The organism is Aeromonas sp. QDB54, assembly GCF_027707385.1.
Taxonomy (GTDB): domain Bacteria; phylum Pseudomonadota; class Gammaproteobacteria; order Enterobacterales; family Aeromonadaceae; genus Aeromonas; species Aeromonas hydrophila.
In genome coordinates this window covers 230,687-282,191 of sequence record NZ_JAPCIT010000005.1, presented here as the reverse complement: position 1 = coordinate 282,191, position 51,505 = coordinate 230,687, and the positions used below count along the sequence as shown (strand labels likewise).

Sequence of the window (51,505 nt, the reverse complement as noted above, 5' to 3'; positions counted from 1 at the left end):
ATGGATACCGTGTCTCCTTTCCCGGGGAATGGCTATGGCACAGCGAAGGTGTAGCACTATTGGGATCAGTTATTTAGGCCAAGGGGTTTTAAAGCGGCGATAGGGTGGTAAACATAAAATGAATCCCCTGCACAGTTTCAATGGCTCTGGCCCGTTTAATGATTCGGTATAGTGTTTTCCAATTAAGGGGACTGACTGTGTAACAAAGTAACGCCCCTGCATTTTGGGAATCCACTGCATCCCCAAAACTGATTGCCCTTGTTCTCCCCCCGAGTTGCGGTGCGCAATATCATGGTGCTGCCACATCTGGGGCAGATCGGGGGTGGATTATCCGGTGGCGATACGCTCTGTGAGGGTGGGTTTGCAACGAATTGCCTGACAGGTGCGCGGGTGGAAACATGGTTGGCGGATGGGACGGCATGACGAGCCTTGAGCTGGGCGACATGCTGCCGGTGGGTTTGCCAACTGGCGGTCAAGCGGCCTTGCTGAATGGTGTCGACAATCCGATCGACGTCGGCGGTGCTCAAGACGGGAGTGATCTTGCTCTTGATATAGCTGACTAGGCCGCGACGCATGACGTTCTCCGGCATGGGGGTCTTGAAGGTGCAGTCGCCAATAAAATAGACGATGGAATGCAACTGGTGATCCGCCAGCCCCAGCAGGGATTTGAGGGTCATCAGGTGCAGATAGTTTTGATGCAACGGGTTTTGAAAGCCGTGCCGGCGTCGAAACAGCTGCTGGGTCCAGCGCTTGTGGCTGGGATCGCCGAAGATCCACCCCTTCATGTTTTTGGTTTCTATCACGAATACCCCGAAGCGGGAGACGAGCACCTGATCGATCTGGGTGCTGCCCTGCTCGAGCGGCAAGGTGACATTGCTCAGCAGATGATATTCCTGCCGGTCGAGAAAGAGCCGGATGCTGAGATTGAGCAGCCACTCCCCGATCATGCCCTTGAACCAGGGGCTCTTGGCGATGGTGGCCAGCAACAGCAGTGGCAGCAGAAACCAGAGCTGGTTCAGCAGAACGGCCATCAGGGCGGTAACGTCCATGTCATCTCTCCTCGCTCCCGATACCTCTCCCTGGCGACGGGGCACTCTGATTGGCGTGAGTCTGGCTTGGCACCAGAGGATTGGCGCCATCCGGAAAATGGGGTGCCGAAGTGAACTACTGTAGCGAGTTGACCAGAGGGAATGTGTGACGGCTTGCACCAACTGAGCGGCGCATCACTCTTTTTGTGCCAACGCCAGAGAGGGAAGCAGCCGCAGGGAGTGGCCTAGAAGCTCATCGCCAGCCCAACGCCGTAGCCGCTGGTGTTGTGGCTGAACATATAGCGGGCCACCAGCCGGGTGCGGGTGACGAAGATATCGTACTTGCTGCTGTCGAGCTCCACCCCGAGGCCGAGGGAGTTGAGGGAGTTGAAGCCAAGCAGGCCGCGCTGCTCGCCCAGGTATTCGGTGCGGGCCCCCTCCATCACGTAGCGCACGGGTTTGCCCAGCAGCGTCAGATTGCCGATGGGGGCGCGCCGGCGCAGATAGAGGCCGAGGTTTTCGGCGTTGGCCTGGCCGGTCACGCTGGCGGCGGTGCCGCCAAAGCTCTGCAGGTGCTGATAGGAGTAACGCAGCTCGGCGTCGATGTCCTGGCCGGGGGAAAACAGCTCGTAGTCCAGCATCATGGCGCCACCGAGGCCGTAGACGTCGAGCCGGCCGCCATCGAGAAAATCGAGGTTCTTGCCGGTGTACTGGCCCAGCAGCCAGTTGCCGATGCGCAGATCGCTCGCCACCGTGCCGAGGGTGACGTTGCCGATGGGGCGCAGCACCCAGTTGCCGCCTTGGCTGTCCCGGTGCAGCCCTATGTCCCAGCCGATCCCGCCGGTGGCGGTCAGGCTGTTCCACTTGGTGGGAACGGTGCGGCTCTCGCTGCCGTTGCTGACCACGAACTGGGGATCGTAGCGGCTGAATCCCAGGGTTCCTTCCAGATAAATCGGCACGCTCTCGCTCATGGTGGCGCCGCCGCCGATCTGGGTCATGTTGAGGGCCGAGGATTGATTGGTGCCGCTGCCGATGTTGATGTTGCTGGCGGTGATGTCGGGCACCACGGTGAAGGTCATCAGCGACACCACGGCGTTGGCGCGCTGCTGCACCCGCGAGTCGTCGTCGGCCATGGCCTGGCAGCTGCACAGCAGGCCAAGCAGCAGGGCGGGGCGAAGCGGAAGGGTGAGAGGTGTGAACATGCCGGGATCCCGTGAAGCCTCTTCCAATGAGGCACGGTTACACTGTAGCGATTTTTTGTTCGCTTGGCAGCCCCAACCGTGAGCCGGATGACGCCATTTGTGCCCATTCACGCCATGGCGCCGCAGGCTGGTCGCTCTGGCGAGCTTTTTCGCGCAAGGAACAGGCGTAGAGGCAAAATCCATTAAACTCAATGGGTCACCTGTTCGGGAGTGTGGGTAAAGATGAAGATCAGCCGCAAGATTACGCTGACCATAGTGCTGACGCTGCTGCTGTTGCTGGGGGTCGGCTATGTCGGCCTTCATTATGTGGTCGGCAACAAGTTCGGCGAGCTGGAGCGCATGAGCGTGGAGCGCAACCGCGAGCGGGTCCGGGCCGTGGTGCTGGCCGAGCTTGGCCAGCTCACCATGCTGGGGCAGGACTGGTCCGAGTGGGACGAGACCTACGCCTACATGGTGAGCCGCGATCCCGCCTATCTGGCGGCGAATCTCAACGTGCGCACCTTCGAGACCCTGGGGGTCGATCTGGTGGCCCTCTATGATGCCGACAAGCAGCCGCAGGCGGCGTTTGCCTATCATGGCGGCCAGCTGGTGACGCAGACGCCGGCCCAGCTTGCCTCCCTCACCGATTATCTGGTGCGCTACGGCAGTCTCAAGCCCAATGCCGGCATCTGGTTTGACGGCGAGCGTTACTACCTGCTGGCCGCCACCCAGATCCTGACCAGCGAGGGGGAGGGGCCGAGTCGCGGCACCCTGCTGCTGCTCAAGGCCTTCACCACCCGGCTGGTCCATCAGCTGCAAAAGCGCACCAATCTCTCGCTCTCCTTTTTGAGCCCGCAGCAGCTGGCCACCAGCCTGGGGGTCACCACCCTGGCCCGGCTCAGGGCCAACGACAGCCTGATCCTGCCGCAGGAGGAGCGACTGCTCACCTTGGCCCAGATCGATACCGTGCAGGAGGACTCCCCGCTCATCTTTCGCTTCACCCTGCCACGGGATCTGATGCTGGAGGGCAAGGCCATCGAGCGCCACATCTTCTGGCTGCTGAGTCTGGGGACCTTGCTGTTCGGGGCTCTGGTGCTGCTGATCCTCAACGGCTATATCGCCGCCCGTCTGCAGCGGCTGAGCGCCAATCTGCGGCTCATCGGCGACGACGGCGCGGTGCGCCGGCTGCTGGTGGAGGGCAACGACGAGATCTCCCAGGTGGCCATTGACTGCAATCGGATGCTCGATCATCTGGACAGCCTGCGTCAGCGCCAGCTCGACAGCGAAGCCCGCCAGAAACTGCAGCACGGCGCCCTCATTCATCTGGCCAAGAGCGATCTGCTGAGCGGCGAGGATCCGGGCCAGGCGGCGCGCCACATCAACGAGGCGATCTGCTCCGGCACCGGCGCGGCGCGGGCCAGCGTCTGGTTCAGTGCCGAAGACAAGCAGAGCATGTACTGCCAGGATCTGTTCTTTTTGCCCAAGCTCCATCACCAGCAGGGCTTTCACCTGCCCTATGCCTTGATCCAGGGGCGCTATGAGGTCTCCAAGCCCGAGCATGAGCCCTGCCTCATCCTGCGCGAGCCCTACGACCTGACGCGCTTTGGCGCCATGCTGGCCCAGCTCGGGCTGGAGGGGCTCTCCGGCACCATCCTGATGGCTCCCCTCAAGCAGGGGGATGAGCTGCTCGGTTTCATCATCGCCGAGCGGGCCAGGCTGAGCGAGGTATGGCATCCCGACGAACTGGCCTTCGTGCTGTCGGTGTGCGATCTCTCGGCCCAGACCCTGCTCACCCTCACCAAGCTGCAGCGCCTCAAGCGCAGTTGACGCCGTTTTGCTGTCTGGGCCCCTCCAGCCGGAGGGGCCCGATTTTTTGATGGCCTTGGCCGATTATCTCCCCTATCCATGACCTGTATTAATTTCTTGTTCACTTGGCCGGGTGTATAACGGGCCACCCTCAGGGAGAAAAGGGGTTGGCGACAGGGAGGGTCTGCCGCACCGGAGGCCGTCAGGCCACCCAGGATGGATGCTCACGAAGTTGATGGGAGTCACCAGATGCAGGACATGCTGCTTGCCATATGGCAACAGGACTTTGACCAATTGATCCAGATGCAGGCGGTGGGCCTGCTCGTCACCTGCCTGGTGGTGATCCTTTTTCTCGAATCGAGTTTCGTGTTTCTGCCTCTGCCCGGCGACAGCCTGGTGCTGCTGGCCGGCGGGCTGGTGGGGATGGGGGTGCTCGGCCCCGAAGTGACGCTGCTCTACATGCCGCTGGCGGCGGGGCTTGGCAGCCTGATCGCCTATGTGCAGGGGCAGGCGCTGCACGGCACCGCCTTCATGGGCCACGTGGAGCGGATGATCCCGGACGGCAGCCTGCCGCGGGCTTCCCGCCTGCTGCACAACTACGGCTTCTGGGCCATGTTCTCCTCCCGTTTCGTGCCCTTCGTGCGGGTGCTGACGCCCATGCTGATGGGGGTCTCGCGGCTGCACCTGCCGCGGGTGATGATCGCCAGTTTTGCCAGCGCCTTCCTCTGGGCCCTGGTGCTGAGCCTGGTGGGCAAGGCCGTGATGGCTGCCCCGCTGTTCGCCCAGTATCACGAGCTGCTGACCAAGTGCCTGCTGGTGACCTCCCTCGGCCTGTTCGTCATCGCCATGGCCGCCATCGCCATCCGGCTGCTCAAGCGCCCGACCAACCGCATTCGCTGACCGGCCGGGGCAGGGGCCCCGCCGTCTGTTGCTCTCACTCTTCATGGCGCCGCCGCCCCTGGCCGGCGCCCCTTCACGCTGCAAGCAGGTACCTTATGTCATCCCACGACACCTTGACCCTTCGCCCCCTCGAGCGCGAGGATCTCAAGTTCGTCCATCAACTCAACAACAACGCCAGCATCATGCGCTACTGGTTCGAGGAGCCTTACGAGGCGTACATGGAACTGGCCCAGCTCTATGACAAGCACATCCACGACCAGCACGAGCGCCGTTTCATCCTCGAGGTGGCGGGGGACAACGTGGGGCTGGTGGAGCTGGTGGACATCCGCAGCATCCATCGCCGCGCCGAATTCCAGATCATCATCGCCCCCGCCCATCAGGGGAAGGGCTATGCCAAGACCGCCACCTTGAAGGCGATGAAGTACGGCTTCAATGTGCTCAACCTGCACAAGCTCTATCTCATCGTCGATCGGGACAATGCCAGGGCGATCCACATCTATCAGGAGCTGGGCTTCGAGCCGGAAGGGGAGCTCAAAGAGGAGTTCTTCATCGATGGCCAATACCGCACCGCCATTCGCATGTGCCTGTTCCAAAGAGACTTCCTGGCCCAGAATGGCCGAGGTGGCTGAACTCCCGTACGGGCATGAAGGGCTGCTGGCGGGGCGTGTTCGCCTTGCCAGCCAGGCGGCCCTGGCCCCATGAAAAGGGCGCGTATTTGAGGCAGAATTTGCGCCATCTATCTGTTACACTTCGCGCCCGCCATTTTCCGGCCACTCTCTGACTTGATGTCAGGCACAGCCGTCGGTGGTCTGCACCGACTTTTCGCTCATGCCGAGCTAACCAAGCCAGCCACAGTCCAGCTGGAACACAGGAACCCATTATGAGATTTGAATCGTTCGATTTTGCCCCCGAGATTTTGCGCGCCATCTCAGAGTGCGGTTATCAGGAGATGACCCCTGTGCAGCAGCAGGCGATCCCGGCCATCCGCCGCGGTCGTGACGTGCTGGCCAGCGCCCAGACCGGTACCGGCAAGACCGCCGCCTTTGCCCTGCCTATCCTGCAGCGGCTGGTGGACAATCCGGCGCCGGTGCAGCCGTCCAACGCCCGGGTGCTGATCCTGACCCCGACCCGCGAGCTGGCGGCCCAGGTGGCGAGCAACATCAATGACTTCGCCAAGCATCTGGATATCACCACCCTCACCATCTACGGCGGTGGCAAGCAGGATGTGCAGGCCAGAAAACTGAAAGCGGGCGCTCACATCATAGTGGCGACCCCGGGCCGGCTGCTGGAGCACCTCACCGCCTGCAACCTGAGCCTCTCCGGTGTCGAGTGCCTGGTGCTGGATGAAGCGGACCGCATCCTCGACATGGGCTTCAGTGCCGATGTGCAGCAGATCCTGCAAGCAGTCAACAAGACCCGTCAGAACCTGCTGTTCTCCGCCACCTTCTCCGAGGCGGTGAAGAAGCTGGCCAACCTGATGCTGGACAAGCCCCAGATAGTGAGCGTCAACAAGCAGAACTCCACCGCCGATACCGTCAGCCACACCGTCTATCCGGTGGAGCAGAAGCGCAAGCGCGAGCTGCTCTCCGAGCTCATCGGCAAGCAGAACTGGCCGCAGGTGCTGGTATTTGCCAGTACCCGCGAGAGCTGCGACGAGCTGGTAGCCGAGCTGAACCTCGACGGCATCAAGTCGGCCGTGGTGCACGGCGACAAGGCGCAGGGCAGCCGCCGCCGCGCCCTGCGCGAGTTCACCGAAGGCAAGCTGCGGGTGCTGGTGGCCACCGAAGTGGCCGCCCGTGGCCTGGATATCCCGGATCTCGAGTACGTAGTGAACTATGATCTGCCGTTCCTGGCTGAAGACTACGTGCACCGCATCGGCCGTACTGGCCGCGCCGGCAAGAGCGGCATGGCCATCTCCTTCGTCAGCCGTGAAGAAGAGCGCACCCTGCTGGAGATCGAGGCGCTGATCGGCCAGAAGATCCGCCGCATCATGGTGCCGGGCTACGAGGTGAGCAGCCGCGACGAGCTGATCAAGCAGCTGCAGGAGCGTCGTCGCTTCGGCAAACGCCCGCAGCGGGAAGACAACGCCGCCGCCCAGGCCATGGCCGAGGCCAAGCTGCAGGGCCAGCGCCTCAAGCGTATGGCCGCCGCCAAGAAGCCGCGCCAGCCGAAATAAGGCGCGCAGGCCGCTCTATTGAACCGCAAAGGCGCCACTGGCGCCTTTGCCATCTCTGTCATCGGTGTTGACTCCTGGTAGTCAACTCAAGGATTGCTTATGACCGCTCCTACCTACAATCAGGCCCTGTTCGAGATGGCCAGCCAGAGTCTGGCCGAACTGGCCCGCACCGCCGAGCAGAAGGCTGGCAAGCGTACCCCGGCGCAAGAGAGCCATTTTCTCTGCACCTGGATGGCCGACTCCCTCAAGGAGAAGCGCTTCTCCCGGCTGGTGATGGAGGATTTGAAGGATTGGGTGCAGCTTGGTCGCACCCTGGGGGCCGGCGCCGATCTCAAGGGGCTGCTTGAGCGGATCATGAGCCAGTATGAGCGGGCCATGGCCGAACCGACCGGGCTCGGCAGCCGGCTGGCCGCCCTGTTGGCCGAGCTCGCGGCCGAGGGTTGGTTAGTAATTACCGACAGCGAGGTGAGCGCCAAGCTGCGCCTGCAATCGGGCGGTCAGCCGAGCCTCATCATCAGCGCCAGCGAGTATCAGGGCCACATCGAGGCGGGCGAGCTGGTGAAGCCGCTCACCCTCTATGTGCGCGGCGACGAGGCCCGGCTGGCACGGGTGGCCTTTGCCCATCGCCTGCTACTGAGCCAGGGCAACAAGAAAACTACCCTGGTCAAGCACCACAAGGCTTACCGGCTGATGCCGGGCAACGCACAACCGGCGCTGGCGCTGCTGATGGGCCCCTGAGCTGGGTTTGTTCCATCTGTCTGAGACCCCGGCCCGGTGCCGGGGTTTTTTATGGGCGCGGGGCGGAGTGGCAGGCATGAGAAAGGGGAGGGCACCGCGACTCTTGTCGCAGCAAGAGGGGACATTGGGCATTCCCCCTATCCTGGGGGGCGTCCCCCATATGGTGGGATGGTCGCGGAAAAAAACTGCTCTAGGGTGAGTGGGCCCCAAAGAGGGCCTTGAAGGAAGCAAACCGCCTGACAAGGCGACACTCAATGAATGAGGAAACATGATGAAAGCGACTCCCATTGCCCTGTTGCTGGCCGGCGTGCTGGCCTCCCCGCTCTGCGCCGCAGGGCTCGATGCCCAGCTCACCCTGGTGGATGGCAACAGTGACGACGTGCGCGTCAACCTGACCCTGACCAACAGCGGGGACAAGCCGGTTCGCCTGCTCAAATGGCAACTGCCGGGCAGCGAGGATGCCCCCCTGTTCCTGGTGGAGCGGGACGGCCAGCCGGTCAGCTACGAGGGGGCCCTGATCAAGCGGGCTGCCCCGACCGACAAGGACTTCCAGCTGCTCAAGGCCGGCCAGAGCCTGACGGTGCAGGCCGAGGTCTCCGGTCTCTACGACATGAGTGCCCAGGGCCAGTACAGCATCCGCTACCTGCTGCCGACGTTGCCGCAAGAGGCGAAAGTCGCCAAGGCCAAGCAGGCCCAGGCGAGCGAATCCAATGCCGTGACCCTGTGGGTGGACGGAGTGAGTGACGAGCGGGTGCTGGCCAAGGCGGCCCCCCTGGCCGAGCCGCAGGCGGTGACCGCCTCGGTCAGCTTCAGCGGCCGCTGTACCAACACTCAGAAGAGCGACATCCTGGCGGCGCTCGATGCGGCCAGCGGCATCACCAACAACTCCAGCAGCTACCTGGCGGTGGACAAGCCGGAAGGCCAGCGTTACCGCAGCTGGTTTGGTGCCTATGATGCGTCGCGCTGGGAGCAGGCCGAGACCCACTTCAGCAAGATCAAGGATGCCATCGACAACAAGCCGCTCACCTTCGACTGCGGTTGCAAGCAGAGCTACTTTGCCTATGTCTATCCGGATCAGCCCTACAAGGTATACCTGTGCAAGAGCTTCTGGACTGCACCGGTCAGCGGGACCGATTCCCGTGCCGGCACCATCGTCCACGAGCTGAGCCACTTCAACGTGGTGGCGGGCACCGACGATCTGGGTTACGGTCAGGCCAATGCCCGCAACCTGGCGAAGACGGATCCGGTCAAGGCGCTCAACAACGCCGACAACCACGAGTACTTCGCCGAGAATACGCCGAGCGAAAACTGATTTGCCGACCGGGGGCCGCAAGGCCCCTTCTTGTCCATGTCGTTTGTCACAGGAAGGAGCGACCATGATGACACTCTTGCTCACCACCCTGGCGCTGGCCCCCCTGCAGTGCGATCTGTCGGTCAAGGCACAAAGCCGGGTCAACGAGCCGCTGCCGCTGGTGATGACCCTGACCAACCGGGGGGAGGGGCCGCTCGAGGTGCTGAGCTGGTTCACACCGTTCGAAGGCTGGTTTGCCGATGCCATCGATCTCACCCTCGATGATCGGCCGATACCCTACAAGGGCCCGCTGGCCAAACGGGGCAACCCGGGCGCCGAGGATTTCTTCTTGCTGGGGGCCGGTCAGCAGAGCCAGGCCGATGCGGATCTGACCCTGGTCTACGATCTCTCCCACCCTGGCCGCTACCAACTGAGCTACCGCGCCCAGCCGCTAACCCTGACCCGGGGCGTGGCTCCCCGCTGCCCCGTCATTCACTTCACCCGGCTGCCCGCCTCCTAGGGCAGCCCCTGTGTACTACCTAGATGACATCCGGCCCGGTGAGTGGCGCCAGCAGCCCCGCCGCGCGGGCGGCCACCGCCAGATAACGGTCTGCCAGCAAAGGCCTGGCGAGCCCCTCTCGCCAGCAGCAATGCACCAGCTTGATCACATGATCGTCGAGGCTCGCCACTGCCCGGGCCAGCACGTTTTGCCACGCCAGCTTGCCGGTATCGGGCCAGACCGGCGTCTGCAGTGACGGCGTACCGACCGTGACATAGGCGGCCGCCACCGCTTGCCACATCAGGGTCTGCCAGCGCGCTTGCCATGGCGCTGGCAGATAGCTGGCGACGATGGCGGCGGCGCGGCTACCGGTCACCATGTGCAGCACGGTAAAATTGCCGGTCTGCCAGTAGAGGGCGAGGGCGCGTCGGCCAGCTGCACCAGCAGATCCGATGATGATACCCCGCTCGGCAACCCGCTCGCCCAGGTCGGCGTATCCGTCACCTGCCGCAGTCGCTCGGTGATCCACTCGCCCTGCCAGCGTGCGCCTTCCCATTGCTGGGCCAGCGCGCTCAGCAGAGCGTCGATATCCTGCACCGGCGCCCGCTGCCCGGCCGGCACCCACAGGGGGCTGCACTGCCAGGCGGCCAATGCGGCGGCCTGCTCTCCCAGATGGCCATTTTCCAGCGCGCAGGCAAAGCGGATCAGCGGATGGAAGGCGCCGCCGGCCGGCGAGAGACCCTGCTCCAGCAGGCTGGCAAAGGTGGGTAGCCAACCCTCGTCGGCCAGCCGTGTTGCCAACTGCTGACGCAGCCGGACAAACTGCAGCTCCTCCTCATCCCCCTGCTGTTGTTCACCCCCCGGCAGGGCATAGTTGGCCTGCCAGTGTGCGAAGAACTGCTGCAGCTGGCGGGGATTGGCGCCCATCTCGTGCAGGGCGTGCAATGCCATCGGGCAGTGGTTGGTGGTGCCGCATCCGTTGAGGGAAAAGGCTCGATTGGCATCGAGCAGATGATGAAGATGATGAAGATAATGCATAATCATTTGACTCCTTTCATAAGGGGAGACAGGATTGTGCAAGTTAAAGCTAACTTGAGGTCAAGCGTGGCGATGGAACGCAAATGGCTGGCCATCGGCCAGATAGCCAAACGCTCGGGCGTCAAGGCCAGCGCCCTGCGCTTCTACGAGCAGAAGGGGTTGATTGGCAGTGTCCGCAGCGAGGGGGGCCAGCGGCTCTATCCGCAGGATGTGCTGCGCCGCATCGCCTTCATCCGGGTGGCGCAGGGCATGGGGTTGAGTCTGGGCGAGATAGGGGAAGCCCTGGCCGGCCTGCCCGAGAGGCGCACCCCGGATCGCCGCGACTGGGACGGCATTGCCGGCCAGTGGCAGAGCCTGCTCGATCGGCGCATCACGGCTCTGCAGCAGCTCAAGGAGAAGCTCGGCGCCTGCATTGGTTGCGGTTGCCTCTCGCTGGAGCACTGCGCACTTTACAATCCGGATGATCAGGCCGCCGGACAGGGTGAGGGTCCCCGCTACCTGCTGGGGGATACGCCACCGAGCGGGCCGGCAGCAAAATGATGAACATGAGGGGCGGTCCAGCCATGCCATGCACCGGGCCGACTCGTTTACACCGTCAAGGAGGAGACATGGCACTGGAACAACTGAAACGGGAGTTGGAGCTGTTTGGCGAGCAGAATGACGGCGCGCAACAGTCCCGTGGCAGCAAGATGCTCAACATTACCCGCGATACCGGCGAGCTGCTGGCGGTGCTGGTACAGACGAGGGGGGCCGATGCTGTGCTGGAGATCGGCACCTCCAACGGTTACTCCACCCTCTGGCTGGCCGAGGCAGTCAAACGGCTGGGGGGCCGGGTCACCACCATCGAGCTGGACGAGGGCAAACGGGCCATGGCGGCCGCCAACTTTCAGCGGGCCGGGCTCGAACCCTGGATTGAGCAGTTGGCGGGCGAAGCAGGCACGCTGCTGCCCACCCTGCCGACGGCCGTTTACCCGCTCATCTTCCTCGACTCCGATCGCCAGCACTACCAGGCCTGGTGGCCCGAGATCCAGCGCCTGCTGGCCCCCCGCGGTCTGCTGGTGGTGGACAATGCCATCTCCCATCGGGAGGAGCTGGCCGAGTGGATGGCAGAGGTGGAGCAGGATCCGGCCTTCGCGACCTCGCTGGTGCCGGTGGGCAAGGGGGAGTGGTTGGTGGTGCGGTTGTAGGGGACAGGCATGGAAAACAAGACCATGGAACCAAAAGCAGTGGTGGAGGCCTATTGGCAGGCCATGCAGAGCAACGATTTCGTCAAGGCCTCCAGGTGGCTGAGCGATGACTTCCTCTGTGACTGGCCCCAGTCGGGGGAGCGGATCGAGGGGCGGGCCAACTTCGTCGAGATCAATCGACGCTACCCGGCGGCCGGGCCCTGGAATTTCGATGTCGTTCGCCTGCTGGAGCAGGGGCGGGAGGTGGTGACCGAAGTGGTGATCACCGACGGTGAAGTCGAGGCGCGTGCCATCACCTTCCACACGGTGCGTGGCAATACCATCTGCCATCAGACCGAATTCTGGCCCGATCTCTACGAGGCGCCGCACTGGCGTCGTCACTGGGTCACCAGTATCCCGCGGGAGTCGCAACCCGCCTGATATGGTTTCCGCTGGCGGAGCGCCGCCAGCGGAGCTATTCCTCGGCCAGCCCGGTCACTATTTTTTCGTTATCCATTATTTCGCTAAATATCCCCGTATTTCATGGTTGGGTCATGCCATGCGCCACGTTATGTTTCATCCATACCGCCGGCAAGCATTATGAAAGTTATCTCTGCCGATAATTAATGTAAACATGATAACCGGCAGTTTTTATTTTGTGGTGGTTGGCAAGCGTTCTGGATGTTCATAAATATAACGAGGTGAATAATGAAAAAACGGCACTCCCTGTTTTTAATGGCGGCACTTCCGCTGGCACTGATGACCTCGGTACAGGCACAGTCAAGCCTGGCCGAGATCCAGCGGGCCGGGGTGATCAAGATCGGCACCGAAGGGGCCTATCCTCCCTTCACCTATCACGACAAGAGCGGCAAGCTGGTGGGCTTTGACGTGGAGATCGGCGAGCTCATCGCAAGCGGTCTCGGCGTGAAGCCCGAGTTCGTCGAGGGCAAGTGGGACGGTCTCATCGCCGGGGTGGACGCCAAGCGCTACGACCTGGTGCTCAACGAAGTGGCCATCACCCCTGAGCGGCTGAAAAAATATGACTTTTCAGACCCCTACATCACCTCCAAGGCGGTGATCGTGGTGCACAGCGACAACCACAGCATCAAGAGTTTTGCCGATCTGAAGGGCAAGAAATCCTCCCAGTCGCTGACCAGCAACTTCGCTCAGCTGGCGAAATCATCGGGCGCCGAGGTGGTGGCCACCGAGGGATTCAACCAGTCCCTTGAACTGGTGCTGACCGGGCGGGTGGATGCTACCCTCAACGACAGCCTCTCCTTTCTCGACTTCAAGAAACAGAAGCCGGACGCCAAGTTGAAGGTGGCGGCCACCGAGGCCAAGGGGGATCAATCGGGGGCCCTGCTCGCCAAGGGACAACCCGAGTTGCTGGCCGCCATCAATCAGGCGCTGCGCAATGCCAAGCAGGATGGCGCATATCAGAAAATATCGCAGAAATATTTCGGCACCGACGTCTCGCAATAATATCGCGGCAACATAATAACAACTGAGGATATTAACGTGCCGGCCTGGTTGCAGTTAATGATCGACTCTTTTTGGCCCCTGCTCAGTGCGGGGCTTATTTTTACCGTGCCGCTGACCCTGATTACCTTCGTGCTGGGAATCGTGCTCGGCTTGTCGGTGGCGCTGGCCAGATTATATGGTCCGGCCCCGCTGGTGATGCTGGTCCGCTTTTATGTCTGGCTTATTCGGGGCACCCCGCTGCTGGTGCAGCTGTTTCTGATTTTTTACGGTCTGCCGAGCGCGGGCATAGTGCTGGATGCCTTCACCGCCGCCGTCATCGGTTTCACCCTCAACATCGGTGCCTACAGCTCGGAGATCATCCGTGCCACCCTGGCGGCGATCCCGAAAGGGCAATGGGAGGCGGCCTATTCCATTGGCATGAACTGGCCCCAGGTGATGTGGCGGGTGATCCTGCCGCAGGCTGCGCGCATCGCGGTGCCGCCGCTCTCCAACACCTTTATCTCCTTGGTCAAAGACACCTCGCTGGCGGCGGCGGTGACCGTGCCCGAGCTGTTTCAGGCGGCTCAGCGACTCGCCTCCGTCACCTATGAGCCGCTCATCCTCTATGTCGAGACGGCCCTCATCTACCTGTTGTTCAGCTCGGTACTCTCCACCCTGCAAGACAAGCTGGAGCAGCGACTGGCTTATAAAGAGACCCGGGAGGTCGCCCTATGATCCGCTTGAGTGGCATCGAGAAACAGTTTGCGGGGCAGCGAGTGTTGAAAGGGGTGGGGCTGGCGATGGCCGCGGGCAGCGTCACCGCCCTGATCGGCCCCTCCGGCAGCGGCAAGAGTACCTTGCTGCGCTGCGTGAACCTGCTGGAGCGACCCGATGCGGGCCAGCTGGTGCTGGGGGGCAGCGAGCTCGACTTTGCCCATCACCTGTCCCGCCAGAGCGTGCTGAGCCTGCGCCAGCAGACCGGCATGGTGTTCCAGAACTTCCAGCTGTTCCCGCACATGACGGTGCTGGAGAATGTGCTGGAAGGGTTGGTGACTGTGTTGAAGTGGCCGAGGGAGCGGGCGGCGGCGCGCGGCCTGCAACTGCTCGACAAGGTGGGGCTCAGGCACAAGGCCGAGGCGGTGCCTGCCACCCTCTCCGGCGGTCAGCAGCAGCGGGTGGCCATTGCCCGGGCGCTGGCGCCAGCCCCCAAGGTGCTGCTCTGTGACGAGCCCACCTCGGCGCTGGATCCCGAGCTTGCCCAGGAGGTGGTGGCCGTGCTGCGCCAGTTGGCCAGTGAGGGCACCACCATGCTGATCGCCACCCATGACTTGCGTCTGGCGGCCCAGATCGCCCAGCAGGTGGTCTTCCTGGAGGCGGGTGAGGTGGTGGAGGCGGGCAGTGCGCGCCAGATGTTCACCACCCCCAAGCGGGCACGTACCTTCGAATACATCTCCACCCTCACCGAGCGGCTGCCGGAGAGCTGGAGCATCTAGCCGGTTTTGGCTGATCGAGAGCGATATAAAAAAACAGCCCCGCACGAGCGGGGCTGTTTGCATGGCTGCTTGGTTGCGGCGGCAGATCACACGGCCAGATAGTCCATGATCCCTTCGGCCGCCTTGCGTCCCTCATAGATGGCGGTGACCACCAGATCGGAGCCGCGCACCGCGTCGCCACCGGCGAACACCTTGGGGTTGCTGGTCTGGAAGGCATGTTCGGCCTGCTCCGAGGCCTTGATGCGATCCCGGCCGTCAAGCTCGATGCCGTGTTCTGCCATCCAGGGCTGAGGATTGGGCTGGAAGCCGAACGCCATCACCACCGCATCGGCAGCCAGCACCTGCTCGGAGCCTGTCACAACCACCGGATTGCGGCGGCCATTGGCATCGGGGGCGCCGAGCTCGGTGCTCACCACCTTGATGCCGCAGGTGTGGCCCTGGGCGTCCAGCGCGACGCCGACCGGCTGCAGGTTGAACATGAATTCAACCCCCTCTTCGCGGGCATTCTTCACCTCCCGCTTGGAACCCGGCATGTTCTCCTCGTCGCGGCGATAGGCGCAGATCACCTTGTCGGCCCCCTGACGGATGGCGGTGCGGACGCAGTCCATGGCGGTATCGCCACCGCCGAGCACCACTACCTGCTTGCCGGCAAAGTCGATGTAGTCGGCTTGCGCCTTCTCAAAGCCCAGCAGCCGGTTGGCGTTGGCGATGAGGTAGGGCAGGGCGTCGTAGACTCCCGGTGCCTCCTCGTTGGCAAAGCCGCCCTTCATGTACTTGTAGGTGCCGACCCCGAGGAAGACCGCATCGAACTCGCCGAGCAGGTCGGCGAAGGTGACATCGCGACCCACCTCGGTCTCGAGGCGAAACTCCACCCCCATCCCCTCGAAGATCTCGCGGCGACGCTGCATCACCTCTTTTTCCAGCTTGAAGGAGGGAATGCCGAAGGTGAGCAGACCGCCGATCTCCGGATACTTGTCGAACACCACCGGGGTGACGCCGCCCCGTGCCAGCACGTCGGCGCAGGCAAGACCCGCCGGGCCGGCGCCGATGACGGCGACCCGCTTGCCGGTCTTGACCACCTTGGAGAGGTCGGGCTTCCAGCCCATCTCGAACGCCTTGTCGGTGATGTATTTTTCGATGTTGCCGATGGTGACGGCACCGAAGCGATCGTTGAGGGTGCAGGCACCCTCACACAGTCTGTCTTGCGGGCAGACCCGGCCACACACCTCCGGCAGGCTGTTGGTCTGGTGGGAGAGCTCCACCGCCTCCAGAATGCGTCCCTCGTTGGCCAGCTTCAGCCAGTTGGGGATGTAGTTGTGGACCGGGCACTTCCACTCGCAGTAAGGGTTGCCGCAGTCGAGGCAACGATCCGCCTGCATGCCGACCTGGGCCTGGTTGAAGGACTCGTAGATCTCCACGAACTGGATCTTGCGGATCTTGAGCGGCTTCTTGGGCGGGTCGACCCGCTGCACGTCGATAAACTGAAATACGTTCTGGCTCATAGGGTTCCCTCCTTATTGCGCCTGGATTCTGAGTTCTGCACTGGAACGGCTGGTGTGACCAAGCAGCGATTTGACGTCGCTGGACTTGGGTTTGATCAGCCTGAACTTGGGCACATAGGAGTCGAAGTTGGCCAGGATCTCCTCGGCGCGCGAGCTGCCGGTTTCGTTGAGGTGCGCCGTTATGATGCCGCGCAGGTGCTCCTGATGGATGGCGAGATCTGCCACGTCCAGCAGTTCCACCAGCTCGGGGTTGGTGCGCTTGGCAAAGTTGCCGCACTCGTCGAGCACGTAGGCGAAGCCGCCGGTCATGCCCGCGGCGAAGTTGACGCCGGTGGTGCCGAGCACGGTGACGATGCCGCCGGTCATGTATTCACAACCGTTGTCACCGATCCCCTCGACTACCGCGAGGGCCCCGGAGTTGCGCACCGCGAAGCGCTCGCCGGCAGTACCCGCAGCGTAAAGTTTGCCGCCGGTGGCACCGTAGAGGCAGGTGTTGCCGATGATGGCCGCCTCGTGGGATTTGAATGCCACGCCGACATGGGGTTTGATCACCAGCTTGCCGCCGGTCATCCCCTTGCCTACGTAGTCGTTGGCGTCCCCCGTGAGGATCATCTCAAGGCCACCCGCGTTCCAGACGCCGAAGCTCTGGCCGGCGGTGCCGTTGAAGTGAACCCGCACCGGATCGGCCGCCATCCCCTGGTTGCCGTGGCGCTTGACGATCTCGCCGGACAGACGCGCCCCCACCGAGCGGTCGGTGTTGCGGATGTCGTAGCGAAACTCGCCGCCGCTCATGTTTTCCACCGCCTCCAGCAGATCTTCCACCATCTTGAGGTTCAAAGGCCCCTTGTCGAAGGTGGGGTTGTGCTGCTGGCTGAACAGGCTGGAGCCTGCCGGTGCCACCGGGCTGGCCAGAATGCCGGAGAGATCCAGCTTGGCCTGACGGGCGGTGAGGCCGGGCAGCGCTTCCAGCAGGTCGGTGCGACCGATGAGGTCGGTCAGCTGGGTGACACCCAGCTGGGCCATCAGCTCGCGGGTCTCCTCGGCGATGAACTTGAAGTAGTTCATCACCATCTCCGGCAGGCCGGTGAAGTGCTCGCGACGCAGCTTCTCATCCTGGGTAGCGACGCCGGTGGCGCAGTTGTTCAGGTGGCAGATACGCAGGTATTTGCAGCCGAGCGCCACCATGGGGCCGGTGCCAAAACCGAAGCTCTCGGCGCCGAGAATGGCCGCCTTGATGATGTCCAGACCCGTTTTGAGGCCGCCATCCACCTGCAGGCGCACCTTGTGGCGCAGGCCGTTGGCGACCAGCGCCTGCTGGGTCTCTGCCAGGCCCAGCTCCCAGGGGGAGCCGGCGTATTTGACCGAGGTGAGCGGGCTCGCGCCGGTGCCGCCGTCGTAGCCGGAGACGGTGATGAAGTCCGCATAGGCCTTGGCCACGCCGCAGGCGATGGTGCCAACGCCGGGCTCGGACACCAGTTTCACCGACACCAGGCAGCTTGGGTTGATCTGCTTAATGTCGAAGATGAGCTGGGCCAGATCCTCGATGGAGTAGATGTCGTGGTGGGGCGGCGGCGAGATCAGGGTCACGCCGGGCACCGAGTAACGCAGCTTGGCGATCTGGGCCGTCACCTTGTCACCGGGCAGCTGGCCCCCTTCGCCGGGCTTGGCGCCTTGGGCCACCTTGATCTGCACCACGTCGGCGTTCATCAGGTAGTGGGGGGTGACGCCAAAGCGCCCCGATGCCACCTGCTTGATGCGCGAATTCTTCTCGGTGCCGAAGCGCTTAGGGTCTTCGCCGCCTTCACCCGAGTTGCTCTGGCCGCCGAGCCGGTTCATGGCCACCGCCAGCGCCTCGTGGGCTTCCGGGCCCAGCGCGCCGATGGACATGGCGGCGGAGTCGAAGCGGGGGAACAGCTTGGCAGCCGGCTCCACCTGCTCCAGTGCCACCGGGTTGTCGACCTTCTTCAGGGTGAGCAGATCACGCAGGGTGGCGACCGGCCGTTCGTTCACCAGACGGGCGTACTCCTTGTAATCGGCATAGTTGCCGGAGCGCACCGCCACTTGCAGGGTCTGCACCACATCCGGGTTGTAGGTGTGGTACTCGCCGCCGTGGACGAATTTGAGCAGGCCACCCTGGGTGAGGGCCTTGCGGGCTAGCCAGGCTTGACGGGCCAGATTGAACTGATCCTGCTGGATGTCGGTAAAATCGGCGCCCTGAATGCGGCTCGATACGCCGCGAAAACACATCTCGACCACGGCTTTGGAGAGGCCCACCGCTTCGAACAGCTGGGAGCAGCGGTAGCTGGCCACCGTGCTGATGCCCATCTTGGACATCACCTTGTAGAGCCCCTTGTTGATGCCGTTGCGGTAGTTGAGCATGGCCTGGCGCAGGCTCATCTTGAGCACGCCCTCTTCTACCTGCTTGGCGAGCGTCTCGTAGGCGAGGTAGGGGTAGATGGCAGTGGCGCCAAAGCCCAGCAGCACAGAGAAGTGGTGCGGGTCGCGCACGCTGGCGGTCTCCACCAGGATGTTGGCGTCGCAGCGCAGGTTGTTGTCCACCAGGGTGCGCTGCACCGCCCCCACCGCCATGGCGGCCGGGATGGGCAGGGTGTCGGCACTGACGTCCCGATCCGAGAGGATCAGCAGCACGGTACCGGCCTTTGCGGCAGCCTGGGCCTCTTCACAGATGCGCAGGATGGCCGCTTCCAGACCCTCTTCGGGCTTGAAGTTGAGGCTGATCACCTGATGGCGATAGTGCTCCCCTTCCAGCGCCAGCAGCTGGTGGAAGTCGGAGTAGAGCAGGATCGGTGACTGGAACAGCACCCGGTGGGCGTGGCCAAAGGTCTCGTTGAACACGTTCTGCTCGCGGCCGATACAGGTGGCCAGCGACATCACGTGGTTTTCCCGCAGCGGATCGATGGGCGGGTTGGTGACCTGGGCGAACATCTGGCGGAAGTAGTCGTACAGGGTGCGCTGGCTGGAGGAGAGCACCGCCATCGGGGTGTCATCCCCCATGGAGCCCACCGCTTCCTGGCCGTTTTCACCCAGTACCCGGATGATCTGATCCAGCTCCTCATAGGAGTAGCCGAACAGCTTCTGATAGGTTTTCAGCTGATCGTCGGAGAATTCGCGGGCGCCGGTGCTGGCGTTATCCATCTGCTCGAACGGCACCAGCCGCTTGCAGTGCTTGTCCATCCACTGCTTGTAGGTGTGACGGCTCTTGAGATCGTCATCGATCTCGAAGCTGGTCCAGATCTTGCCGTTGCTGGTGTCGACCACGAACAGCTCGCCCGGGCCGACCCGGCCCTTCTCCAGCACTTCGTCCGGGGTGTAGTCCCAGGTGCCCACTTCAGAGGCCAGCGTGATGAACTTGTCCTTGGTGATGACGTAGCGGGCCGGACGCAGGCCGTTGCGATCGAGCGCGCAGGTGGCGTAGCGACCGTCGGTCATGACGATGCCGGCCGGGCCATCCCAGGGCTCCATGTGCATGGAGTTGAAGTCGTAGAAGGCGCGCAGATCGTCATCCATGTTCGGGTGCTTCTGCCACGCGGGCGGGATCAACAAGCGCATGGCACGGAACAGGTCCATGCCACCGGCCAGGAACAGATCCAACATGTTGTCTAGGCTGGAGGAGTCCGACCCCGTGGTGTTGACGAAGGGGGCTGCCTCTTGCAGATCGGGGATCAGCGGGGTGGCGAACTTGTAGCTGCGCGCCTTGGCCCACTGGCGGTTGCCGGCGATGGTGTTGATCTCGCCGTTGTGGGCGAGGTAGCGGAACGGTTGCGCCAGCGGCCAGCGCGGGCTGGTGTTGGTGGAGAAACGCTGGTGGAACACGCAGATGGCCGCCTGCATGCGGATGTCGGCCAAATCCAGATAAAAACGCGGCAAGTCCACCGGCATGCACAGTCCTTTATAGACGGTGACTAGGTTGGAGAGGCTGACCACGTAGAAGTAGTCGTCGCTGATGCGCTTCTCGATACGGCGGCGCACGATATAGAGGCGGCGCTCGAGATCCTTGTCGACCCAGCCGGGGGGGGCGTTGACAAAGACCTGTTCGATGCTGGGCAGGGAGGCCTTGGCGATGGGGCCGAGTACATTGGTATCGATAGGCACCTTGCGCCAACCGACCAGACTCAGGGTTTCCTTCTCCAGCTCTTCGTCGATGATGTCGCGAGTGGCTTGCGCCAAGACGGGATCGGGGTTGAGAAACAGCATGCCGACCGCGTAGTTGCGGCCCAGGTGCCATCCCTTCTCTTCGGCGACAGCTCTGAAGAAGCTGTCGGGTTTTTGCAGCAACAGACCGCAGCCGTCGCCGGTCTTGCCGTCGGCGGAGATACCGCCACGGTGCTGCATGCGAGCCAATGCTGACATCGCGAGACGGACAAGCTTGTGGCTGGCTTCACCTTCCATGTGGGCCAACAGGCCGAAGCCACAGTTATCCCTCTCCAGCTTTGGATCATATAGTGACATTGCATTTCTCCCTTGCTCGGCCTTGCATCGCACTGTCATCAACAGACTGCATAAATTGCGATTGGCTCTTGTGGTTCCGTCCGCCTGAGGTGGCGAATCTCCAAACTAATGGGATTTTTCGGCAAGGTCAATTGGACATCCCGGCTGTTTTCATTATCACAAACTCATAACAAAATGTCGGGGTACGGGTCTATATGGGGTATTAACTGGCAATTGCTCTGGTTATTTTTGTTTTTGTGGAATTTTGTATTGTCATATTGGGCTTTGCTGGTTGACTCAATGGGGGCAAGGATTTGTAGTAATTTTACCAATCCACTCGACAAGTGAATGGCCGAGATCACAATAACGAAGCAGGTGACTTGCATTTGCAAAACCACCGTCTATGAGAAAATTTTCATTATTCAACAAACTGTTAGAAGATGGTTTTGTGGTGGTGTTGAGCCTTCGTCAAATTTGGGATGAGTCTCGAAAGCGTCGATAACTACCCATTTGCTGATATTTATCCGGTTATTGGTGAATATTTATATGTTTTCCCGACTCTCTCCTCTCTTGATCCAGCGCAGCGCTGCACGCGGCCAAGCTCGTACAATGACGCCCCTTTACTGGAGGTGTCATGCAGTTACACGAACTCGTCAATACATTCGGCCAGGATCTCAAGCAGCGCCATGGCCAGAAGATCCACAAGCTCTCCATTCACGGTGCCTTCACCTGCCCGAACCGGGACGGCACGCTGGGCCGTGGCGGCTGCACTTTCTGCAATGTTTCCTCCTTTGCCGACGAGTCGGCCCAGCAGCTTTCGGTGGTGCAGCAACTGCTGGCTCGCCGGGATGAAGTGACCCGGGCCAAACGTTATCTCGCCTACTTTCAGGCCTATACCAGCACCTATGCCGAGGTGGAGTACCTGCAGCGCATGTATGAAGAGGCGCTGTCGGTGAGCGACATGGTGGGCTTGTGTGTAGGGACGCGCCCAGATTGCGTGCCGGATGCGGTATTGGACCTGCTGGCCGGTTATCAGGCCCGGGGTTACGAGGTGTGGTTGGAGCTGGGGTTGCAGAGCGCCAACGACAAGACGCTGCAGCGCATCAACCGGGGTCATGGCTATGCCGCCTATGCTGACGCTGTGACCAGGGCCCATCAGCGCGGTATCAAGGTGTGCGCCCACCTGATCGTCGGTCTGCCTGGTGAAGTCGCCATGGACAGCCTGAATACGCTGCAGCGCATCGTGGAGACGGGCGTGGAGGGGATAAAGTTGCACCCGCTGCACGTGGTAGAGGGAAGCACCCTTGGCAAGGCGTGGCAGGCGGGTCGACTGGAGGTGCCGAGCCTGGCGCAGTATGTGGAAGCGGCGGTGGCCATGATCCAGCACACGCCGCCCGAGGTGGTGTACCACCGCATCTCGGCGTCGGCACGCCGTCCGACTCTGTTGGCGCCGGCCTGGTGCGAGAATCGCTGGACAGCCATGGCTGACATTGCTAATGAACTGGCCCGCTCCGGCGCCCAGGGTCATGCGCTGGGGCGCCCTTTTTCGCTTTCTGGCAATATCGACTAGGTAATCAGATTTCATCAAAAAAACAGTGAGTTATTAGATGAAATTCAGTCTTTGCGGTATAGTTTCGGTAAAATTGTCTTGATATAGTACTTGGCTTGAAAAAGATATCATTATCAATAAGCTTGTATTATTTCCAATTTGGACGGGATATATCGGATATGGCGCCATCTTGTGTCGCGATCCGCAACCAAACTGCCCGTCTCGCCTTTGGGTGTAATGCCTATCAGGTCTGCCAATGACATTCAGTGTCATGTACCTGTGCTTAATGTGTATCAGGCTGTTGATCCCTTCTCGGGGAGCTCTGTTCTTTATGTCACGGGATCGTCTGCGCCAAACTGCGCCCGTGAAGCTTGAATATCGGTGTGGCGATAGAGCCGGCCCAATCATGCAGTGACAGGATGCTATGCAAGCAGAAACTAACCGTATTGACGAGTTGTTGGAGTGTCTGGTCTTTCTGACCCGCTTTTATGGGGTGCCCAACAGCAAGGATGCCCTGACGACCGGTTTGCCACTGGTGTCCGGCCTGTTGACGCCCAACCTGTTTAGTCGTGCCGCCGAGCGGGGCGGGCTGTCGGCCCGGGAAGTGATCCAACCGCTTGCCGAAATCTCCCCCTTGTTGCTGCCTTGCGTGTTGCAGATGCGCAATGGCGGTGCCTGCATTCTGCTGGAGTGGAATGAAGACAGGAGTCAGGGCAAGGTCATCTTTCCTCAGGCGGGAGATGCGGCCCAGTGGCTCAGTGCGGCCCAGCTGGGTGATGAATATCTGGGCCGACTGTTTTTTGTCAAAAAGCAGTTTAAGTTTGATGAGCGCTCCCCCAAGGTGCTGGAGACCCGTGACGGGCATTGGTTCTGGAGCACTCTGTTTGAATCCCGTGGCATCTATCGGGACGTACTGATCGCGTCCATCCTCATCAACCTGTTTGCCATCGCCAGCCCGCTGTTCACCATGAACGTCTACGACAAGATAGTGCCCAATCTGGCATTTGATTCTCTTTGGGTGCTTGCGGTCGGGGCCATGGTGGTGTTCACCTTCGATTTCGTGATGCGTCAGCTGCGCAGCTACTTCATCGACATCGCCGGTAAAAAATCGGATGTGCTGTTGTCGGCCAAGATCTTCGCCAAGGTGATGGGCATGCGGATGGAGTCGCGGCCGGCCTCGACCGGTGCGTTTGCCAAACATCTGCAGGAGTTCGAATCGGTACGGGAGTTTTTTACCTCCGCTACCGTCTCTACCCTCATCGACCTGCCGTTCGCGGTCTTCTTCCTGTTCATCATCTGGATTTTTGCCGGTGTCATGGTCGTGGTACCGATCGTCGCCATGCTGATCCTCATTATTTACAGCTTCTATATTCAGGCGCCGCTCAAGCAGTCCATCGAAGAGGGATCGCGGCTTGCTTCCCAGAAGAACGCCAACCTGATCGAGAGCATTTCAGGCCTTGAGACCGTCAAGATTTTCGGGGCTGAGAGCATGTTCCAGCATCGCTGGGAGCAGGCCGTCTCCCATATCTCGACCTGGGGCGTGCAGACTCGCCGCATCACCAACTCCATGTCTTCGCTGGCCAGTTATATCCAGCAGGTGGTGACGGTGGCACTGGTGATTGTCGGCGTTTATCAGATCTCGGAAGGGTTGGTCACCATGGGTGGCATGATTGCCGCCGTCATGCTGTCAAGCCGCGCGATTGCGCCCATGGTGCAGTTGTCGGTGCTCTCCACCCGTTACAACCAGGCCAAGTCCGCACTGGAAATCCTGGAAAAAATCATGGTGACGCCGGGTGAGCAGGAAGAGGGCAAGCAGTACATCCACCATCCCGTGATATCCGGTCGGATCGAGTTTGACAATGTATCGTTCAAGTACCCGGGAATGGAAACCAGCACCCTGCACAACATCAATCTGCGTATCGAACCGGGCGAGAAGGTAGCCATCATAGGCCGGATCGGAGCGGGTAAAACCACGCTCGAGAAGATCTTGATGGGCTTGTATCGGCCCACCGATGGCTCGGTGCGACTCGATGGGTTCGAGCTGGATCAGCTGCCGGCCTCGGTGATCCGGCGCAACATAGGTTGTGTCCCGCAGGACGTGACCCTGTTTTTTGGTTCGGTACGCGACAACATCATGCTGGGTAATCCGCTGGTGGACGATGTGCGGGTCATGCGGGCCGCCAAACGGGCCGGCGTCACCAATTTTACCAATCGGGATCCCAACGGGCTGGATCGGCAGATAGGTGAGGGGGGCCGTCAGCTCTCGGGTGGTCAGCGTCAGGCCATCCTGCTGGCGCGAGCCTTGCTCAACGACCCCCCCATTCTGGTGATGGACGAACCCACCTCCAACATGGATAACCAATCCGAGATGCAGGTCAAGCATGAGTTGGCACGATTGGGACCGGAAACGACCCTGATCCTGATCACTCACAAAACCTCCATGCTCGATGTGGCTTCGCGGGTCATCGTGGTTGAGCAGGGGCAGGTAGTGGCCGATGGGCCCAAAGAGGCTGTGTTGCAACAACTGAAAGAGGGCAAGGTGCGTGTGCAGGAGGCGTCCAATGGCTAAGTTTGGACTGTTCAAGAAGGCGCCTTCCGATACCGTATTGCCGGCGCCGGAGCACCTTGAATTCGTCGATGACGGTGCGGCTGCGGTACTGCTGAGTACCCCGACTCGAGCCAGGGCATTGCTGTGGGCCTGCTTCCTGTTTTTCATGAGCGCCATTGTCTGGGCCGCCTGGGCCGAGCTCGATGAGGTCACCGTTGGACAGGGCAAGGTCATCCCTTCCCGTCAATTGCAGGTGATCCAGAATCTGGAGGGGGGGATCGTCAAGGAGATCTTCGTCAAAGAGGGTGACATCGTTGAAAAAGGGCAGCCGCTCTTGCGTATCGATGATACTCGCTTCCGCTCCGATTTTCGTGAACGGGAGCAGGAGCTGGTGACCCTCAAGGGGGATATTGCCAGGCTGCGCTCCGAAATCCAGAGCGTGGTGGTCAAGACCGGTCCCAATCTGGGGTGGCGTGAGCAGGTCGTGGTCGACAAGCAACCCATCGATTTCCCTGATGGTTTCGAAAACGTCTTTGCCGAATATGCGGCTCGAGAAAAATCAGTTCAGGATGAGCGTCTCAACAACTTGAACAACCAGCTCTATATTCTGGGGCAACAGATTGAACAGAAAGAGCAGGAGACCATAGAGCTCAACGCCAAGATCAGGACGGTGGCGCGTAGCGTGGATCTGGCGCGGCAGGAGCTCAATATCAGCCGCCCCTTGGCCAAGGAGGGGATAGTACCTCAGGTCGAGCTGATCAAACTGGAGCGTCAGGTCAACGAAATGCAGGGGGAATTGGAGAGCAACCGGCTGCTTATTCCCAAACTCGATTCCGTGTTGCGGGAGACCATCTCCAAGCGCAACGACATTGCCTTGAAATTCCGGGCCGATTCACAGACCGAGCTCAATGAACGGCAAGGCAAATTGAGCCAGCTGTCCGAAGGCCAGGTTGGGCTGCGGGATCGGGTGGATCGCACCAGCGTCATTGCGCCGCTCAAGGGCACCATCAAGAAACTCAAGATCAACACGCTGGGTGGTGTGGTGCAACCCGGCATGGATCTGATGGAAATTGTTCCGCTGGAAGACACTCTGCTGGTCGAGGCCAAAGTGTCGCCCAAAGATATCGCGTTCTTGCGGCCAGGGCTGGAGGCCGTGGTCAAGATTACTGCCTATGACTTCACAATTTATGGAGGATTACATGGCAAGGTTGAACAGATAAGTGCTGACTCGATCCAGGATGAAGATGGCAATTCCTTTTACCTGGTACGAGTCCGCACCGAGAAAAGTTACTTGGGCGATGAGCTTAACGCACTTCCCATCATCCCCGGTATGTTAGCCAGTGCAGATATTATTACTGGTAAAAAAAGTGTCCTAGACTATTTGCTTAAGCCGATTTTACGGGCAAAGCAGTCGGCACTGAGAGAACGATAAGCCAACAATCTAAAAACAACATGACTGGAGATACCATGAAGAAGACGATTGTTGCCATGTTAGTAAGTGGCGCCGTGCTGTTCCCGGGCCTTACCCAGGCCCAAACACTGGAACAGTCAGTGGCACAGTCACTGGCTACCCATCCCAAAATCAAGGAAGCTTTTGATCTCTATCAGGCGCGACTGTATCAGCATGATGGGGCCAAAGGTGGTTACTATCCCACCATCGATCTGCGCGGCGGTGTCGGCTATGAGAAGACTGACAGCCCGTCAACTCGTGCAGCCGGTGCGAATTCGACCACCATCGATGATTCCATGACCCGTAAAGAGGCCGGTATCAGTCTGCGCCAGATGCTGTTTGATGGTTTCAACGTCAGCAGCAACGTGGCTCGTACCGATGCCGAAGCCAATGCTCAGCGTCTGGCCATGATCTCCGAGGCGGAGAATACAGCCCTGCGCGTGGCTGAGGTTTACCTCAACATGCTGCGTCAGCAGGAGATCCTCGAGCTGTCCAAACAGAACCTGGAAACTCACGAGCAGATCCGCAGCGACATCAGCAAGCGGACCGATTCTGGCTTGGGATCCACGGCAGACCAGACCCAAATTGATGGTCGTGTCGCCAGAGCCTATGCCAATCAGGCGGCTGCCGAAAACAACTACCGGGATGCCGAGAGCGAATTCATCCGGGTAGTCAATGAGATGCCAAAAGATTTGGTACAGCCGGTGCCGGATGCTCAGCTCATTCCGAGCAGCTTGGATGCCGCCTTGAAGACGGCGACCGAGGTGCATCCGACCTTGCTGTCATCCTTGCAGGATATCGAAGCCGCCAAATATCAGCATGAAGGCTCCAAGTCCGGTTTTTATCCCAACGTCACGTTTGAAGTGGATCAGAACTGGAACGAGGACATTGATGCAGTAAAAGGACGCAATGACGATCTGACCGCCATGGTGCGCATGCGTTACAACCTGTTCCGTGGTGGTTCCGATCTGGCGCAGAGCAAGGCGACGTCCGCTCTCTATTCCCAGGCGAAAGATATTCATATGAATGCTTTCCGTCAGGTTGAAGAGGGAACCCGCCTGGCCTGGAACGCCAAAGAGTCTTTGACCAAACAGAAGACCTTCCTGAAAGAGCACGTGGATGCTAGCTATGACACCGTACAGGCCTACAAGAAGCAGTTCGGATTGGGCCAGCGTACCTTGCTGGACGTACTGAACACCGAGAACGAACTGTTTGAGGCCCGTCGCAGCTACATCACGGCCGAGTACGACTCCTTGTTGGCGGATTATCGGATCCTCAATGCCACTGGCAGTCTGCTCAATGCGTTTAATGTGAAGCAGCCGGCCGATTGGCAAGCTAAACAGTAATGGAGTGCGCATCAGGTTTGATGCGGGTGAAAGGGATGGCTGCAGCCGGGCTGCCGCCATCCCTTGTCTCTGACGGCCACTTCTGGCCAGCGTTGTAACAGCCAGTGGATCTTTTGAAGATGCATGTGACTGAGCAGTATCGGGCAGGCAGTGTTGGCATGGCGTCAAGCTTCGGCTTGGTTCCGTTTTTGCGTGCGCGCTGGTTACGCTGGTCACTCTGGCTGCTGTTGGTTTCTCTGCCTTTGCTGCTTTCTGCCAGTCAGCCTCTTACCCCCGAAGATCTCAAACTGGTACAGCGGGCACAGGAAACATACGGTGTCAGAGCCGGCAAACGGGTCACGACTTGGCGTACGCTGGTCATGCAGAATCGTGCCGCGGGTCTGACAGACCGCCAGAAACTGGAGAAGGTAAACCAGTTTTTCAACCAGATGCGTTTTATCGACGACATCAAGTTGTGGCGCAAAAAAGACTATTGGGCGACCCCGTTGGAATTTTTAGGCGCGGCGGGTGGTGATTGTGAAGACTTCAGCATTTCAAAGTACTTTACCCTGCTGGAATTGGGGGTGCCGGATGAAAAAATGCGGATGGTCTATGTCAAGGCATTGGATTACAACCAGTTTCATATGGTGGTTGCTTACTATGACACGCCATCCTCAGTCCCCGTGATTTTGGATAACTTGATTGGGTCGATTCGGCCAGCCAGCCAGCGCCGGGATCTGATGCCGATATACAGCTTTAACGGTAGTCACTTGTGGTTGATGAAGGCGCGTGGTCAAGGGGAACTGGCTGGACAGTCCTCACGCCTGGGATTATGGAATGATTTACGCAATCGCATGACTTCGGGGCGATTGGCTCAGCCTGTGTTGAATTTGGATGATTAACCTATGACGCTCTACAGACAATTACTGGCCACCATGTTGATCCTGTTCGGGTTGTTGTTTGCAGCCACCTATTGGGTGCAATTCAACTCGACTCGTACCTATCTGGCGCAGCAGCAGGAAACCACAGTCATCAACACCGCCACATCCCTGGGATTGGCGTTGACACCTTATCTGGAAAATGGTGACAAGGTGGGGGCTGAATCCGTCATCCAGGCGATATTTGATGGGGGATATTATCGCTTGGTCCGTCTGGACTTGTTGGCTTCCAAGGATGTCATTGAGCAGGAAAATACCAACAATATTCAGGGGGTGCCGCAGTGGTTCATTAATTTGGGCCTGTTTCCGGAAGTATCCAACGAATCGATTCTGACCTCTGGCTGGCTGCAACTGGGCAAATTGAAGGTTGTTGGTCACCCCGGGCAAGCCTATTACGAGCTGTGGCGTGGTATGAGTGAACTGGCGAGCTGGTTTCTGATAGGTTTTCTCATCACCACCATTTTGTTGATGCGTGCGCTCAACTATTTGCTCAAGCCGCTCAAGCAGATCTGCGAGCAGGCGGTGGAGATCGAACTGCACCACTTTGGCCATGCCATTCCTGAACCCAAGACCCATGAATTGAAACAGGTGGTACAAGCCATCAATACGCTTTCCAGCAAGCTGGCCCTGCAGTTCAAGGAGCAGGCTGATGAGGCTGAAAAATTGCGGGAGCGGGTTTATGTGGATGCAGTATCCGGCTTGGGCAACCGGGCTTATTTCGTGGGGCAGGTAAACGCATGGATTGCCGAGGCGGGACAAGGCGGCGTCATGCTGGTCGCTGTCGATATGCTGGATGACCTGTACCGTGAGGAGGGGTTTGCCGCTCGCGACAACATGGTCAAGTCGATAGCACAGGCTCTGAAGGAGCAGCTGAAAGGCTGGGATGGGTCGGCACTGGCGCGGATTTCGGCCACGGAATATGCCTTGCTGTGTCCTACCGATGATCTGGCCCAGCTGAAAGATTTGGCGGAGGTGATCAACAGTCGCATTGCCGACCTGGTTGTGAACCCCATGGGTGAGGGCGGTGCACTCTCCGTTATCGGTATTGCAGGGCGCGATGGGAATGATGATTTGTCAGCGTTGCTAACCAAGGCCGACAACGCGTTGGGCAAAGCGCGTAATGAACGTCGTGGCGCAGTAGTCATGGAGGGCGGTGTTGATCAAGGATTGATGGGACGTCTGGCTTGGCGCGATCTGGTACAAGATGCCATCGCTCGGCACTTGTGGCGCTTCAAGGCGCAACCTGCCTGCAGATTTGATAACGGTGTTCGTTTGCATGCCGAATTGTTTGCCTCTATTTCTCGTGATGGCACCGATTATTTTGCAGGTCAATTCTTGCCGGCCATCGAACAGTTCAAATTGGGCGGCGAATTCGATCAAGCGATACTTGAAGCTTCTATTCCATTGCTCCAACAACAGGCGGATCTGGTCTTGGCGGTCAATATTACCGCTGGCTCGCTGTGTTCCGATGAGTTCAGAGCGTGGTTGACCGGCTATCTGACGGATCATGCCGAGCTGCAAGAACGGCTGCTGTTTGAAATCCCGGAAGCTGCCATCATGAAGCATAAAGATCATGTCACCGCCTTGGTTAAGGCCTTGCAAGAACATGGATTCCAGTGGGGGGTGGATCATTATGGACGTCACTTCCAGTCACTGGGATATCTGGAAGAGCTGGCCCCAGCCTATGTCAAGGTCGACCATGGCTATACCAGTCAGGTGATGGAGCCGGGGGCGGATACCTCCTTCCTGGCAGCAGTGTGCCGCGCCGCTCACAATGCAGGAGTCACAACCATTGCAACCCGGGTTGAAGATCAACATCAGGTTGAGCTGCTTGCCAAGTTGCATATCGATGGTTATCAGGGTTTTGTGCATCCCGCATTCCCACTGGCTTGAATCTTATCAAATCAAAAGGGGCCCATAAGGGCCCTTTTTTTATTCTAAAGATGAATAAAAATAGGTATTTTTAGGGCACCTCTCTGTTTGAGATTCGTTTGAGGCGCCACCAAGTGATTGATTTGACATTATAAAAAAGACCCTTCGATTTAATACATTGCATCCCCCCAAGACGGAACAAATCCAATACATTTTTGCAACGGATGCGAAGCGTACAGACATCTATGGTGTAGACATCGAGATCTGTCACGTTGGAGCAAAGGATATGCGCACTCAAATCATCGACAAAACGGTTGTGGTTTCTTCCATTGAAGGCAATGTTCAAATCGTGCTGGCAGATGGAAGCAGCCGCCCATTGCAAAAGGGCGAGATCCTCCAACCGGGAGCCAAGCTTAATATTGCAGATGACGCCAAACTGGTATTGGCTCCCTATGACGATTCTCCTGCTGCAGCTACTCCAGATGCTCCCGCTCATGACGCACCAGCCCCTGGTCAACCTCAAGCCCCTGATGCGGGTACTGCGGCTTCTCCTGATATCGCTGCATTGCAAAAATCAATTCTGCAAGGGGTAGACCCGACACAAAACTTTGAAGCTTCTGCTGCCGGTGGGGCACCTGCCGCCGGTGGTGGTGGCGGGATCGGTGGTGTAGCCGGTGCCAGTGGCAATGGTGGCTTTGTCACGATTGACCGTATTGGTGATGCAACTATTGCTGCCGCAGGCTTTGACACCACATATCAGACAGAGCCGGTTTTAGATACACAACAAGTAGTAGAGCCCTTGCTGGTCAATGAACTGACGGATCAGGGCGAGCAGCTGGTTGTTGCGGAAGACGGTGTATTGAATGGCAATTTGCTGGATAACACGGTCAATACCGATGGGCCGTCAGCTGCGTCGGTTCTGCTCTTCAGCTGGGGAGGCAACGCCAATTTGGCTGTCGGAACCAGTGTGACAATCGACGGGATCGGTACGCTTGTCGTCAATGGCGATGGCAGCTTCACATTCACCCCGGCTCCCAACTACGACGGTGCTGTTCCCCCTGTCGTATACACGGTTACCGATGGCACCGATACGGTCCAATCCACCTTGGAACTCACTATCACGCCAGTCAATGATCTTGCAGATCAGAGTGAGAACGTCGTGGTGACGGAGGATGCGACGGTATCGGGCAATTTGCTTGACAACACCGTCGATAATGATGGGCCTCAGGCTGCTACTGTCACCGGATTTAGCTGGGGTGGGGTTGCCAACACGACTCTGGGCACCCCCGTCACTCTGGCAGGGGTTGGTACTCTGCTGGTCAATGCAGATGGCAGTTATCAGTTTACGCCAGCCACCAATTATGACGGCCCTGTCCCGGCGGTGAGTTATACCGTCACAGATGGTACAGATTCAGTACAGTCCTTACTGACTATCACGATCACTCCTGTTGATGAGCCGGTTGAGCTTGCCGGTCTGCAGCTGGAGGGCGGAGAACTGACATTAAATGAAGCCTCATTGGCAGGAGGGAGTAATCCGAATGCCGCCGCTGTGACTCAGAGCGGTACTTTTACCTTCAGCGCAGCCGATGGTGTGCAGAGTCTGACACTGGGAGGCGTCGCCTTGGTCACCAACGGGCAAGCTGTTACAGCCTTCCCGCAAACCATTACCAGCCCACTTGGTAATCAATTGGTCGTTACCAGCATTAATTACAATCCCGTGACCGGCACGGGTAGCGTGAACTACAGCTACACCCTGGGGGGGAGTGAAACCCACACCCAACCTACCAATGACAATTCGCTCAGCGAGAGTTTCAGTGTCGTACTGGTTGATACCGATGGTGACAATACCAGTGGCAGCCTGGATGTGGTCATTCTGGATGATGTTCCCAGTGTCACCCTTACTACCAATTCTGAAGGATTGGGCGCAGTGTCCGTGGATGAAAGCCTGGTCAGCCTGGGTGGCGTTGGCACTGACGGGGTGGCCAGTGCCACCCTGAGTGCGGCCAATGTACAGGCTCAGTTCAACCCGGCCTTCGGGGCTGACGGGGCGGGCAGCATCGGCTACAGCCTGGCACTGACCGGCAGCAACGTGGCGAGCGGCCTGTATGCGGTCGATCCGGACGCGGCCAACGGGCAGGGTGCCGCCATCGTGCTCAATCAGGTGGGCAACGTCATCACCGGCAGTGCGGGTGGGGTGGACTACTTCACCCTGACCATCAACCCGAGCAGCGGGGAAGTGACCCTGGCCCTGCTGGACAACGTCTGGCACGGCGACACCACCAATGCGGATGACAGCGTGGCACTGACCCTGGGGCAGGGCGTGCTGACCCTGGTGCAGACCGTGACCGATGCCGATGGCGATAGCGCCAGTGCGGCGGTAGACCTGGGTGCCAACGGCGTGTTCCGCTTTGAAGATGACGGCCCCAGCGTGACCATCAACGCGGTGGCAGACGGCGGCATCACCCTGACCACCCAGGATGCACAGACCATCGATGCGGCCAGTGACACGGCGACCGGCAGCTTTGCGGCGGCGTTCCTGGCGGCGGCGGTGCCGAGCTATGGCGCGGACGGTGCGGGCACCACCACGGTGAGCGGCTACAGCCTGAGCGTGACTGACAGCAACAGCGGACTGACCAGCAACGGGCTGGCCATCACCCTGACCAAGGTGGGCAGCGACATCGTTGGCTCGACCACGGCTGGGGAGGTGTTCCGCATCAGCGTGGCGAGCAATGGCACGGTGACGCTGACGCAGTCGGCGGAGCTGGACCATCTGCCGGAGGACGTGGACAACAGCAACGACAACAACCTCATCAGCCTGGCCAATGGCAAGGTACTGCTGAGTGCGACCGTGACGGTGGTGGATGGCGACAACGACACCGCGACTGGGACGGTGAGTGCAGACCTTGGCGGCAACATCAGCTTCGAAGATGATGTACCGACAGCTAAAGACAACAGCGTCGTCATCACTGAAGCAGGGTTGCCCCCCTTCAACCTGGTGATGGTCATCGATACATCAGGCAGCATGTTGTGGCAGATCGGTACGTCGACAAATGGTTCGCCAAATCGCCTGGAGCTGGCGAAGGATGCACTAAACCACATGATTGACTCCTATGTGGCGCTGGGTGTGCCGCTGGTCTTCACGGTCATTGATTTTGCCAGTGGAGCTGTATTGATCCCGCAAACCAGTGATCCTGATGTGGCCAAGGCCAGTATTTCCGGTTTGCCGACAGATGGTGGCGGTACCAACTACAACGCACCACTCGTATTGGCGCAGAATCAACTGACGGCGGATCTGGCGAACCCCGCTTTGGCTGGGTATGAAACCAAGGTCTATTTCCTGTCGGATGGCGCTCCGAACGAGGGGAATGTCCCGGCCGGCTGGACCAGCTTTGTGAACAGCAACAATGTTGAGGTTTACGCGGTGGGGTTGAACGTCAGTGGCAATGCGACGGCGATCGCTCAGCTTGGTCTGGTGGAGGACCATGGGGATGCCGTCACGTTGGTCAACAACATCTATGACCTGGATGCCACACTCCAGGCCACCGTACCGCCACCAGCTACCGGCAATGTGATCACGGATGTGGATGCCAGTGCCGGTGTGGACAGTGTCGGTGCCGATACCCCCGTGACCGTATTGCAGGTCAGCTTTACCGTCAGCAATCCGGCCGCTTATGTCGGGGTTGCCGACAGTGTGAATGGCAATGTGGTGACCTTCCTGGTGCAAGGAGGAACGACCGGCCCCATGACTACACCTCTGGGTGGGCATCTGACCGTGAATGCGGATGGTTCCTACTCCTACACTCCGCCCAATGATGTGGCCGTCGATACACAGGAGACCTTTACCTACACCATTGTGGATGCCGATGGTGACACCTCCAGCGCTCTGTTGAAGATACTGGTGCTGGATACCACTCCGATCACGGCTTCCGTGTTCGAAGATGGCCTGCCTGCCGGTCTGCCTGGCAACAACCCAGCCCTGACCACGGTTGCAGGCTCTCTGGCCCATATGGTGGTCGACAGTATCGGCGTCAACTTCGGCGTCGGCAGTACAGCCGGTTTGCCTGCGTTGACCTCAGGTGGTGTGGCGATTACCTACAGCATCATCCACGGTGTCGGAGTCGATACCCTGGTTGCAGTGGCAGGCAGCAAACCCATCTTCACGCTGGCTGTCGAGGCTGATGGCGATTACACCTTTACCCTGCAGGGCCCGATTGATCATGCCCTGGCTGATGGCAACGACCTGGAACTGAAGGCGTTGAATCTGTCCAGTGCGATCACGGCCCACGAAGGGGTGGATAACGTGACGCTGGTTCGCGACTTCATCGTACAGGTTGAAGACGATGTGCCGGTTGTCATGACGCCTGCCATGGGGGTCATGCTGAATCAGTCCGGGGTGACTGGCATCTTCCTGCTGGATGGTGACGGTACTTTGTCCAACAACTACGGGGGGGATGGTGGTTCAATCCGGTTCGACAGCAGCTTGAATGGCAGCAGCAGTGGCATGACCTCGGGTGGTTTGCCTGTCACCTATACCCTGTCTTCGGATGGCATTACGCTGACTGCCGCAACGGCGGCGGGTACCGTGTTCATTGCCACCCTGCAGCCGGCATCCGGAACCTATCAGGTTCAGATGATTGGTGAAGTCGATGGCGGACAGACCATGATCGACTTCAGTGGTGGTGGTTACAAATTTGTCGGTGGTAATGGGCCTTGGGCAGGATTTAACACCCTGGCCAATGATAACAGCAAGGATCTGCTGCTGACAGCAATGACCAATGGGGTGGATGGCGGCACCGTCAATACGACTTCTCATACAGGTGGGATAAGTGGTGGAGCATCTGTGGGGACTGGTGAAGCTATGAGGATTGATTTTGTGATCGATCTGACCGGTTCACCGGGGAGTAGTGGGTCATATGGTGATCCTGCAACTCATGCCTTCGAAGCTCATTACGACGTCAATGGTGCTTCTGCACTGTTTACATCCATTACCAACAGTTCAAGTGTGAAATTGGTTGCCCGTCAGGATGTAGACAACGACAACGATATTGGCGATGGCAACAAGGAGTCGCTGACTGCTGTGGCAATCAGCTACAACGGTTCGACCAGGATCGTCAACATCGGTGCAGGCATGTCCCAGACCGTGGCGGTGGGCGGCAACTACTTTACGGTCAACTTTACGGATGATGATCCGGGGACTGGGGTTGCTTATGTTGCAACCGTAGCTGGTGTTGTCACCAATACCAAGTTGGCGGCCTACACGGCGGATGGTTATAACAGTCTAGAGTTCCACTATGTTGATGGTAATACCTTCAAGATTGGGGACTTCGGTTCCAGTGTTGCCACTCCTGGGATCCCGGTCAGTTTGCAGCTACCGGTCACGCTGACGGATGGAGATGGTGATGCAGTCCACAGCAACATTGGTCTTAGCCTGCTGCCGGAAGCACCGTTTACCCTGGACTACGACAATTCTGCCAGTGGTGTGAATGTGACCTTCAACAGCACGCAAGGGCACGCCATCGGGTCTGATTTCGGTGACAGCATCACGGGCAACAGTCTGGACAACATCTTGTCCGGCGGTGATGGTGATGACTTGCTGTACGGAATGGGTGGCAAGGATACTCTGGTCGGTGGCAAGGGCAACGACGTGCTCGATGGTGGCAGCGGCAACGACACGCTCTACGGGGAGGCTGGCGACGATACCCTGATCGGCGGGATTGGCAACGACATACTGCAAGGAGGCGATGGCAGGGATCTGCTGATCGGTGGTCTGGGTAGCGATACCATGACGGGGGGGGCTGGTAGCGATACCTTCAAGTGGCTTGCTGGCGATGCGGATGGCAGTACCGACAAGATTACCGATTTTACGTTGGGTAATCCGACCAGCGGTGGCGATGTACTGGATCTGTCGGATCTGCTGGTTGGTGTTCCCTCGGCAGCCAACAACAACGATCTGGCGACGGCGCTGGACAACTACTTGAAGTTTGATACTGCAACCAACAAGCTGACCATTGATACAAATGGGCTTACCAGTGGTGGTTCACAACTGACGGTACAGTTCCAGGGTAGCCTGGATCTGGATCACAGCGGTGGGCTGACGACCAACCACGACATCATCAAGCAACTGCTGGATGACGGCAACCTCAAGGTTGATCCGTAACCAGCCAAGGGGGCCGGGTAATACCTGGCCCCTGTTTTTTGACTGAGGGGGCGGCTAAGATAGCGGCAGTACAGGAGAGGGTCACCATGCAGTCATTTAATTGGGTCGATATCGATGGCATTCGCTATAGCTGGGACGGGCAGGGCAGCATTACCTGTACCGGCCAGTTTAGCTATCACGCCACGATGGCGGGTGATCGGATTGATGCGCTGGATCTGGAGAGCGATGATGGCGAGGTTGCTGGTTCACTGAATGTGGACTTTGCGGCGGCCACTATCTCATTCACGCCAGCTGTCGATGCAGCGCCACCCCACATGATGGTGCTGGTCGGTCATGAACAGGGGCAGCAGGAGTATACATTGCAGAGTTTGAGCGATGTCTGCCTGCAGGATCTGCTCGGCCACTCCGACAACATCGACTGTGCTCCTCTGGTGACCAACACGATGACGGAGCCGGTAGCTCCGCTGGCCGGACATGTTCTGTCGTGGGACTCCTTCCATTTTGATGATGATGTGCTGCTGGGTTCCCGCAGCGCCACACCATTGGCTGCTGCTCATCAGGGGCTGCCGGGTGGCGAGATCAGCATCAATATCGATATGACCAATCAGGTACTGGATCAGATCCCGCCGTTGCACGATATATGAATCCCATTCGACGACGGGCATAATGACCTCACTCTAATAGATTGAGGTCTTTTTTATGTGGCGTCCCCTGCTTACCCTGTCTGCCCTGGTTATCAGTGCACCCCTGTTTGCCCTTGAAGTGCCGCAAGCCCCCCATCTGGTGGTGAGCGGTTATGCCGAGCAAAAAGCCGAGCCCGACATGCTGACGCTGAATGTCTCCGTGACGGCGCTGGAAAAACAGGGCATCAAGGCCAAGCAGCAGGTGGATGGCAAGGTTGCCGCCTTCTTTGGCCAGCTGGAAGGGTTGGGCATCAAGCACAGCGATGTGGAGGGGGGCAATCTGGTGATCTCTCCGGAATACCAGTATCCGCAGAACAAGAAGCCGGAACTGGTGGGCTACCGTGCCCAGCGCCAGCTTGCGGTCAAACTCTATCAACTCGACAAGCTGAGCGAGCTGATGGACACCGCACTCAAGGCGGGGCTGGAATCCGTGTCCCAGATTGAGTACGGGCTCAAGGCGCCGCAAACCATCAAGGAGCAGGCGCGCCTCGGAGCAGTTGAAGATGCCAAAACCAAGGCCGAGTCTCTGGCCAAGGCATTTGGCATGAAACTCGGCAAGGTTTACAGCGTCGAGTACCGCAACAATAGCCCCATGCCGATCTACAGCCGGGCCCTCAAGGCTGCCGCCATGGCACCTGCCGCCGACATGATGGAAAACAGCTACCAACAACAACAGATCACCATCACGGACAATGTGGAAGCCGTCTTCCTGCTGGAATAACGCCGCAGTTTTCTACCTGCCTTTTTGCAACAAGCCCGAGCGCACTGTCTCGGGCTTGTTGTTTTTAGACGAGTCAGGATGCTTGCCAAAGAGAGAGCTGGCAATGGCCGCTTGCTGAGCGCGTGCTCACAGCGTCATGATGGACTGGAGAGGGGAAACTGGCGATGCCAACCTGCAGGGGTCATATCCGGGTAGAAAAAAGCCGGTCAGTGACCGGCTTTTGAGGGGGATAAGGCTGATGCCATCAGCCCAGGTTGGCCGCAACGCGAGCCTGGTGCTTCTGCTTGAACTGATAGCCGATGGCCAGCACGATGATCCAGACCGGGATGAGCAGTACCGAGATCTGGATGCCCGGGGTCAGATACATGATGACCAGGATGCCGGCCATGAAGGCGAGGCAGAGGTAATTGCCGAACGGGTACCAGAACGCCTTGAACTTGGGAACCACGCCTTCAGCTTGCTTGCTCTTGCGAAACTTCAGGTGCGCCAGGCTTATCATGGCCCAGTTGATGACCAGGGCGGAGACCACCAGCGCCATCAACAGCTCGAACGCCTTGCCCGGCATCAGATAGTTGATGAGTACGCACAGCAGGGTTGCTGCGGCGGAGACGGAGATGGCCACCACCGGCACCCCGCTCTTGTTGGTCTTGAGCAGGCTGCGCGGACCGTTGCCCTGCTTGGCCAGACCAAACAGCATGCGGCTGTTGCAGTAGACACAGCTGTTGTAAACCGACAGGGCTGCGGTCAGTACCACCATGTTGAGCACGGTGGCCACCAGATTGCTGTCCAGTGCGTGGAAGATCATGACGAAGGGACTGCCGCCTTCCACCACCTTGCCCCAGGGGTAGAGGGACATCAGCACGGCCAGGGCGCCGATGTAGAAGATGAGGATCCGGTAGATCACCTGATTAGTGGCCTTGGGGATGCTCTTTTCGGGATTGTCGGCCTCGGCAGCCGTGATGCCGACCAGCTCGAGCCCGCCGAACGAGAACATGATCACCGCCATTGCCATCACCAGACCGCTGATGCCGTTGGGGAAGAAGCCGCCCTGAGCCCACAGGTTGCTGACGCTGGCGTCCGGGCCGCCGTTGCCGCTGGCCAGCAGGTAGCCGCCAAAGCCGATCATGCCGATGATGGCCACCACCTTGATGATGGCGAACCAGAACTCCATCTCGCCAAACGCCTTGACGTTGGAGAGGTTGATGGCGTTGATCAGTACGAAAAAGAAGGCCGCCGACATCCAGGTCGGGATCTCGGGCCACCAGTACTGGACATAAATGCCCACTGCGGTCAGCTCGGCCATGCTCACCAGCACGTAGAGCACCCAGTAGTTCCAGCCGGAGGCAAAGCCGGCGAAGTCACCCCAGTATTTGTAGGCGAAGTGGCTGAAGGAGCCGGCTACCGGCTCTTCCACCACCATCTCGCCCAGCTGGCGCATGATCAGGAAGGCGATAAAACCACCGATGGCATAGCCAAGCAGCACGGAGGGGCCCGCCATCTTGATGGTCTGGGCAATGCCGAGAAACAGGCCGGTGCCGATGGCGCCGCCCAGTGCGATGAGCTGGATATGGCGGTTTTTCAAACCGCGTTTCAGCTCCTCGCCGTTTTGTTGAAGATCCATTCTTCCTTCCTTACGTCTTCTGAAGTCATTCGTCTGTCATCTCGTCCGTCGGGTCAATCCATGTGACCGTGCACGGCAAAGCGTGCCTGAAACGTGACGAAATCCGTATTTATTTCGTTACAGTGAGTCGCTTTCTGTTTTTTATGGCGACTACCAACGGAAGCAGAATAGTGATAATCCATCGCGGATGCACCTGTTTTCCTCATCATTCGCTGGTTTTTTCGGCGAAAGGCAGGTTTTTAGGGAGCGGTGAAGCTGGCAGGGAAGTGTTTGGTTGTATTGTGAGCAGTTGGGCGCGGTTTGGTTGACTCTGTCGGAAATTCCTGTTTTATGAAGCCTCCTTTGCAACAAGGATGCACTTCATGCAACGTATTATTGGCAGTTTGCTGGCCGTCGCGCTGTGGCTCACCGTGTGGCTTTCGCCCCTGCTGCTGACCATGGCGGTGGGGTGTCTGCTGGTGTGGGCCGTGCAGGGTGATGACTATCTGGTGATGCACTTGCGAACGGTCTTGTTGATCGCCGGTGCCATCGGCCTGCTGCCGGCCCTCTGGCTGACCGAGCGGGTACGCCGGCGTCACGGTGTGCTCAACTTCTACGCCATGCTGATGAACAACAGAGAGCTGAACCGCCCGGGCTCCCAGCCCCGCTGAGGTCCAGTCGACAAGCGCCGGATACAACCGTATCCGGCGCTTTTTTATTGGCGTTTGCCATGTCGTCAGCTTGCCGGCGGGCAGGCTTCTCAATAAAGCTGACGGCGCAGGCCGGTGGCCTCGAGGATCTTGGCGCTGATCTCCTCCACCGAGTGGGAACTGGTGTCGAGGAAGCGGATCGCCTCCTGGCGAAACAGCCGCTCGACGCAGGCCAGCTCCTGTTCGCACTGCTCCAGCGAGGAGTAGCGGCTGTTGGCGCGGCGCTGGTTGCGGATCTCGTGCAGCCGCTGGGGGGCGATGGTGAGGCCGAACAGCTTGTGGCGATTGGCCTTGAGGGCGGCCGGCAGATCCAGGACCCCCATGTCCTGCTCGATGAAGGGGTAGTTGGCGGCGCGAATGCCGAACTGCAGCGCCAGATAGAGGCTGGTCGGCGTCTTGCCGCAGCGGGAGACCCCGATCAGGATGATGTCGGCCTCCTCGTATTCCTTGGTGGTGATGCCATCGTCGTTGGCCAGCGCGAAGTTGACGGCCTCGATACGATCGTCATAGAGCTTGCGGTTCTCCATGCCGTGGGTGCGGTGCAGCCTGGGTTCGGCCTTCACCCCGAGCTCGTGCTCCAGCGGGCTGACGAAGGTGTTAAGAAAGTCGTGGCTGCTGGCCTGGGCCTTGAGCACCTCCTCGCGCACCTGATGATCGACGATGGTGTGGAACAAAATGGGGCGTACCCCGGTCTGGCGGAACTGCTCGTCGATGCGCATCCGTACCTGGCGCGCCTTCTCCAGGGTTTCGACAAAGGGGATGGTGATCTGCTCGAAGGCCAGCGGAAACTGGCTCAACACGGCGTGGCCGAACACTTCGGCGGTGATGGCGGTGCCGTCTGAAACATAAAATACGGTGTGCACTGGGGGCTCCTGTGAGGGGGTCGGCGAGCTGGCAAGCAAGAAGTATCTCTCGAAACCATATCGTTTTTGTCAACCGGTCTGCCGTGCCCAAGTTGTGAAGTGGCTTGCAAACCTGAGTCGTTACCTTTTTGTGTTGGCATTGTAGAATGTCTGTGTCATTCGACCATCCCCAAATCTTGCTCGGGGATTTTTTTGACAATAAGTAGAAAACGTTTTCATGGTCGTTGGCAACAGTAGAAACAGACAATAACGCACATAAACTGGCGCACAAGGTGCCATGGCGGCACAGTGCCCACCAACCTGGAGACATGCAAGTGCAACAGTACGTACTCTGGTACGAGCAACTCGGAATGCAGGACGTAGAACGAGTTGGCGGCAAAAATGCATCCCTTGGCGAGATGATCAGCAACCTCTCTGGTGCCGGCGTATCCGTGCCGGGCGGGTTTGCCACCACCGCCTTTGCGTTTAACGAGTTTCTGGAGTCAAGCGGCCTCAACGGCAAGATCCATGATCTGCTCGACAGCCTGGATGTGGACGATATCGCCGCCCTCAACCGGGCTGGCCAACAGATCCGTGACTGGGTGATCGAAGCCCCGTTCCAGAGCTCGCTGGAACAGGCGATCCGGGTTGCCTACGACAAGCTCAGCGGTGGGCTTGACGCCTCCTTTGCGGTGCGCTCCTCCGCCACTGCCGAGGACATGCCGGACGCCTCCTTTGCCGGCCAGCAGGAGACCTTCCTCAACGTGCGCGGCATCGACGCCGTCATGATTGCCGTCAAGCATGTGTTTGCTTCACTGTTCAACGACCGCGCCATCTCCTATCGGGTGCATCAGGGCTATGACCACAAGGGTGTCGCCCTGTCGGCTGGGATCCAGCGCATGGTGCGCTCGGATCTCGCCGCCTCCGGTGTCATGTTCACCCTGGATACCGAGTCGGGTTTCAACGACGTGGTGTTCATCACCGGCGCCCAGGGCCTTGGCGAGATGGTGGTGCAGGGGGCGGTCAACCCCGACGAGTTCTACGTGCACAAACCGACCCTCAAGGCAGGACGCCCGGCGGTGGTGCGCAAGACCCTCGGTTCCAAGCTCATCAAGATGACCTATTCCGGCGATGCCAGCCACGGCCGCCAGGTGCAGATCGTCGACTCCAATGAAGCCGAGCGCAGCCGCTTCTGCATCACGGATGCCGAAGTGATGGAGCTGGCCAAGCAGGCCCTTATCATCGAGCAGCACTATGGCCGGCCGATGGACATCGAGTGGGCCAAGGACGGGCAGGATGGCAAGCTCTACATCGTCCAGGCTCGCCCGGAAACCGTGCGCAGCCGCCAGGAGGCCAACACCCTCGAGCGCTTCGCCCTCAAGCAAGCGGGCAAGGTGCTGATCGAGGGGCGCGCCATCGGCCACAAGATTGGAGCGGGCCCGGCGCGGGTCATCTCCTCCATCAGCCAGATGGACGAAGTGCAGCCCGGCGACGTGCTGGTCACCGACATGACCGACCCGGACTGGGAGCCCATCATGAAGCGGGCCTCCGCCATCGTCACCAACCGGGGCGGTCGCACCTGTCACGCCGCCATCATCGCCCGCGAGCTGGGCATTCCGGCGGTGGTGGGTTGTGGTGATGCCACCAAGCGCATTGAACCGGGTCAACTCATTACCGTCTCCTGTGCGGAAGGGGACACCGGTTTCATCTACGACGGCGAACTCGACTTCGACGTGGCGGTGACCGAGGTGGGCAACATGCCGCGCCTGCCCATCAAGATCATGATGAACGTCGGCAACCCGGACAGAGCGTTCGACTTCGCCCAGCTGCCGAATGCCGGCGTCGGACTGGCCCGCCTCGAGTTCATCATCAACCGGATGATCGGGGTGCACCCCAAGGCGCTGCTGGAATTCGACCAGCAGAGCCCCGAGCTCAAGGCCACCATCGGCAAGATGATCGCCGGCTACGAGAGCCCGCGCGAGTTCTACGTCGCCAAGCTGACCGAGGGCATCGCCACCCTGGCTGCCGCCTTCTGGCCGGAGCGGGTGATCGTGCGGATGTCGGACTTCAAGTCCAACGAGTACGCCAACCTGGTGGGTGGTCGTGACTACGAGCCTCACGAAGAGAACCCGATGATCGGTTTCCGCGGTGCGTCGCGCTACATCGCCGACAGCTTCCGCCCCTGTTTTGCACTCGAGTGCGAGGCGATCAAGCGGGTGCGTGATGTCATGGGGCTGACCAACGTCGAGGTGATGATCCCCTTCGTGCGCACCGTGGGCGAGGCAGAGCAGGTGATCGACATCCTGGCCGAGAACGGTCTGCGCCGTGGCGAGCGGGGGCTCAAGGTGATCATGATGTGCGAGATCCCGAGCAACGCTCTGCTGGCAGACAAGTTCCTCGAGCACGTGGACGGCTTCTCCATCGGCTCCAACGACATGACCCAGCTGACGCTTGGACTTGACAGGGACTCGGGGCTTATCGCCCACCTGTTCGACGAGCGCAACGAGGCAGTCAAGGCGCTGCTGGCGATGGCCATTGCCGCCGCCCGCAAGGCGGGCAAGTATGTGGGGATCTGCGGCCAGGGGCCGTCCGATCACCCGGACTTCGCCGCCTGGCTGGTCGAGCAGGGCATCGACTCGGTGTCCCTCAACCCGGATACCGTGGTCGACACCTGGCTCTATCTGGCCGAGCAGCACAAGGCGAACTGACGCCGGCTGCACAGCCCCCATCAAAATGGCGCCCACGGGCGCCATTTTTCATGGCTGAACCTGACGCAACTGGTCCGATATGGCGGCCACATCTGCCCAAAATGGCGCGCTGGCGCGTGCTTTTACACTCCGTTACATCTGCTCGCTTTGCAACCGCCCCATAATGGTCCCGCCAGCCCGCTGCACGGGGTGGCAGGCCCGCCGCCAGTGGCGGGCCGGGGGATCACGAGCAGTTTCCTGTCAGCATGGAGGCCAGGACGGCAGATGTCACAGAGCGTATCAAACCAGGTGATCAGACGAATGCTGGGAGCCTGCCAGCAGCAGGGGGGCGATCCCGATGCCATCCTGATGGCGGGCGGCCTCACGTCGTTCGACATCGAGCGGGAGCAGGGCCGGCTGCCGGCCCACAGCCACTACCGGATGCTGCAACTGATGCAGCCCTATCTGGCCAGTTTTCACGAAACCATCCTCTCCTACGACATCGGCCAGCTCTACCAGCACTATCCACCCCTTATCAGCCTGTGCCTGAACCAGCCCTCGCCGCGGGCGGCGCTCGAGGTGCTGCTGGCCTATCGCCCCATCATCGGTAGTTGTGACGAACTGCGGGTGCGGCGGGGCGCGCAGGCCAGCCAATACCTGTATCTCAATCAGGGGCCTGCCAGCCTGGGGGCGAGTCAGGCCATCCCCAACTTCATCATCCTCTACCGGATCCTGCGGGTCTATCTGACGGATCCCCGGGTCTCGGTGGGCTTCACGGGGCGGCCGCCACCGCGCCATCAACTGCTGGATCAGTTCTTCGCCACCCGCTGCCGCTGGGAACAGGGGGAAAACACCCTGACCATCGACAACGGCCAACTTGACTGCCCCAGCCACTGCTACAACGAGCCGCTGGGTCATCTGCAACAGGTTCAGCTGGCACAGATCTGCGCCGACATCGCCGAGCGGGCCCCCTTTGCCTATCTGGTGGGGGAGCGGATCCGCCACAAGATCCGGGAAGGGGAGCTGGAGAGCGACGAGAGCCTGCTCAAGGAGGTGTGCGCGGCCATGAACGTCAGCCGCTGGACCCTCAATCGCAAATTGCAGGGGGAGGGGAGCAGTTTCTCCACCCTGCTGAGGGAAGCGAGGGTGAGCGAAGCCTGCCGCTTGCTGGGTGAGGGGGATCAACCGCTGCAGAACATCAGCGATCGGGTCGGTTTCTCGTCCCAGAGCGCCTTCAACCGCTTCTTTAAGGCCAACACCCGGATGACGCCGCTGGCCTATCGCAACGCCCGCCAATAAGAACGGGACCGGCGCAAGGCCGGTCCCGTGGTCGGGTCATTGCTGGGCAATGTTCGAGCAAGGCCGGGCTGGGTGCCTGGCCGTGCCTGCTCGTGTTAGCGGGTGATGGTGGTGACGCTGGCAGCATCCACCCCGGCCGGCAGTGCCAGTGCCCCTGGCGTGGTGTTGCTCACCACGATCTCCTTGCTCACCGTGAAGCTGACCGGCGTGCTGGCGGAGACATCCGACGAGGGGCTGATGTAGGCACTGTAGCGACCCGGCTCCACGATCCACTGGTTGCTGGCCTCATCGAAGCTGGCGAGGATACTGGCCGGAATGGTGAAGCTCAGCTGTTCGCTGGCCCCCGGTGCCAGTTGCGCCGTCTTGGCAAAGGCCTTGAGCTCGATGAGCGGTTTCTTCAGCTTGACCTCGGGGGCGGTCACATAGACCTGTGCCGCCTCCTTGCCTGCCACGGCACCCGTGTTGGTGATGGTGGCGGTCAGCACCAGGTTGCCGGCGCTGCCGCCCTCCAGGGTATTGCTGGCGATGGCGGGGCTGGTGTAGCTGAAGCTGGTGTAGGAGAGACCGAAGCCGAACGGGTAGGAGACCGCCTGCTCGAAGGTGCTGTAGTAGCGATAGCCCACGTAGATCCCCTCGTTGTAGTAGAGATCGTCCGGTTCGCCGTCCCCGTCGGTGTCCTCGCCCGGGAAGGTGCCGGCAGAGGGTACGCTGGCGTAGCTGTGCGGGAAGCTCTGGGCCAGCTTGCCGCTCGGGTTGACAGCGCCGGAGAGCACGTCCGCCACCGCGTGGCCGGTCTCCTGGCCAGCCATGTAGGCCAGCAGGATGCCATCCACCTTGTCGCTCCACTGGGCGGTGTCGATGACGCCGTTGACGTTGAGCACCACCACCACCTTCTTGCCCTGGGCGTGGAAGGCGCTGCTCACCGCGTCGATGAGGGCGCGCTCGTCATCACCGAGCAGATAGTCCCCCTTGCCGCTGCTGCGATCCGCCCCTTCCCCGGCCTGGCGGCCGATGCTGATGACGGCGGCTTGCTGGGTGGCGGCCGCATTGGCGATCAGCGCCGCCAGATCGCCGCTGATCGGTGCCTCGGCGCAGGTGTAGTAGCCCTTGGCGCCAAATTGCCCCTCGTGATAGACCTTGTTGTTCTCGTAAAAATCGCGGTAGTAGCTCTGCAACGCCTCGTTGACCGGGAAGCGTGCCGCCAGTCCCTGCGCGATGGTGGTGGTGCTGGCGGCGTTCACATCCCCGCTGCCGGTGCCGCCCTTGTAGGTGTTGATCTGGTTGATGCCAAAACTGGCCAGGGTGCTGCTTGCCGAAAGCGGCAAGGCCGCGGCGTCGTTGCGCAGCAGCACCATGCTCTCGGCACCGGCCTGACGGGCCAGTTTGGCGTGAGCGATCAGATCCGGGCTGTTGCTGATGGCCAGCTGGCTGTAGGAGGGGCTCTTCATCACCTGGGTCAGGATGTGGATGGCGGCCTCGTTTACCTTGGCCTCGTCAAGATCGCCGTGCTCGATGGATTGCTGCAACTGCTCCTTGACGTTGCCCGGCTCGATCAAATCCTGTCCCGCCAGCACCTGCTTGTAGGCGTTGTTGGCCACATCGCCAGCAAACCAGTCGGACATCACCAGGCCGTCGAACTTCCACTCGCCGCGCAGCAGGTCGGTCACCGCATCCCTGCGCTCGTTGACATAGGTGCCGTTGACCTTGTTGTAGGAGGTCATCACCGCCCAGGGCTGGGCCTCGTCCACCGCTATCTGGAAGCCGCGCAGGTAGATCTCGCGGAAGGTTCTCGGTTCGCCGATGTCGTTGATCTGGTTGCGGTTGGTCTCGGAGTTGTTGCCGAAGTAGTGCTTGATGGTGGTGCCCACCCCGTTGCTTTCCACCCCGTTGACCATGGCGGCGCCGATTTTGCCAGTGAGCAGGGGGTCTTCCGAGTAGTACTCGAAGTTGCGGCCATTGAGCGGGTTGCGCTGGATGTTCATGCCCGGGGCCAGCAGGATGTCGACCCCGTACTGGCGCACCTCGTCCCCCATGGCTTCGCCGACGGCCTTGACCAGCTTGACGTCCCAGCTGGAGGCGAGCAGCGAGCCGATGGGCCAGGCGGTGGCGTAGTAGCTGGCGCTGTCACCGTCGCGGTTGGCGTTGATCCGCACCCCGGCCGGCCCGTCCGCCAGTTTGAGGGCCGGAATGTCGATGCCGTCCGCGCTGCGCAGCACGCCGTTGATGTAACCCGCCACGCCGGGCACGTCCTGCTTGACGTTGATGGCGCCGTTGGCACTGCCGTAACCGGGGCCGGAGAGCAGGTCCAGCTTCTCGCCGAGGGTCAGCTTGGCCACCATGGCCTCGGCCTGGCCGCGGTAATAGGCATCGTCCTTGACCAGGGGATCCGAGTCATTCTGGTTGCAACCGACCAGCAGGCCGGCCAGCGCCAGGCTGACACCCAGTGAAACCGCTTTCAATTTTGTGGTGATAGGCATGAAGACGTCCTCGTAACTGTCTGAATAAAAATAAAAAGGAGATATCGACACCGGGTGGAAGGCATCCGCCCGGGCTGGGCCGCTCTGCTGGCGACTGCCATTGGATATCGCAAGGAAGGCCGAACGGGCCCGTGGGCAGACGTTTGGCTGCAGGCAGGTTAACAAGCCGGGCGATGGCCGCCTTGCCCCGGGGGAGCGAGAAATGTGCCGGCGGGAGCAAGGGTGCCGAGTTGTGAGCGAGGTCGCATGGAAAGGCGGTGTCAAACCAAGGGTGGAAGGTGGCAAGAGGGGAGAAGGGCAGGGGAGATGCGGAAAAAACGGGTAGCCTGATGGCCAATGAGGATGACTGCGAGCAACGCGCGAGGGGGCCGGCGGCCCCCTCGAAGATCAGCTGATATGCCCGGGCAATGGCCCGGGACGGCTCACTTGGGCTGTTTGAGGGCCCCGGCGAGTTCAATCTGCACCTTGACCCCCTCCTGCTTGAGCGCCGTGGCGACGGCGTTCAGATCGGTGCCCGGCTTGGCTTCCAGCAGGGCGATGCCGCCGCTGCTCTGCTTGAAGCGCAGGCCGTGACGGCTGGCCAGTGCGCTGGCCTGGTTGTCATCGGCTTCCACCAGCAGGGTGCCGCTGGCGGTGAGCTGTGGGCTGGCCACCCCTTGCAGCAACACGTCGCCGCTGCGCAGGGTTTGCCGGGGCGCCTTGCCGTCTGCGCTGCGGGCGACCCGCTGCTTGCCGCCGTTGTCCGGGGTGAGGTAGGTCTGACCGTTCACCTCGATGGTGCGGTACTGCTTGCCGTCGATCACCACCGATTCATCGGTGGCGTGCACGCCGGCCGAAGCCAGGAGGCCGGCCAGGGCCAGGCCGAGTAAGCTGTGTTTCATCTTGTGACTCCTTGTGATCATGAGCGGGTGGCATCGTGGCCGATCACCCGCAGGGACCAGTTGAGCAGTTGACCCGGCTGGCTGTTGTTGCGCTCGGTCAGGGTGCTGCGGCGGTTGGTGTTGAGGTCAACCAGCGTCAGCTGGCGGCTGCTGTAGGAGACGTCGGTCACCTCCAGTCGCCACTCGCCCTGGGCCGCTTCGCCATAGAACTTGTGGGAGAGCATGCGCATGTCGCGCAGCCCCTTGGTACGCACATAACCCAGCTGCTGCCGGTCGAGGGATTGCCCCACCAGGCTGTTGTTGGGGTTGAGCAGCACGCTGCGGGTGCCGGACGGGGAGACCAGCTCGATCAGCAGGTCGGGCAGGCGCTGATGATCCAGGCTCACCGTGACCTGGACCGCTTCCACGGTCAAGGCTTGCGCCACCTGGGTGCTGGAGCGGGTGGCACTGCTGCCCACATCCGCGATGTTCCCTTCACTGCGCGGCACCGTGACCTTCTGAGCCGGCAGCTGCACCAGCGGCGGCAGCGGGGTGTGGTTGGCGGCGGCGGTCAGGGTCTTGTTCACGTCGATGAGACCAAAGCCATAGGTGGGGCTGTACCAGAGGCCGGCGGCGTTGCGCTCCCACCCTTCCAGGCCGGTGACCTGGCGGGGTTGGCCGTTGGCGGCGGTATAGCTGACCTGGACCGGCTGCTGGCCGGCATCGATGCGGGTGGCGTTGCGGGCCAGCAGATCGCGCAGATCTCGCACCGACAGATCCGGATAGGCGGACATCAGCAGCGCCATGGCGCCCGAGGTGTTGGGGGTGGCCGACGAGGTGCCGTTCATCACACCGTTGTAGTCGCAGGTGGCATCCAGCTGCGGGTTGTTGTGCAGCCGGTTGGTACTGGGATCGTCGGTGCGGTTGTAGCCCATGTCGCAGCCGGGCAGATCCGTGGTCACCATGGCCGGCGCATCGGTACCGTACTCCCCGCCGGGGGCGCTCAGGAAGACGTTGCTGCCGACGCTGGAGTAGGAAGAACGCACTCCATCGGCGTTGATGGCGCTCACCACCAGGTTCCAGAAGTTGCTGTTGGAGGGGTCTATGTTGCTGTTCTCGAACGGCAGCTTGGGCAGGACACCGGTGCGGCTGAACATGTAGTCGCCCGCGGCGATGCGGTTGAAACCGTTGCCTGCCGCCTTGATATAGGCCGCGCCCTGCGCCTGCTGGGTCTGCTGCTCGAACAGGCGATCGAGCTGAACCTGATCCAGCCCGCTGGCGCTTTGTGGATCCACCAGGCTCATGCCGTAGCTCTGGTTGAAGACCCGGTTGTCGGCGGTGGCGGTGCTGCCACCCAGCGCATAGATCCAGTCTTTCTGCAGCTGCTTGCTGCGCTCATCCAGCAGGTTGAACCCCTGCAGCTGGACGCGGGGGGCCACCCCCAGAGTACCGATGCGGTTGTCGACCGCCCCGATCAGGCCGGAGACCGAGGTGCCGTGGGCACTGTCCGGATCGGTCGGGGTGGGGTCGCTGCTGCCGGTCACCACGTTCTTCGAGCCGGGGCGCACATTGTCGGCCAAGTCCGGGTGGGCGATGGCCAGGCCGTCATCCACCACGGCCACGTTGATGCCCTGACCCTGCACGCCGGTACGGTGTGCCCACCAGAGGTTGAGGTCGTTGCCTGCCACGCCGCCGCGGGGGCTGAAGGCATTCTGGCCGCTGTTGAGCAGGTGCCACTGCTGATCCTGCAGCGGGTTGATGCCGGGCAGGCAGCGCGCTGCGCTGCTGCGGCCGGTATCGAGGCCGGCTTCCTTGCCGGTCAATGGGGTGCAACTCTCACTCGCCTGAACTGAAGCGATGGGCAGGGCCGAGAGCAGGGCCGAGATTGCCAACGCTAACGATGTTTTTCTCATTAATAAACTCCATCTTATATCGCACCGTCCTGGGTGCGACTGGCATCTATACACGGGAAAAACAGAGTCAAAAAGCACTCGTTTTGATTCTGAGATAAGGCTCAAAAAAATCCCACAACAAATATTTTACAGACCATCTGGGGGTTCCTGTGAATCCTTTTGTGTGGTGTATTGAGAACTTTTCTCAGCTGGCTGGTGTTGATATTTATCTTTGTAGATCAACCTATTAGTAACTGTTCGTTAACGTTTGGCGGGACAAGCAGGTGCGAAAGGGGGCGGGCGGAGTGGTGCGAAATGGGAGGCGTACCACGCTGGCGGGGGGCCGCCGAGATCGAAAGCAGAGTGAGGGTGACTACAGGCAAGCCACAGGGCGCCACTGGCGCCGTGTGGGATGAAGTCGCTGGTCGACAGGGGGAGGCTATTTGATCAGCGCTAGTAATGGCGCCGTGTCGAATGGAGTAGCCGGTCGGCAGGAGAGCTATTTGATCAACGCCAGAATGGCGCGAAACGCCGGATGGCGGCAGTCACCCAGCAGCTCGTAGAGGCACATCTCCACCGAGGTGAGTTCGGCCCCGTGCGCCGCCAGCTTGTGGATGGCGAGCTCCCGGTTGGCGGCGCTGCGCGACGACACCACATCCACCACCAGCGACACCTGGCTGCCCGCGTCCAGCAGTCCCTGCACCGTCTGGTAGACGCAGATATGGGCCTCGATGCCGCACACCAGCCAGTGGCTGACGCCCTGGCGGGCGAGGGCGTCGGCCAGCGCCGGTTCCCCCAGGGCGCCGAAGCTGTGCTTGGGCAGCACAAGATCGCCTGCCTGCATCAACTGCAGCTCGGGCACGGTGGCCCCGAGCTTGTCCGGGTTCTGCTCCAGCCAGACAACCGGCAGGCCCAGCAGTCTGGCCCCCGCCACCAGTCTGGCGGTGTGGGCGATCAGGGCGTCGCTCCCCTCGACCAGACGGGCCAGTTTGCCCTGAATATCGACGACCAGCAGGCCGGTGTTCGTGGTGGTCAGCATGGATACTCTCCCGTATCAGAGTGAGACAGTGGCGCCGAGTGGGCGGGCGAGGGATGCGCGCGACTGGTTCCACAGATAGATGAGGGTCAGCGCGATGACGGTACCGATCGGAAAGGCGAACAACTGCA

The 51,505-nt window shown here is 60.3% G+C and carries 36 protein-coding genes and 1 pseudogene (1 of these 37 only partly in view); 25 read left to right on the top strand and 12 right to left on the bottom strand.

Annotated features, from left to right (window positions below; translation table 11 throughout):
- Positions 1-182: 182 nt before the first annotated feature.
- Together PG881_RS07355 and PG881_RS07350 are read right to left on the bottom strand one after the other, a co-directional pair.
- Entirely contained in the window at positions 183-1,049 is an 867-nt protein-coding gene (locus tag PG881_RS07355; RefSeq protein ID WP_162901879.1) for a nuclease-related domain-containing protein, read from the bottom strand.
- Between the two features lie 224 nt (positions 1,050-1,273).
- Positions 1,274-2,230 (bottom strand): hypothetical protein, encoded by a 957-nt coding sequence (locus PG881_RS07350; RefSeq protein WP_118880910.1) that lies wholly within the window; start codon positions 2,228-2,230, stop codon positions 1,274-1,276.
- Between the two features lie 222 nt (positions 2,231-2,452).
- Here PG881_RS07350 and PG881_RS07345 point away from each other — a divergent pair, with 222 nt between their 5' ends.
- The 7 genes from PG881_RS07345 to PG881_RS07315 all read left to right on the top strand — a co-directional run bounded on the left by PG881_RS07345 (position 2,453) and on the right by PG881_RS07315 (position 9,640).
- Positions 2,453-4,036: a CHASE4 domain-containing protein gene (locus tag PG881_RS07345; protein WP_118880911.1), complete on the top strand. Its 1,584-nt coding sequence runs from the start codon at positions 2,453-2,455 to the stop codon at positions 4,034-4,036.
- Between the two features lie 228 nt (positions 4,037-4,264).
- Positions 4,265-4,915, top strand: a complete 651-nt coding sequence (locus tag PG881_RS07340; protein WP_045527294.1) for a DedA family protein — start codon at positions 4,265-4,267, stop codon at positions 4,913-4,915.
- Between the two features lie 95 nt (positions 4,916-5,010).
- Positions 5,011-5,544 carry a spermidine N1-acetyltransferase gene (gene speG / locus PG881_RS07335; protein WP_016351180.1) on the top strand — a complete coding sequence of 178 codons (534 nt, stop codon included), beginning with the start codon at positions 5,011-5,013 and terminating at the stop codon, positions 5,542-5,544.
- A 251-nt stretch (positions 5,545-5,795) separates the two neighbouring features.
- A complete protein-coding gene (locus tag PG881_RS07330) occupies positions 5,796-7,091 on the top strand; it encodes a DEAD/DEAH box helicase (protein WP_162901880.1) in 1,296 nt (431 codons plus the stop codon).
- A gap of 99 nt (positions 7,092-7,190) precedes the next feature.
- Positions 7,191-7,829 (top strand): DUF2913 family protein, encoded by a 639-nt coding sequence (locus PG881_RS07325; RefSeq protein ID WP_118880912.1) that lies wholly within the window; start codon positions 7,191-7,193, stop codon positions 7,827-7,829.
- Positions 7,830-8,097: 268 nt separating this feature from the next.
- Positions 8,098-9,141, top strand: a complete 1,044-nt coding sequence (locus tag PG881_RS07320; protein ID WP_162901881.1) for a M35 family metallo-endopeptidase — start codon at positions 8,098-8,100, stop codon at positions 9,139-9,141.
- Positions 9,142-9,205: 64 nt separating this feature from the next.
- On the top strand, positions 9,206-9,640 hold the full coding sequence (locus PG881_RS07315; RefSeq protein ID WP_024945781.1) for a hypothetical protein: 435 nt from the start codon (positions 9,206-9,208) through the stop codon (positions 9,638-9,640).
- Between the two features lie 19 nt (positions 9,641-9,659).
- Here the strand turns inward: PG881_RS07315 and PG881_RS07310 are convergent.
- Positions 9,660-10,657: pseudogene (locus PG881_RS07310) on the bottom strand (questin oxidase family protein).
- 72 nt (positions 10,658-10,729) lie between these two features.
- Between PG881_RS07310 and soxR the strand changes: the two are divergent.
- The 6 genes from soxR (at position 10,730) to PG881_RS07280 (ending at position 14,777) form a co-directional block, all read left to right on the top strand.
- Positions 10,730-11,197 (top strand): redox-sensitive transcriptional activator SoxR, encoded by a 468-nt coding sequence (gene soxR / locus PG881_RS07305; protein ID WP_264098699.1) that lies wholly within the window; start codon positions 10,730-10,732, stop codon positions 11,195-11,197.
- Positions 11,198-11,265: 68 nt separating this feature from the next.
- A complete protein-coding gene (locus PG881_RS07300; protein WP_118880913.1) occupies positions 11,266-11,844 on the top strand; it encodes an O-methyltransferase in 579 nt (192 codons plus the stop codon).
- A 9-nt stretch (positions 11,845-11,853) separates the two neighbouring features.
- Positions 11,854-12,264 (top strand): nuclear transport factor 2 family protein, encoded by a 411-nt coding sequence (locus PG881_RS07295; RefSeq protein WP_016351173.1) that lies wholly within the window; start codon positions 11,854-11,856, stop codon positions 12,262-12,264.
- A gap of 267 nt (positions 12,265-12,531) precedes the next feature.
- On the top strand, positions 12,532-13,305 hold the full coding sequence (locus PG881_RS07290; protein ID WP_118880914.1) for an amino acid ABC transporter substrate-binding protein: 774 nt from the start codon (positions 12,532-12,534) through the stop codon (positions 13,303-13,305).
- A gap of 57 nt (positions 13,306-13,362) precedes the next feature.
- Complete coding sequence (locus PG881_RS07285; protein ID WP_017410894.1) at positions 13,363-14,019, top strand: amino acid ABC transporter permease; 657 nt, start codon at positions 13,363-13,365, stop codon at positions 14,017-14,019.
- A complete protein-coding gene (locus PG881_RS07280) occupies positions 14,016-14,777 on the top strand; it encodes an amino acid ABC transporter ATP-binding protein (protein WP_118880915.1) in 762 nt (253 codons plus the stop codon). Before PG881_RS07285 ends, PG881_RS07280 begins: the two co-directional genes overlap by 4 nt.
- Positions 14,778-14,863: 86 nt before the next feature.
- Here PG881_RS07280 and PG881_RS07275 read toward each other — a convergent pair whose 3' ends face one another.
- On the bottom strand, positions 14,864-16,279 hold the full coding sequence (locus PG881_RS07275; RefSeq protein WP_017410896.1) for an FAD-dependent oxidoreductase: 1,416 nt from the start codon (positions 16,277-16,279) through the stop codon (positions 14,864-14,866).
- Positions 16,280-16,291: 12 nt separating this feature from the next.
- Entirely contained in the window at positions 16,292-20,749 is a 4,458-nt protein-coding gene (gltB, locus tag PG881_RS07270) for a glutamate synthase large subunit (protein WP_270798969.1), read from the bottom strand.
- A gap of 613 nt (positions 20,750-21,362) precedes the next feature.
- Here gltB and PG881_RS07265 point away from each other — a divergent pair.
- The 9 genes from PG881_RS07265 to PG881_RS07225 all read left to right on the top strand — a co-directional run bounded on the left by PG881_RS07265 (position 21,363) and on the right by PG881_RS07225 (position 37,971).
- On the top strand, positions 21,363-22,298 hold the full coding sequence (locus PG881_RS07265; RefSeq protein ID WP_118880917.1) for a TIGR01212 family radical SAM protein: 936 nt from the start codon (positions 21,363-21,365) through the stop codon (positions 22,296-22,298).
- Positions 22,299-22,701: 403 nt separating this feature from the next.
- Positions 22,702-24,846, top strand: coding sequence for a type I secretion system permease/ATPase (locus PG881_RS07260; protein WP_118880918.1), 2,145 nt, complete (start codon positions 22,702-22,704; stop codon positions 24,844-24,846).
- Positions 24,839-26,257: an HlyD family type I secretion periplasmic adaptor subunit gene (locus PG881_RS07255; protein ID WP_011706512.1), complete on the top strand. Its 1,419-nt coding sequence runs from the start codon at positions 24,839-24,841 to the stop codon at positions 26,255-26,257. The genes PG881_RS07260 and PG881_RS07255 overlap by 8 nt, the downstream gene beginning before the upstream one ends.
- A 35-nt stretch (positions 26,258-26,292) precedes the next feature.
- Positions 26,293-27,621 carry a TolC family outer membrane protein gene (locus PG881_RS07250; protein WP_011706511.1) on the top strand — a complete coding sequence of 443 codons (1,329 nt, stop codon included), beginning with the start codon at positions 26,293-26,295 and terminating at the stop codon, positions 27,619-27,621.
- 158 nt (positions 27,622-27,779) lie between these two features.
- Positions 27,780-28,502: a transglutaminase-like cysteine peptidase gene (locus PG881_RS07245; RefSeq protein ID WP_118882257.1), complete on the top strand. Its 723-nt coding sequence runs from the start codon at positions 27,780-27,782 to the stop codon at positions 28,500-28,502.
- A gap of 3 nt (positions 28,503-28,505) precedes the next feature.
- The gene (locus tag PG881_RS07240) at positions 28,506-30,431 is read left to right on the top strand and encodes an EAL domain-containing protein (RefSeq protein ID WP_011706510.1); all 1,926 of its coding nucleotides are present in this window, start codon (positions 28,506-28,508) and stop codon (positions 30,429-30,431) included.
- Positions 30,432-30,696: 265 nt separating this feature from the next.
- On the top strand, positions 30,697-36,567 hold the full coding sequence (locus tag PG881_RS07235) for a retention module-containing protein (RefSeq protein ID WP_270798965.1): 5,871 nt from the start codon (positions 30,697-30,699) through the stop codon (positions 36,565-36,567).
- Positions 36,568-36,653: 86 nt separating this feature from the next.
- On the top strand, positions 36,654-37,211 hold the full coding sequence (locus PG881_RS07230) for a hypothetical protein (RefSeq protein WP_118880920.1): 558 nt from the start codon (positions 36,654-36,656) through the stop codon (positions 37,209-37,211).
- A 55-nt stretch (positions 37,212-37,266) separates the two neighbouring features.
- Entirely contained in the window at positions 37,267-37,971 is a 705-nt protein-coding gene (locus PG881_RS07225) for an SIMPL domain-containing protein (protein ID WP_264098696.1), read from the top strand.
- Positions 37,972-38,215: 244 nt separating this feature from the next.
- On the opposite strand, the gene PG881_RS07220 is transcribed toward PG881_RS07225, so the two are convergent.
- Complete coding sequence (locus tag PG881_RS07220) at positions 38,216-39,592, bottom strand: amino acid permease (protein WP_118880922.1); 1,377 nt, start codon at positions 39,590-39,592, stop codon at positions 38,216-38,218.
- A 362-nt stretch (positions 39,593-39,954) separates the two neighbouring features.
- Here PG881_RS07220 and PG881_RS07215 point away from each other — a divergent pair, with 362 nt between their 5' ends.
- Positions 39,955-40,242 (top strand): hypothetical protein, encoded by a 288-nt coding sequence (locus PG881_RS07215; protein WP_045527259.1) that lies wholly within the window; start codon positions 39,955-39,957, stop codon positions 40,240-40,242.
- Between the two features lie 89 nt (positions 40,243-40,331).
- On the opposite strand, the gene ppsR is transcribed toward PG881_RS07215, so the two are convergent.
- The gene (gene ppsR / locus PG881_RS07210; protein WP_005302533.1) at positions 40,332-41,144 is read right to left on the bottom strand and encodes a posphoenolpyruvate synthetase regulatory kinase/phosphorylase PpsR; all 813 of its coding nucleotides are present in this window, start codon (positions 41,142-41,144) and stop codon (positions 40,332-40,334) included.
- Positions 41,145-41,452: 308 nt separating this feature from the next.
- Between ppsR and ppsA the strand changes: the two genes are divergently transcribed.
- Positions 41,453-43,831 (top strand): phosphoenolpyruvate synthase, encoded by a 2,379-nt coding sequence (ppsA, locus tag PG881_RS07205; protein WP_264098695.1) that lies wholly within the window; start codon positions 41,453-41,455, stop codon positions 43,829-43,831.
- Positions 43,832-44,131: 300 nt separating this feature from the next.
- Positions 44,132-45,109 carry an AraC family transcriptional regulator gene (locus PG881_RS07200; RefSeq protein WP_264098701.1) on the top strand — a complete coding sequence of 326 codons (978 nt, stop codon included), beginning with the start codon at positions 44,132-44,134 and terminating at the stop codon, positions 45,107-45,109.
- A 95-nt stretch (positions 45,110-45,204) separates the two neighbouring features.
- On the opposite strand, the gene PG881_RS07195 is transcribed toward PG881_RS07200, so the two are convergent.
- The 5 genes from PG881_RS07195 to PG881_RS07175 all read right to left on the bottom strand — a co-directional run.
- Positions 45,205-47,586, bottom strand: a complete 2,382-nt coding sequence (locus PG881_RS07195) for a beta-glucosidase (protein ID WP_264098694.1) — start codon at positions 47,584-47,586, stop codon at positions 45,205-45,207.
- A 422-nt stretch (positions 47,587-48,008) separates the two neighbouring features.
- Entirely contained in the window at positions 48,009-48,467 is a 459-nt protein-coding gene (locus PG881_RS07190) for a serine protease chaperone (RefSeq protein WP_264098693.1), read from the bottom strand.
- A gap of 17 nt (positions 48,468-48,484) precedes the next feature.
- Positions 48,485-50,359 (bottom strand): serine protease Asp, encoded by a 1,875-nt coding sequence (asp, locus tag PG881_RS07185; protein ID WP_270798956.1) that lies wholly within the window; start codon positions 50,357-50,359, stop codon positions 48,485-48,487.
- Positions 50,360-50,837: 478 nt separating this feature from the next.
- A complete protein-coding gene (locus PG881_RS07180) occupies positions 50,838-51,377 on the bottom strand; it encodes an isochorismatase family protein (RefSeq protein ID WP_264098691.1) in 540 nt (179 codons plus the stop codon).
- A gap of 15 nt (positions 51,378-51,392) precedes the next feature.
- A protein-coding gene (locus PG881_RS07175; RefSeq protein ID WP_264098690.1) for a hypothetical protein crosses the window boundary here: on the bottom strand, positions 51,393-51,505 show its 3' portion. The gene runs 262 nt beyond the window's last position; only the last 113 of its 375 coding nucleotides appear in the window; its start codon lies beyond the right edge, outside the window — the gene reads right to left on this strand; its stop codon occupies positions 51,393-51,395.

Coding starts and splice junctions, on each gene's coding strand:
- PG881_RS07275 (WP_017410896.1), bottom strand. CDS start 16,279: ATGAGCCAGAACGTATTTCAGTTTATCGACGTGCAGCGGGTCGACCCG.
- PG881_RS07215 (WP_045527259.1), top strand. CDS start 39,955: ATGCAACGTATTATTGGCAGTTTGCTGGCCGTCGCGCTGTGGCTCACC.
- PG881_RS07295 (WP_016351173.1), top strand. CDS start 11,854: ATGGAAAACAAGACCATGGAACCAAAAGCAGTGGTGGAGGCCTATTGG.
- speG (WP_016351180.1), top strand. CDS start 5,011: ATGTCATCCCACGACACCTTGACCCTTCGCCCCCTCGAGCGCGAGGAT.
- PG881_RS07285 (WP_017410894.1), top strand. CDS start 13,363: ATGATCGACTCTTTTTGGCCCCTGCTCAGTGCGGGGCTTATTTTTACC.
- soxR (WP_264098699.1), top strand. CDS start 10,730: ATGGAACGCAAATGGCTGGCCATCGGCCAGATAGCCAAACGCTCGGGC.
- PG881_RS07190 (WP_264098693.1), bottom strand. CDS start 48,467: ATGAAACACAGCTTACTCGGCCTGGCCCTGGCCGGCCTCCTGGCTTCG.
- PG881_RS07325 (WP_118880912.1), top strand. CDS start 7,191: ATGACCGCTCCTACCTACAATCAGGCCCTGTTCGAGATGGCCAGCCAG.
- PG881_RS07355 (WP_162901879.1), bottom strand. CDS start 1,049: ATGGACGTTACCGCCCTGATGGCCGTTCTGCTGAACCAGCTCTGGTTT.
- PG881_RS07300 (WP_118880913.1), top strand. CDS start 11,266: ATGGCACTGGAACAACTGAAACGGGAGTTGGAGCTGTTTGGCGAGCAG.
- PG881_RS07230 (WP_118880920.1), top strand. CDS start 36,654: ATGCAGTCATTTAATTGGGTCGATATCGATGGCATTCGCTATAGCTGG.
- PG881_RS07315 (WP_024945781.1), top strand. CDS start 9,206: ATGATGACACTCTTGCTCACCACCCTGGCGCTGGCCCCCCTGCAGTGC.
- asp (WP_270798956.1), bottom strand. CDS start 50,359: ATGAGAAAAACATCGTTAGCGTTGGCAATCTCGGCCCTGCTCTCGGCC.
- ppsA (WP_264098695.1), top strand. CDS start 41,453: ATGCAAGTGCAACAGTACGTACTCTGGTACGAGCAACTCGGAATGCAG.
- PG881_RS07225 (WP_264098696.1), top strand. CDS start 37,267: ATGTGGCGTCCCCTGCTTACCCTGTCTGCCCTGGTTATCAGTGCACCC.
- PG881_RS07290 (WP_118880914.1), top strand. CDS start 12,532: ATGAAAAAACGGCACTCCCTGTTTTTAATGGCGGCACTTCCGCTGGCA.
- PG881_RS07330 (WP_162901880.1), top strand. CDS start 5,796: ATGAGATTTGAATCGTTCGATTTTGCCCCCGAGATTTTGCGCGCCATC.
- PG881_RS07340 (WP_045527294.1), top strand. CDS start 4,265: ATGCAGGACATGCTGCTTGCCATATGGCAACAGGACTTTGACCAATTG.
- PG881_RS07255 (WP_011706512.1), top strand. CDS start 24,839: ATGGCTAAGTTTGGACTGTTCAAGAAGGCGCCTTCCGATACCGTATTG.
- PG881_RS07345 (WP_118880911.1), top strand. CDS start 2,453: ATGAAGATCAGCCGCAAGATTACGCTGACCATAGTGCTGACGCTGCTG.
- PG881_RS07235 (WP_270798965.1), top strand. CDS start 30,697: ATGCGCACTCAAATCATCGACAAAACGGTTGTGGTTTCTTCCATTGAA.
- PG881_RS07280 (WP_118880915.1), top strand. CDS start 14,016: ATGATCCGCTTGAGTGGCATCGAGAAACAGTTTGCGGGGCAGCGAGTG.
- PG881_RS07350 (WP_118880910.1), bottom strand. CDS start 2,230: ATGTTCACACCTCTCACCCTTCCGCTTCGCCCCGCCCTGCTGCTTGGC.
- PG881_RS07260 (WP_118880918.1), top strand. CDS start 22,702: ATGCAAGCAGAAACTAACCGTATTGACGAGTTGTTGGAGTGTCTGGTC.
- PG881_RS07320 (WP_162901881.1), top strand. CDS start 8,098: ATGATGAAAGCGACTCCCATTGCCCTGTTGCTGGCCGGCGTGCTGGCC.
- PG881_RS07250 (WP_011706511.1), top strand. CDS start 26,293: ATGAAGAAGACGATTGTTGCCATGTTAGTAAGTGGCGCCGTGCTGTTC.
- PG881_RS07245 (WP_118882257.1), top strand. CDS start 27,780: ATGGCGTCAAGCTTCGGCTTGGTTCCGTTTTTGCGTGCGCGCTGGTTA.
- PG881_RS07180 (WP_264098691.1), bottom strand. CDS start 51,377: ATGCTGACCACCACGAACACCGGCCTGCTGGTCGTCGATATTCAGGGC.
- PG881_RS07240 (WP_011706510.1), top strand. CDS start 28,506: ATGACGCTCTACAGACAATTACTGGCCACCATGTTGATCCTGTTCGGG.
- PG881_RS07200 (WP_264098701.1), top strand. CDS start 44,132: ATGCTGGGAGCCTGCCAGCAGCAGGGGGGCGATCCCGATGCCATCCTG.
- PG881_RS07220 (WP_118880922.1), bottom strand. CDS start 39,592: ATGGATCTTCAACAAAACGGCGAGGAGCTGAAACGCGGTTTGAAAAAC.
- gltB (WP_270798969.1), bottom strand. CDS start 20,749: ATGTCACTATATGATCCAAAGCTGGAGAGGGATAACTGTGGCTTCGGC.
- PG881_RS07195 (WP_264098694.1), bottom strand. CDS start 47,586: ATGCCTATCACCACAAAATTGAAAGCGGTTTCACTGGGTGTCAGCCTG.
- PG881_RS07265 (WP_118880917.1), top strand. CDS start 21,363: ATGCAGTTACACGAACTCGTCAATACATTCGGCCAGGATCTCAAGCAG.